Origin of the sequence: Pseudoalteromonas sp. 1_2015MBL_MicDiv (assembly GCF_002407505.1) — a bacterium.
GTDB classification, from domain to species: Bacteria; Pseudomonadota; Gammaproteobacteria; order Enterobacterales; family Alteromonadaceae; genus Pseudoalteromonas; species Pseudoalteromonas fuliginea.
In genome coordinates, this window is the sequence record NZ_CP012737.1 from 3,517,962 (window position 1) to 3,575,632 (window position 57,671).

Below are 57,671 nucleotides of genomic sequence, written 5' to 3' on the forward strand. Positions count from 1 at the left end.
GCAAATTACGTGTTTTGATATTATTTTTCAGCATTTTGGTGAGCAACGGATTATGTTTGCCAGTAATTTCCCCGTTTGCCAAATTAACTCCAGCTATAACAATTTATGGCATGCTCATTTGGGGTTGTGTAACAGTGATCACATCTGGCACCATTTAAGCTACAAAAATGCCAAACATCTCTATCTAGTATAAATAAAAACCGCTATATTTACGTATTAGTATAAAAAGCGAGCCTTCACATGTTCATTCCTACGAAGTTAAATATTGCAAAAACCATTCTGCCTTTAACACTTATTAGCATCTTAAGCGCATGTGGCGGTGGCGGTGGCGGAATTTTAAATGACAGTAATAGTGTCACTCCTATTGGCTCAAATACAACAACTTGGACCGCCAATGAATTTGCTCGTGCTAGTCAATTTAAAGGCCAGTGCCAAGCAAGTGATGAGAAGAACTGGCTACGTTCATGGAGTAACGAAACATACCTTTGGTATGATGAAATTATCGACACTGACCCAGCTCTTACGAGTGGAGTCCTTGATTACTTTGAACAACTAAAAACCAATGAACTCACCGAATCGGGTGCAAAAAAGGATAACTTTCATTTTAATTTACCTACCAATGAGTGGGAACGCCAAAATCAAGCAGGCGTAAGTTATGGCTACGGTTTCAATATAAAAATTCTAGCGTCTAGCGCACCTCGCCAAGCCATAATAAGTTATACGCAGCCCAATACTCCGGCAAGTAACCAAAACCTAACACGTGGATTTGAGTTAGTTGAAGTAGATGGTATTGATTTTGTAAATACCAACTCATCAAATGATGTTAGTGTTATTAATGCAGGTTTATTCCCTACGCAAACAGGTAAAGTAACTGAGTTTGTATTTAAAGATATCAACACCAACGAAAACCGTACTGTTACCCTCACGTCGCAAAATATAACCTCGCAACCGGTAAGTAATGTACGGACTGACTTAGCAAATGGAGAGGTTGGATATTTTCAATTTAATAGCCATAATGCAATTGCTGAAGAGCAACTATACAACGCATTTAACCAACTTGCTGCAAGCGACATTAAAGACTTAGTCATCGATATACGCTATAACGGTGGTGGGCTTTTACAAATGGCAAGCCAAATTGCTTATATGATTGCAGGTAATAGTAATACACAAGGTAAGGTTTTTGAACGTACTATTTTTAACGATAAAAACCCAAATACCAACCCAATAACAGGGCAAGCACTTACCCCAATGTCTTTTACCAATCAATTTGTGGGATTTGAGAGCAACCCAAGTATTACACCGGGTACACCTTTGCCAACACTTAACTTAAATCGTGTATTTGTGCTTACAACCAGCAGCACTTGTTCTGCCAGTGAAGCCATAATTAATGGTCTACGCGGCGCAGATGTAGAGGTGATTCAAGTGGGTTCAGGTACTTGTGGAAAACCATATGGCTTTTACCCAACAGATAATTGCGATACAACTTATTTCACTATTCAATTTACCGGCGAGAACAATAAAGGCTTTGGTGAATTTTCAGATGGTTTTGCACCACAAAATACATTAGATAACGCACTCCAGCCTTTATTAATAGCAGGCTGTGCCGTTGCAGATGATTTTACTACTTCCTTAGGTGATGCTAATGAAGCACTACTCAAAACGGCACTTAGCTATCGCACAACAGAGAGCTGTCCTGCGCCAAGCTCTACCAGTAGCAAGCAGGGTTTTGCTCCATCAATTGTAGATGATTCACCAAAGGTAGAAGATACCCGAGTGCAAACAATGCTTAATCAAAATATTATTCTCAGCGATAACATAAGGTAGGCTATGCAAATGCGTTTACTAATAATCACAGCTATCATAATGTGTACACTTACTGGGTGCTCAGCACAAAGCTCTGAGTCGACACCTAAGCTGCAACATGCATTATTGGTAGAGCCAAATAGTAAGGCTGTAGCCGAGGTTATAGCTCTACTACTTCATAGTCAGCAGATACAATTAGCTGATGACGTATTTTTAACAAGTAGTACGGTAACGCTCGATAAACTTAATCAAAAAGATACTTTGGGTAACCCGATTATGGGCAAGCAACTCAACATGCCCGATCAATTTGAGTTAATGATTAAAGACGAGCAATGTTTTGTACGCCACCTTGATAGTAAGGCAACCAAAGTTATCAATGATGTTAATTGCCGAGTAAATAATTAGTTTACTCAATGGCAATTTATATATAAAAAACGCTATGCTCACTGGAGTATATGTTTTATCTAAGCGCAGGTTATTTAACCTGTAAAACAACTATAATGACATTTATTAACCCTAAAACAGGATATTAAAATGAATAATCTTAGCTTTCGAGTTATTCCTACAGAAAATGGACAATGGAACATTTTTAGCCCTACGGGCGGAGATAGTGAAAATATTTGTATTGATTATAAAGCATTAAAGGCAGGCCAAGCCGTCAATTTATATTATGAATTGGTTGATTGTCTAGGATGGGAATTCGCTGAAAATGGCACCTACTTCTCTGATGCTAAAGATAATTTTAATTATCAATTAACAAGTATAGTGGCCAATAGCGGTCAATCACTTATAGTGTCTATCTCAAGTATCATTCCTGCCCACGCATTGCCTGCTCAGCTAGCAACAGAACTTGCTGACAATCCAGACGAAGCTGTTTCAGGTATGCTAAGTGAGAGCGCAGACTATGAAGTAAACTTCCGTCTTGTCGCTAAAAACACAGCTAATCAAGAACCAACAATGCGCTATTTCTCTCAAGATCCGCGAGTGATTCTTCAAGACATGGAACCACACTAGGAATTTTATGTACAGAGAGAATCATAATTCTCTTTGCCTAAGAGTTTTTGAAACTTACTCTCTGTACATAACGGCTTGAACCAACCAAGTCGATAAAAAGTGGGGCTCCATCCCTTTTTAATACTTTGCTCTACAGATGCAACCGCTGAGTACTTCTCTCCTAAAATGGCCTGAATCATAGCTTTCACAAAGTATACTTCGCTTAATTCAGAACTTTGAGCTAAAGCACGATCGATACTGATCATCGCTTCTTGCCCTTTATTCAAATGAACCTGTGCTTGCGCTTTTTCTAATAATAACTCAACAATTTGTGTATCGTCTGCTATCTGTCGATCTATCTTTTTATAAATATCAAAAGCCAGTTCCTTTTTATCTAACATATATAAAATATCAGCTAGATTGAGCTGTTGCGTACTATTTATAGAGGAGAGTTCTGCTGCCTTTTGGGCATGGTGTAATGCATCTTTTAACTCCCCTTTTAAAGACAACACAATAGAGTAATTTGAATATGTTGATGAAATAGCAGTCCCTGCTGAAATTAATCGCTGGTAGTTAATTTCAGCTTCCGCTAGGTCACCTGATAACAATGAAATATCTGCGAGCGTTTGTAGCGTAATAAAATCATTAGGTGTGTAGGTAAGTATTTTTGATAAATACTCTGCTGCTTTTTGATTATTGCCTTGCATAAGGTGGGCAATAGCTAGATTCCGTGTTGCAACAAGTGTTGGCCTTATTTTATAAGCGAGCTTTGCATGCGTTAAGGAACGCGCTAAATCACCATTTCTTTTATAGTAAATTGCTAGTAATGTTTGTTTTTGAAACTCTTCAAGATCTGACTCCTGAATTTTTTGTATCACAATTTCCGCATTATACTTATCTTTAACATGCTGATGAACTTCTAACATATCAATTAAGTAAGCAGCACTATTACGATAAGTACGAGGTAAAGTATTTAAGGTTTGTTTTAATTTTTTTATAATTTCGGGATCATGTGTTTTATCATACTGACGAAGTACGATTTTACGATACAGTGGATATAAAGGTGTAAACTCGGGACTGTGTAAAATCAAATTCTCAGCATCTGCCATTAAAGATTCCGCATCACGCGAATTATTTGACACTACACGTACTAAATTCACATATTGATCTAAAAACTCACTCTCTTTTTTTAGTGTTTGCCTACTCGCAACATTACCTGTGTATAATTTTTCAACAAAACTACTCGCTAAATTATAAATTCCCATGTAATTCTCAGTATCACTTGCACTTCTTTCTTCACGAATTAGCGTCGCATTTCCCCCATTCAGTAGGCTTAAGTTGATATCACAAGAAAGTGGAGTGCAATCTAAGTGCGTAACAAGTAATTGATCCGAATTAAGTGCCTGGCCTAAAGAGGCTAAATTTGTGTCTTTGCCTAATAATTTTTGAGTTTGTCGTATTTCAGTTTTTGAGATTAATGCATAATCAGAGTGATTTAATAAGTAATGCGCTATAGCATCATTAATTGCCAAGTTAAGCACTTGCTTTTGAGCATCTAAGAGTTTGGTTGTTTTACTAAATTCGACAGGTAACACTGCAACGTAAGTTTTGGGTTTATTTGCTTGCCAATACCAAATGCTCACACTGAGTAAACTGATGGTAATACATGACAATAATGCAAAAATGCCCCACTTATTCCTTTGTTTGTGTTTGCTAGCTAAATGAATGTCTGCCATAGAAATAGTTTCACTATTACCATTTAACGACAATAAAATACGTTTTAATTCATCAGTAACTTCTACGCAAGATGACGGTCGGTGTTTTACATTATAAGAAAGAAGACGGTTTATAAGTAGCCCCAATGGTTCTGGGATACCCGTAATAGCGCATGCATTAGCGCTGCATTTATTATTTTTTATTTGCTCTGCTATAGACTTATTAGTAAGGTCAGAAGACTGCGCACTATATGGATGTTGATTAGCGAATAATTGATAAGCAATTAATCCAAATGAAAACAAATCACTTCTAAAGTCTAACGGTTGATCATTTAACTGCTCTGGAGACATTGCTGTTAAACTGCCAAAGCTCATGTTTTCTTCCGATTGCAAAGTATCTTTTATCTGTGAAATACCAAAATCAGCGATTTTAGCTGAACCACTTTCATTGACCAAAACGTTGCTTGGCTTCAAATCAAGGTGCAAAATATTTTGCTGGTGAATGGTTAACAACCCTTCACTTATATCAATTAATAATGCTAGCTTTTCTTGTGCAGTTAATACTTGCTTTTTTAACAAACGTTCAAGTGTTGTACCTTTAACATATTCCATTTCAAGAACCAATTGCTCACCATACTGGATGGTCTTATAAATCTGGACTATGTTTGGATGATTAAAACAAGCTAATAATTTAGCCTCTAATAGTATTTGATCTGTAACTGAAGATGATAAATCGATTACTTTGAGCGCAACTTGGCGATCTAACTTTAAATCAGTAGCAAGGTAGACTTTGCTCATACCTCCTTGTGCTAAAACGTTTAGCTTATGGTAATGCTCTTCTAATTTAAACACACTGCAACTCAATAATATTTACATTTTAATGGTTAGTGTAACTTCAAAGATTAAATAATTACAATCTATTGATATTATTTAAGTATAATAAATTATATCAATAAGAAAAAACGGATGAACCATGGCTGTTTTAAAACATATAGAATCCCAGAGTAAATTCTATTTACGTGCTTTCCACCGCTTTGGTAGATTAGTACACTCTGTAGATACTTTGCTTGATTTTCCTGAAATCACACGTATTCATGCCGTAATTGAATGGCTAAATGAGCAATGGTGTATAAATGATTTAAGCAAAAATGGCGTTTGGTTAAACGATAAAAAAATCAGTAAAAATCAAAATATACCTTTAAAAAAAGGCGATAATATCCGTTTTTCTGAAGTAAATAATGCGGTGTATCAAGTTATTTGCGTCGACCCACCAAGAGACTTATTGTTACCAGAAAATGCCTCGCATGAAGACGTCATTTTTCTAGAGCAATACCATTTTTTACCTGACAATAAGCAACCTGAAGTGATTGTCTTTTTCGACTCACAGCAGCACTGTTGGTATTATGAAACTATGCAAGATCACCTTCTGACCCTAATGAGTGATGGTCAAAATTTATATATCGGCGGACAAGGTTGGTGCTTATTTCAGGCTGAATCCACCATGCAAGAAAAAACAGTTGAACTCAAAAGACAGCCTAATAATAATTTAGAGTTCATTTTTAGCCTAAGCCTCGATGAAGAATTAGCCGAACTAAAAATCAAAAAAAATAAAGTTACATTAGACTTTGATGTGCGTTCTCATCATTATTTAACCTTGCTATTAGCACGATATAAATTAAATGACATGCAAAATAATTTTGAGGCTGATGTACAGGGTTGGGTGCAAGTAAAAAAACTAGCAAAAGATTTAGGTATTAGTGAAAGTCACGTTAATATTCAAATCCATCGCGCACGAAAGCAATTTGTTGAAATACTTAATAATGAAATAATACCCAGTGCATTGATAGAACGTAAACGCGGAAAAGTCCGCTTTGGCGGAAAAACGTTTACTATTTATAAAGGAAAAAAAATAGAGTCTTCAAATTTAGAAGACAATGTAGAGTGAGCAGCAGATCATACAATAAAAAGCACTAGTGACATTTTTAGTAATAAATTAGACCGGCTGAAATAGTCGGTCTAACTTATTTTTAATAGTTTATTTTTTAAAGTGTAATATTATCAATCTCAACGCATTGGCTACTTAATTTCAACTCGCTGAGAGCGCATAACAATCTCGTCATTTAGCTCAATACCCAACCCTGGCTCTTCTGATACTTCAAAGAAGCCGTTTTTAGGCTGTGGATCTTGCAAACATAACTCGCGGTTCCACTTTTTAATCGCATAAGTGTGGTGCTCATGAATCAAAAAGTTAGGGATAGCCGTTTCTAAGTGCAGTGATGCTGCTGTTGCAACAGGCCCGCCACATACGTGAGCTTGAATACGCACATCAAAGATATCTGCGTAATCACATACTTTTTTAGTTTCGGTAAAGCCACCACATAAACCAATATCAGGTTGCAGAACATCAATACTTTGATCTTCTAAATACGGGCGCACACCCCAGCGATTATACAAACGTTCACCACCAGCAATTGGCACATTAACTTTATCTGCTACTTTTGCATGTAATGAGTGGTTTAGGTAGTTAACTGGCTCTTCAAAGTACATACAGTCAAATTCTTCTGCAATTTCACCCAACTGAATGGCTGTTGTCACGCCTGGTAAACTGTGGCATTCAAAAATAATGTCTACTTCGTCGCCTACTGCTTCGCGAATAGCTTGCATGCGCGCACGATATAGCTTCATTTCAGTACGTGATATTATTTTTGTACGATCGTAATAAGTATTGCCGTCTTTATCGTACTGAATTGGATCTACTTTTACTGCATCGTAACCTTCGGCCATCGCCTTTAAAGCCGCTTCGGCATATTCTTGCGGTTGTACTAGCGCTTTAAATTCGCTATCCCAGTCAAACTGTAATTGCGATGCGTAAGTGCGTAGTTTGTCGTTAACTTTACCGCCTAATAACTGGTATACAGGTAAACCAAGCGCTTTACCTTTTATATCCCAAAGTGCGGTATCAATTGCGCTCATTGCAGCATATACAACAGGTCCGCCGCCTAAACCCCAAAAGCTCTCACGTAACATACGAGACCATAGTTTTTCTGTTTGAAATGGGTCGTGGCCGATTAAAAAGGCGTCGGCCATTTCTTTAATCATAGCCGCTGCAGCACTGTGACCTAAATCGTATGCAAGGCCCGCTTCGCCAACACCACTAATACCTTCGTCAGTATGAATACGTACAAACACAGGTGTCCAAGAAGGTCTATCAGGACAGTGAATATCAAATACTTCAACGCGATTTACTTTCATTAAAATTCCTTATTAACCGCTATGGGTTATTTTGCAAAACTAGGGTCAAGTCGATACGCTTTACGTAACATTGCAGGCCACGCAAGTTGCCCGCCAGTGCTGCCACTGTGTACTACGTTTGCTTGATTATAAATATTGTCGATTATAGGTTGCGGTACTTCAATCACCTCTTGCGAGCTTGATTGTAGCGCTAGTTGAATTTCACACGCTCGCTGTAAATCATAAAAGCGCATAAACGCATCACCTACCGTTGGGCCTAGTGTTAAGCCACCGTGATTTACCAATAACATATGGTTAGTGCTGCCCAAATCATCTTGCAGCACTTTTCGCTCGTCGTCGTTTACTGCAAGCCCTTCGTAACCATGATAAGAAAGCGATGGCAGTGAAAACATTGAATATTGGCTAAGCGGTAATAAGCCATTTTTTTGTGTAGCGACTGCGATTGTTTCTTTGGTATGAAGGTGAATAACACAATGAGCGTCTTCGCGTACCTCGTGAATCGCACTGTGAATAGTAAAACCAGCTGGATTAATACTAAATGGCGTATCGTCAATAATGTTGCCGTCTAAGTCGACCTTCACTAAATTAGAGGCAGTTACTTCATCAAAGGTTAAACCAAAGGCATTCACTAAGTAGTGGTCGGTGCCAGGCAAACGTGCTGATAAATGCGTATAGATTAAATCCCCCCAACGAAAGTGCTCTACCAGTCTATAACATGCGGCTAAATCAACACGAAGTTGCCACTCTTGTGCTGATACTTTATTTTTTAAATCGAGTTGGGGTAAATCAAACATAATAAGCCTTTTAAAACGTACATTATCAATCTGTACGAACAGATGTTTAGAAGTCTAAAGCAGTCTCTATTTTATAGCAAACACCAAACAAAACAGCCACACTATTGTGTGGCTGTTTATAAAGCTAAAATACCAATTGCATTCAAATGGTATAGCTGCGTAAATTATTTTACGTTAGCTAGGTAATCTGCAATTGCTTCAAACTCTTCATCAGTTACCGTTGCAACCATTGCTTTCATGGCCATGGTCATACCGTTGTTACGTGCACCTGATTTAATGTCTTTCATTTGCGCTACTAAATAGTCTTTGTTTTGACCGTTTAGTTTAGGGTACATACCCATAATTGGTGCTTTACCTTCAGCGCCGTGACAAGTTTGACAATTTTTAGCGGTATAAAGTGCAGCGCCATCGGCAGCAGCTACATTAAACGAGAAGCTTGCGGCTAAAGTAATACCCGCGCCTAATAGTAGTGTTTTCATCTTGCTCATTGTATTTACTCTTCTTTTTTGACGGTTAGAAAAACTGTTCTATTGATTGTAGTAAACAATCAAATAAAAAGCATACGTACGAAACGACGCTAGACGATCAACTTAACCAAAAAACGCTAACTCGTTTCTATCCCACTTTTATATACTTTAGCAAATAAAAATGAGCTTACCCTTAATAGACTATTACCACACTATATCATCTGGTACTTCAAAGTCTGCGTATGGGTCATCTTCATCTTTTGGTTTGTTTTCTGGCTCCACATGAAAAACAATATACTTTTCGTCAACTTCAGCCACTTTGCGTGCTGGTTCGTCGTCTAAAACGTAAAATTGCCCTTCTAGTACACAGATAGCTAAACGACCACCCGATAACGCTTTTTGCGTTTTCTCGTTCACATCGATATTTTTTACTTTGTTTTGATAAGTAAAATTAAATGTGCGCTCACCACGAATAGCGTCTTGGTTGTGGTGCTCTAAAATTTGTTTAACACGCGCTTCTTGTTCGCGCTGCTTTAAGCTAACTTGGCGTGTTTGGTTAAGCTCTTCAGCCTTTTTTTGTTGCTCTAGCTTGGTTTGTTGGATGTGCTTTTGCAGATCACTTGGGTTACTAGTAGCCCCTTTCTTTTGCTTTTTTTGTTGCTTACGTTTTTCTGATTTAGCAACTTTAGCATTATGCGATGTTGTTAATCCTGCTTGAAGCAATTGGTCTTGTAATGAACCCATGGCTTTGTTCCACTAAAAACTAATATTAAGGTTATTTTAATCACCAACGACTCTAAATAACAGCGCTATCGACATTAATCTAACAAACTAGTTAAAACAAACCATGATATAGCGCAAAGAGCGTGCTTTTAATTATGCATTAAAAGCAATTTTTAATACAATGCCGCCTAACCAATCAGCAAATGTACAAGGCATATAATGCGTTTACCTCATCTACTCGTTTGCTCGGTATTTATATTTTTTGTACTTTATGCGCCACAGCCCTTACTCAGTCTTTTTGCGAATGAGTTTAATGTAGCCCCTGCGGTAGCTGGCAGCTTAATGACCGCAACTATGCTGCCCTTGGCCATTGCACCACTTGTTTATGGTGTACTTTTAGCAAAACGCAACCCATTACTCGTATTGCGTATTGCAATGGTATTTTTAGGACTTAGTAGCCTGCTTTTCATTTATGTACCGAGCTTTGAACTTTTGCTCTTGGTTAGATTTCTACAAGGTTTAACGCTTCCAGCAGCTTTAACAGCAATGACTAGCTATATAGGCATGAGCTACAGCGCAGATGCCCTTCAAAAAAATATGACCCTGTATATTGGTAGCAGTATAGTTGGAGGTTACTTTGGCCGCGTACTCGCCGCTTTGTTTAGCGATTTGTGGCATTGGCAAAGTTTTTATTATGTTATTGCTTTTATGCTTATTTTTTTGGCTTTAACAATTAAGCATTCTCGCTTTTCAAACCCAGCTACACCGTCGCAGCTCTCCCCTCTAGATTACCTTAAACAACTTAAAGAAGGTGCTGTACTTAAAGTGTATGGCGCCGTTTTTTGTATGTTTTTTTGTTTCGCTGCACTACTTAATTACTTACCGTTTATATTACAAAACACGTTTTTACTTACGAATACTCGTGACATAGGTTTAGTTTACAGTGGTTATTTAATTGGTGCACTCGCCTCTATTACTGCACCTTGGCTGCTTAAAAAAACACCTTCATCTTGGCATCTTTTAGTCGCTGTATTTAGTTTTTATAGTGTGAGTATTATTTTATTAATGAGCCACCAACTTAGCTTATTTTTAATCGCATTTACTTTGTTTTGTGGGGCAATGTTTGTAATCCATTCAACTGCAGCGCCGCTCGTTAACAAAATAAGTAAAGCCCCACCAAGCGTAACCAATGGCGGGTATGTATCATTTTATTACAGTGGTGGTGCATTAGGGTCGTTATTACCCGGTGTGGTATACCAACATTATGGGCAAACAGCGTTTATGTTTACGCTGCTTGCGGTTTGCTTATGCGGTTTATCGTTAATTGTGTGGGCTTATTTTGAGGGTAAAAATACAACTCGCGGTTGATGCTTTGTGTAATTAAAAAAAGTTTCTAAGTCAGCCTTGCTAAGCAACCATGTTTGGGTATTTTCAAATGGATGACAATGGAACAAATCGCCACCCCAAATATCTTGGTCAACCCATAAGCTCACTTCGTTTTGCTTATCATTTAAAAGAGCCAACATAGATACACACCCAGGAGCCACTTTTAAATATTTAGCTAGCCGCTCACTTGATGCAAACCCTAAGCGTGAAAGACCTTGCTGCTTTGACAATACCTTTAAGTCGAGTTGTTTATCGTGCGCTGTAATAACTAAAAAATGTCGCTTACCCTCATTGTCACGTAAAAATAAATTTTTAAGACGTGTACCTGGGCGCTCAATCATAAACTCATCAGCCGCTAAGCTAGTATGTAGCGGCGGATGCTCTATTACATCGTAATTAATATCTAGGTGCGCTAAAAGCTCTGCTAACTTAGTTTTATCAGCCAACATATTACAAACAACGTCCTCTTAATTGCACACTCAAATCTCGCCATATAACGTCATTGACTTCGTGTTCGTTATCGCAATACTGACGCTCTTTTAGCTCTTGATTTAATAACTCAACAGCTTGGTCTTCTAGCTGCAACTTTAAAACACTCGACTCTTCAAAATGCTCTTGCTCAATATATTGCTTAACCTCACCACGACTTGGTCTGTTATTAGGACCACGGTCAAGATTAAAGTTTTCACGATGCTTAGCTTTTACTGAAACAACATAAGCAAAAATTTTATTACCTTGCGCATCTTTTTTTTCATGAAACTGTTTGTTGTTTATTTCAAAAGGAGGCCCGTCACTTGACGCACAACCTGCGAGTAAAACCATCATCACTAGAACACTTTTTTTCATGTTTTTTGTCGTTTTAGTTTGTAATTAAGCCGAGTCTATCAAAATTTGTCATAAACAGTAAAAATTAGCGAAAAAATACTTGACCAAATTTATAAAAAAATTTAAAGTTCGTCCCGCTTGGAACTCAGCAGCCAAGTAATTACGTAAATCGTAATTTAGGAATGTGGGGCTATAGCTCAGCTGGGAGAGCGCCTGCCTTGCACGCAGGAGGTCAGCAGTTCGATCCTGCTTAGCTCCACCACTTTCCTAACTCCTCATCAAAAAACAAAAACTATTTTTTCGTAGTGTTAATTACTTTCTTTTCTAACTAATTTTTATAACTTTCAACTTGAGTCTTTACAACTTATTAGCTATATATAATGTCATATGTATTAATGCTTTAGGCTTATCATGGACACCCCTAAGCGCTCAACGTTAAAAAAACTTGCTGTTATTGGTTTGACTGCTGGCGCGATTACGCAAGCTCCTTATGTTTTTGCCCGAAAAAAAGTCACTTTAAGAGTCCTTGGTACACATGTCACATTACAAGATGCTATTCGAAAACAAGCGATGAGCGACTTGGGTATTAATATCGAATTTACACCCGCAGGCAGTGCAGCCGTTTTACAAAGAGCGTCAATGGCCCCAAGCTCCTTTGATCTATACGAACAATGGTCAAATAGCATAAATGTGCTGTGGAATGCAGGCTCTATACAGCCAATAGAAAAAAAACGACTCACTTACTTTAATGAAATTAACAACCTTACTAAAACAGGAAAGCTCACCGAAAATGCAAATATTGGTGCAGGCGATGCTCCGTATAAATTATTAAATGTCCAACCCGATGGTACATTAAGCGAGCACGAAAGCGATCACATAAGCTTTTTGCCTTATGTGCACAATGTCGACTCTTTTGGTTACAACACTGATTTCATCAAACCAGGTATAGCTTACGAAACAGAAAGCTGGAGTTGGCTATTAGATGATACGAACCGAGGAAAAGTAGCCATTGTAAATGCCCCTACTATCGGATTATTCGATTTGGCCTTAGCTGCACAAAGCAAAGGCCTCATAAAATTTAATAATATCGGTTCAATAACGCGTTCAGAAATGGATCGACTCTTTAGTATATTACTTGATTTTAAACGCCAAGGTCACTTTAGTGGGTACTGGAACTCTGTGCCAGAATCAATCGAGTTTATGAAGAGCAAACGTGCGCATATAGAGAGCATGTTCTCACCAGCAGTAGCCGCGCTTAATAGCCAAGGTGTTAATGTGCGCTTTGCCGCTCCAAAAGAGGGTTACAGAGGCTGGCACGGTGTGATGTGCTTATCGTCACAAACACAAAATAGCGTTAAAGATGCTGCTTACGATTATATGAATTGGTGGTTATCAGGTTGGCCGGGGGCTTTTATAGCTCGTCAAGGTTATTACATTAGCAACCCTGAACGCTCAAAGCCACTACTGAGTTCTTCTGAATGGGACTACTGGTACGATGGTAAAGCAACTGAAATAGACTTACGAAATACCAACGGTGATATAACGATAAAAGCAGGAGAGGAACGAAATGGAGGTAGTTATCTCAAACGTTTCAGTAATGTTGCAGTATGGAACAGTGTTATGCCAACCTACGATTACAGTTTGCAAAAATGGCATGAGTTAATTAGTCGCTAATGAAAATTCGTTCGATAAAATCAAAAATAATTTTAGCTTTGTGCTTACTTATGAGCTTATTAGTACTGCAAAGCTATTTATTTAATTATTCACAAAAATCATTATTAAACTTACAAAAAGCACAACACAATGCACTGATGCAAAATGAAAGTGTAACGCGTTTAGAAAACGATGTTATTTCACTGCAAAGTCAGGCGATTGCTTATGTTGATAAAGCAAATCAAAATACAATCGAAAAATTCGACCTTTATTTAAATGAAGCAAATAAAAACCTCAATCTCTTAAAAAGCAATTCTGTAGAGCATTCTTTAGAGTATCAAAGTGCACTAAACAGACTTGGTGACTACCTAAGTAACTATCAAGACACGTTCAATCAAATTGTGATGAATCGAACTAAACGAGAGCAACTTTACATAACGCAATTTAAACAACCTATTACAGATCTAAAAATACAGATAACGAAATTAGAAACGCAAGCTTCCCCTAAAAGCAAAGCTATTTTTAGCGATATATTGCTTACTATAAGTAACCTAGAGCACGCGGTAGTAAGTTACCTGTATAAACCTAATTTTGACGAAGCACAAAATGTTAATAAAAACCTTGAGCATTTACACTCAAAATTAGCGAAAGCACCTAGCATAAGCAGTGTCTCCATGAACACGATTACAAACTTAAAGAAAGCTTACAGCCAATTAATGCTGCTGACACGTAGCTACACTTTTTCGATTAATGTTGTGCTTACTGGTATTGAAAACGAATTACTCTATTTAGCTAATCAAGTCAAAAAAACTGAAAAACTGAAATTTAATGAAACTGAAAAACAGCTCAGCTCCCACCTAATAAGCTACACAGAACAAGCGAATTTATTCGCTTTATTAATTACGATTATTGTTATATCAGTCGGCTACTTTATTTTTAGATCGGTCATTAAACCAATTACTCAGTTAACCACTTTACTAAACGATATGAGTAATGAAAAACAAGTTACGCTCAATAAAAACCATCATAATCAAAGCGAGATATCCGCAGTAATAAAAGCAGCAAATATGTTGTATCAAAAAAATCAGCAAACCAAAGAGTTACTGATTGAAACGCAGGCGTTAAATATCCAAATGGAGACTATGAACAAAGAGCTTACAGTTGCGATAGCACAAGCCGAAAGTGCTAACAAAACAAAAAGTGACTTTGTGGCAAATATGAGTCACGAGCTGCGAACACCAATGAATGGCGTATTAGGTATGCTACAGCTTTTAAGAGACAGTACTTTACCTACTAAACAGCAACATTACGCAGACAAAGCATATTCAAGTGCACATAATTTACTGCATATCCTGAATAATATTTTAGATTTTTCTAAACTTGAATCAAAAAAAATAAAAATAGAAGAAATACCATTTACTCTCGACTCTATTGTAAAAAACACGGGCAATTTATTTAAAGATACCGCGAATCAAAAAGGCTTAGCACTTGAATTTAATCTACATGCTGACCCACATTTAGAGCTGATAGGGGATCCATTTCATCTGAACCAAATCATCAATAATTGCGTCGGAAACGCAATAAAATTCACTGAACATGGGAAAATTCAGTTAATTGTAGAAACAATATCCCAACAAAAAAACATAATTGATTTAAGGTTTTGTATTAAAGATACAGGCGTAGGAATTGAACCTGAACAGGTCGAGAAAGTATTTAACTCTTTTTATCAAGGTGATGCTTCTATTACTCGCAAATACGGTGGCACGGGGCTTGGGTTAACTATTAGCCAACAATTTACAAAAGTACTCGGTGGAAAAATTCAAATTCGAAGCGAAAAAGATAAAGGCAGTGAGTTTTATTTCACCTTACCATTTAAACTTTCACCACAACACAGACAAAAAAAACGAGCCTTACTCATTACGCCACAAAAAGAACAAGCTGCCCAACTTGTGTCTTTACTCAGCAGTGTTGGAATAACACCCGAAACAACAGAAGAGCCGCTACGCGCTCTCGCTAAAATATCTCAACCAAGCTCTCCTTTTGATATTGTCATTTTGTCATTGACGCAAGAAGAAGCCAAAAACAGTATTATTCTTCAAAAACTCACTGAAAGCAGTCAGCTATCTAAAAACAATTTAAAAATCATCATAATAATTACGGATACCGATCAGCCTCACACCCAGCCAACACAAAAAAATGTACATATTATAAATAACAGTTACAAACAGTCGGATATCTTAAAATTACTTGCATCTGAAAGCAAAGCAAGCATCACCCCAAAGCCTGATAACTTGATTAAATTTACTGGTATAAAAGCACTCATTGTTGACGATAACCCTCTGAATATAGAAATCACCTCTGCAATGTTAAAAAAATTAGATCTAGACATTGTAACGGCAATGAACGGGCTGGAAGCCGTTGAGTGTGTTAAAAACAATATATTCGACATTATTTTTATGGATATTCAAATGCCAGTAATGGATGGTATTTTAGCCACCAGTAAAATTAGAGAAAATGGTGAAACGCTACCAATAGTTGCATTAACCGCGGCAGTACTTCCTGAGGATAAAAAGGCAGCTATTGATGCAGGTATGAATGACTTTTTAACCAAGCCCCTCATTTTTGATATGCTATTTCAAAGCCTTGAAAAGAATTTATCAACGCCCCAAAGTGGTTTACTCATTAATATCCCTCTAGCACTTGATAACTTAGATAATAATGAACGTTTGCTAAATAAATTGATTACACAGTTCGCGATAGACTATGAAAACTTTATTGTAAAGTTTCAAAAGCTACAAGAAACTAATAATAATATTGAACTTGCCCGCCATGTTCATGCAATAAAGGGTTTAGCGGGCACTTTAGGATTAGAAGTTTTAGAGCAGCTAGCTAAAAAAATTGAATCTCAAATACGCAATAAAGAAGTTGTTTCATTTTCACTGTTTAGTGAGCAATTTGTAATTACTTTGCATGCAATTAAACAGTATCTAACAACTCAACGCCTTAGCGAAGATGTCAATTTAGAGGGCAATGAAAATGCAAGCGAACTTACAACCCTTATTGATAAAATTTATGAATTAACAATTAACTCAAAGCCAATTCCTAGCAGCTTAGTAAGAAGCTTAAATGGCTTCACTTTGAAATCTCCCCATCCTTTACTCGGACTTAAGTCGGCAATAAATCAATTTGACTATCAATTAGTATTAGAGTTGATAAGCCAATTTCGTGATGACAATTTAAATTAGCCAAGCGTAAAAAACTAAGCTAGATTAGATATTAAAGACTCAAAAGGATTGAATGTGCATTCGATGTATCCGGCTAAAAATATTAGTGAAGCTCAAGATAAAAAACACAAACCCTTAGTGTTAATTGTTGATGATGAGCCAAATAATCTTCATGTATTAGTTGAAGGGTTACTTGCTGACTATGACGTAAGAGTATCCATTAGCGGCGAACAAGCCCTAACTTTTATAGAATCAACACGCCCTGATTTAATTCTGCTTGATATAATGATGCCGGGTATGGATGGCTATGAAGTATGTGAAATATTAAAATCACGCCAAAATACCAAAGGAATCCCCATTATTTTTGTGACAGCACTGACCACTGAAGACTCAGAAGAACATGGGTTTGAATTAGGTGCTATTGATTATATCCACAAGCCTTATAAACTTGCTTTAGTAAGAGCCAGAATTCGTACTCACATAACATCGCAAGGTATGTTAGACCGACTTATAGAGAAGAACTTTGACCTGCACGATAAGCTCCTTGAAATAGAATCTCTAGCACAAGAATTAAGTGAAAGAGAAGAGGAGCTTAAGCAATTATCATCTAAACAAAAACTTTTCTATCAGGCGTTGGTGAGTACTGCCGATGGTGTTGTTATTACTGATTCCGATGGAAAAATAATTGCCGTTAACCCTTCATTTTGCCGTATCACAGGCTTTACTGAAGCCGAAGCGCTAGATATTAAGTTACATAAGCTAAAACAAAATAATCAACCTGGCATTAGTTTTAATAATGTTTGGCTCCACGCAAACAAAGCCGGCTATTGGAGCGGAGAGCTCGTTACGCGTCGTAAAAATGGTGAGCTATATCCTGAATTACTGACACTAAGTATGGTAAAAGGTGAACAAGACTCAAATGTTCATTTCATTGGTGTATTTAGTGATATTTCGAGTTTGAAAGTAACTCAAGAACGCATTGACTACCTTACTTGGCATGACGAACTAACCGCTTTACCTAACCGAAACGGTTTTCTAAAGCAGCTAGAACAACAATTACAGCGATGTTCTTTAGACAATAACTATGCTTATATTTATATAATAGACATAGACAGCTTTCACTCAATTAATGATGGCCTTGGTTTGTTAGCAGGCGACAAAGTTCTTAAAGAACTTGCCAATCGTATCCATAATAAACTTGATAAAAAAGACGTTATTGCACGCTTAGGCAGCGATGAATTTGCCGCTTTGAGTAGTGTTGACAAAGGCGTTGGTCGACTAAGATCACAAGAAATTGCAGAACATAAGGCACAAGAGTTATTAAGAGTTATTAACGAGCCTTTCATAATTGATGATCAACAAATAAGTATTACAATTAGCATCGGCACCTATATTTTCCCTAGAGAAGATCAGTGGGAAAATGCGATTGAAACGATCAGAAACTGCGAAGCTGCTTGTTATAAAGCAAAAGAAAAAGGCGGTAATAGAGTCACTTTCTTTGATAACTCTTTTGGTGAACAGGCAAAGCGCCGCTTTGAAATTGAACAAGACTTACGAAAAGCAATATCGCAAAATGAATTAACACTTTATGTTCAGTCTCAATTTGATAGTCAGCAAAAGTTAAAAGGTGGCGAAGTGCTCTTACGGTGGATGCATCCTGAGAAAGGCTTTATTAGCCCCGCTGAGTTTATTCCTATTGCTGAAGAGTCAGACATTATTTATGAACTAGACTCATGGGTACTTACAAATTCTTTGTCGCTTATTCAACAGTTAGATGATCGTCATTCAACACTGAGCTTATCGGTAAATATTAGTGGTAGACACTTTCATGAAGCACGTTTCCTATCATTATTAAAAACTAAAATAGAGTTTTACGAAATAAAACCAAACCAGTTAACTATCGAAATTATTGAAGGCACCTTACTCAATCACATAGAGTCCGCCATTGAGGCGGTACAATACCTAAAAAACTTAGGTGTTCGTGTATCCATTGATGACTTTGGTACGGGTTATTCAAGCCTTACCTACCTCAAACAATTGCCTATTCAAGAATTGAAGATAGACCGCTCATTTGTGTTTGATGCGCCGACTGATAACAACGATAAATTAATTATTGATATGATTGTTAGCTTAGGAAAGCTATTTCAGTTGAAAGTTGTTGCCGAAGGAGTAGAGAATCAGTCCCACTTTGATTTATTCCAAGAGTACCCTGAAGTAATTATGCAAGGCTATCATTTGCATAAGCCAGAACCAGCAAGTGATTGGATAAAAAAATTAAAATAAACCACAAATACAGCAAAGCCGAGCAATGCTCGGCTTTATTACTTACATCGTTAATTTATTCACGAACTTGGCCTTCGCCATTTACTAAGTACTTCTCAGTAGTGAGTGATTCAAGCCCCATTGGACCGTATGCATGAAGCTTGGAGGTCGCTATACCAATCTCCGCACCTAGACCCAATTGTGAGCCATCAGAAAAGCGAGATGACGCGTTAACCATTACTACAGAAGCATCAACACTGCGTTGAAATAACTCTGCGGCAGTTTGATTTTTAGTACAAATTACTTCGGTGTGGTTTGAACCGAACTGTGCAATATGCTCAACTGCTGCCGTAAAGCTTGGAACAACGCGAATAGCAATTTCTAAATCTAGATACTCTTCACCAAATTCATCATCAGCTAAAACGGTTGCGTTATCAAAATATTTAGCTGCAAAACTGTCTGCATTTATTTTCACACCTTCTTGGCGTAGTACGACTGCACACAGATTAAAAAACTCATCTGCCACATCTTGATGAACAACTAAGCCCTCTAGTGCATTACAAACACCGGTACGCTGCGTTTTACCATTAAGTAGTAAGTTAAGGGCTACTTCTAGATCTGCATCTTTATCCACATATAGATGACAAACACCTTTGTAATGCTGAATTACAGGAATCGTACTGTTTTCAGTAACAAAGTTGATTAAGCCTTCGCCGCCACGTGGAATAATTAAATCAATACTTTCGCGTTGCTGCATTAACTCCATTAATAGCGCACGATCTGGATCTGGAATCACTGAAATAAGTGATACTGGTAAGTTATGCTTTTCAAGTACGCTATGCATCACACTTGCGATAGCTTGTGAACTTCTAAGTGCTTCTTTACCGCCACGTAAAATTACGCCATTACCTGATTTAAAACATAATGCACCAGCGTCTGCTGTCACATTCGGGCGTGCTTCGTAAATCATACATACAACGCCAAGAGGTACGCGCATTTTACGAATTTTGATACCATTTGGACGCTCGGTAATATCTCGTAGCTGACCAACAGGATCATCAAGGCTTACTATAACTTCAATGCCTTGTGCCATTGATTCAATACGCTCATCGTTTAACGTTAAGCGGTCGATCATTGAGGCAGCTAAGTTATTGTCGCGTGCTGCGCTTAAATCACTTTCATTTTCTTTTATTATAAATGCTTTTTGCTCTCTTAATGCCGCTGCCATTTCAACTAATACTTGGTTTTTAGTCTCGGTATCGAGTAAAGCAAGTGTATGTGCAGCTTTAGCTGCCTGACGTGAAATGTCCGTAATTAAACTCATGACTTCTCCAATAATGCGATATGTTTTTCAGATATAACTGGTCCAATTGAATCCTGCATTTTTTCGCTGAATTCACTCTGTTCGTTGTCTGCAATAAAGTTTAACAAACAGCTACTATAATTTGCGGTCGCTTTAGCTAGACGCGTACCGTCTTCACTTCGTACTAAAATGGTATCACCGATAGCAAATTCACCGTGTACTTCAACGATCTCATCGCCGCGAATACACCCAGTTTCACCTTCTAATGACTCATCAAACGACCCATCAACAACAACTTCACCTTGCTCGTTTGCTGTATGTGTCATCCAATGTACAGAATCTTGCATTGGCTTTTCGTATGGCGAAAAAATAGTACCTGGATTTTCTCCAGCTAATAATCGAGTAAATGTTTCTTCTTTAAAGCCATTAATAATATAAGTGGCTATACCGTGTGATGTTGCCTTTTCCGCAGCCTCTATTTTGGTTTTCATACCACCGGTGCCCACAGCACTCGTAGCACATCCTGCCATAGCATAAATAGATTCATCAATTGATTTTATTTCAGGTAATAAAACAGCATCGTCGTGCAAATTAGGATTTTTATCATATAACCCATCAACATCCGAAAAAATCAGTAAAGCATCTGCATCTGCTGCAGCGGCAACCATAGCAGATAAATTATCGTTATCTCCTACTCGTAAATCGTCTGTTGTCACAGCATCATTTTCATTGATGATTGGTAGCACACCGTGCTCAAGTAACGTAAATACGGTTTCCCGAATACTTTGATAACGCTCATGATCACGTAAATCACCATGAGTTAATAGTAATTGCGCTGATGGAAAGTCGAAAAAACGGTCCCACATGGCAATCATTTCTGTTTGGCCTGCTGCCGCCATTGCCTTTTTCATTACAACTGAACGTGGTTTATCTGATGGAAACAAGTGCGCGCCAGCCGCTACCGAACCTGACGAAACCAGGATCACCTCAATACCACGCGCACGGCAACGAACAATAAACTGTGCGATGGTTAATATATAACGTGAACGGCAGCCATCGTGATCCGGTGCAATTAATGCGCTGCCTACTTTAAGTACAATGCGTCGCCAATTTAACTTTTGCATAAATGCTCAACTTTCCATTTTATTTGCGCTCACTACTCGTGAGCTAAAACTAAGTAGCTAGGTATAAAACCTTGCTTCGAATTTATTTATCGTTTGACAGCACTTTTAAACGCACACAAAAAGGCCAAATCTAAAACGTTGTTTTAAATTTAAGCTCAGATATAAAGTAGCACCCACCCAGTGTTATGAGCAGTACCAATAAGAAAGTTTAAAAGTGTTGTTTATGCATCGCTGTAAAAAGCGTGTGTGGCTTTTCTATTAACAACATACATAGAGCCTCTAGAGTCTGATACACCAACAGATAGGGTGAAGACTCAAGGACCGAGATTTAATCGCCACGATGGGGATTAAATATTGAAAAGTAATAGTTCAACTCAAACCTTTATTTGTTAAATAAAATAAACAAACTTGTCCAGTAAAACCATACTTAAGAATTCGGAAAATAAAATTTTAACGTTCAGATACTAATTTAGTATCCAAAACATGATTATAAGCAGTAAAAATGACCGTAGTATTAACGTTCAACTATTTCAACCAACAATCTTAATTAGATAACTAATAATTCGAACTCGAAGTATAATACGCTAAATTACACAGTAAGATCAAGGCTAAAATTCAAACAGAGCTATTACACATTAATAATAAAATATATATTTTCATTATAAATCAACAAGATAATAGTAGTTAATGTGCTTTTATAAAGTCTTTGCATCCAAGATCCAAAATTAAAGATCACTAATCTTTTATTAGCAGCTAAAATTGATTAGTAATATTTGAATTTCCCGTGTATACCCCTGTATTAATAATTAACAAAAGTTATACTTTTAAAATATATCGTCATAAATAAGGAATTCTTAATCTATGTCAGCAATTTATATAGCCGGTATCGCACTTTGCTCTGTACTTGCCCAGTGGGTCGCGTGGGCATTTAGAGTACCCGCTATTCTTTTTTTATTGCTTACTGGTCTTTTACTTGGGCCATTTAGTGGTGTTTTAGACCCTGATGCATTGTTAGGTGATTTACTGTTTCCAGTTGTATCACTAAGCGTTGCAATCATTTTATTTGAAGGTTCACTTACTCTGCATTTCAGAGAATTAAAAGGGATTGGAAAAGTTGTAAGAAACCTTTGCTCAATCGGCATGCTTACTACCTGTATTATTATTAGCCTAAGCGCCTATTGGTTACTTGAGCTTAATTGGCGTGTAGCTGCAGTATTAGGTGCAGTGCTAGTTGTAACAGGCCCTACTGTGATAGCACCGCTATTAAACTCAATGCGCCCAACACAAGACATTGACCGCATACTACGCTGGGAAGGTATTGTAATAGACCCAATCGGCGCATTGTTTGCTGTATTAGTATTTGAAGCCGTAATGCTTGTAGGCCAAGGCGAAGTATTTAGCCACACTATTATTGCTTTAGTTAAAACCCTCGGCGTTGGTTTAAGTATTGGTGTTGCTGCAGGCTGGCTAACAACACTATTAATGCGCCGCGAATGGCTACCATTTGAATTACATAAGTTTGGAATTTTAGCGTTAGTACTCATTAGTTTTTCTGTATCAAACTATTTAAGCCATGAATCGGGTCTTTTAGCTGTGACAGTATTTGGCATTTGGCTTGCTAACCAAGACGATTTAGAAATAGATTCTGTACTGGAGTTCAAAGAAGACTTGTCGATGATATTAATATCAACGCTGTTTATTTTACTTGCAGCACGCTTACAGCTCTCTGATTTAATGATGCTCGACAGCGATGTATTTATATTTTTAGCCATCGTACTTTTTGTTGCACGCCCATTATGTATTGCTATTTCGACCTTTGGTACTGACCTACCAATGAAGTCTCGCTTGGTACTTGCTTGGATAGCTCCACGCGGTATAGTCGCCGCTGCCGTTGGGTCGGTATTTGCGCTTAGTATGATGGAGTCTGGTGTTGCTGATGCTGAAAAAATGGTACCTCTCATATTTACAGTAATTATAATTACCGTTGTACTACAGAGCTTAACTGCGATTCCTGTTGCTAAACTTTTAGGTGTACGCCAACCGTCGCCAAATACGATTTTGATTATTGGTGCAAACCATGTTGCACGTGCCATTGGCCGAGGCTTAAAAGATCAAAATATTCCTGTTCATTTATCAGACCCAGCATGGGAAAACTGTAGAATGGCACGTATGGATGGCTTAGCGTGTTATTACGGTAACCCGCAATCGGAGCACGCCGAACGCTATTTACCACTAACTACTATTCGCAGTGTACTAGCACTCTCACCTAATCGTCATCACAACGCGTTGGGCGTCCAATATTTTTCTCACTTACTTAATGAGAAAAATGTATTCTCATTGCGCTCTTCAACGTCGCACGCAAAAGCAAATAAAGACAGCGCAACGTTTTTATCACGACAAATACTTTTTGGTGACGAAGGGTCATATGCACGCTTAAGCAGCATTATAGCTAAAGGTGGTAAAGTTAGTTCAACACGTATTTCTGATGAATTTAGCTGGGAGCAATATCTAGAAATGAACCCTGAGGCTATACCACTGTTTATTCTCATTGGTGATAAAGACAGTGATGAGGATACACCAATTAAGCTCAGACCGTTTACAATCAACATGGAAAAACCGCCGCAAGAAGGCGAACGCGTTGTTGCATTACAGCCGCCTAAAATGTCAGTTTTAAAAGACCCGCAAACAAAGGCTAAAGAAGACAGTTAAATACTTTTACAGTCTGTAAAAACTAAAAAACCCTAACTTAAAAAGTTAGGGTTTTGTTTTTTAAAGCCATTAAATAGGAAGACGAGCTCGAGCAACCACACTTGCTGGCATTTTTTCAGCTAATTGAGTAAGTGATTGTTCAATTTTTTGATGGGTTGCCTTATCTGCCACCATAGAGTTAAACAACCATCGATACGCATCTTCAAAGTCTCGTGGACTACCAAAGCCATCATTAAATAATTTAACCAAGCGCAATTGAGCTTTTAAATTGCCTTGCGATGAAGCTTCACGTAAATACGTAATTGCCATCGTTTTATCTTGTTGCACTAATCGGCCAGTGTCGTAGTAACGTCCTAGTTGCTCTAATGCTGCCGCTAAGCCCTGCTGAGCAGCTTTACGCATATAATACACACCTAACTCTACATTTCGATCAACGCATACGTTATAAGCCAGCATATCGCCATATAAAAACTGATAAGACGGTAACGCCATTTTATTGGCTCGTGCTTCTATATCTTGCACTAACTGGCAATCATCAGCCTTTACGCGCTGTAAATGGACATTTTTATTTATCAATGCAATCAACTCAGGCTCAGTGTACAACGGCACAGCAGCAGACGTTTCCTCAGCTAAGCTATTGCCAGTTATGAGTAAAGAGAGTGATGTTAGCGATATTGCCAACATTGAGTTACAAAATAATAAACGCATATTCGCCACATATAAAAATGATATCTACAAAATACTATACAAAGATCGTTCCAAAGTGAATTTTAGGCACAAAAAAAGCTGCACTAGGCAGCTTTTTTTAATCTAATAGTAATTACGCAAACGGGTTGCGAAGTACCATAGTCTCTACACGATCTGGGCCTGTAGAAATAATATCAATTGGAACACCTGTAATTTCTTCAATACGCTTGATGTAGTCAATTGCAGCTTTTGGTAAACCGTCAAGACTTGTTACACCAACTGTGTTCTCTGACCAACCTGGCATCTCTTCGTATACTGGTGTTACTTTATCGTAACCTTCAGCTGCTAATGGCGTTACGTTAGTAACTGTACCATCTTCGAGCTTGTAACCAATACAGATTTTAAGTGTTTCTAAACCATCTAAAACGTCAAGCTTAGTTAAACAAAAACCTGAAATACTGTTGATTTGAACTGCACGGCGCATAGCCACTGCATCTAACCAACCAGTACGACGAAGTCGACCTGTTGTTGCGCCAAACTCATGGCCTTTATCGCCTAAATGCTTACCAACTGGATCTTGTTTATCAAGACCATCGTAAAGCTCTGTAGGGAAAGGACCTGAACCAACACGTGTCGTGTACGCTTTAATAATACCTAAAACGTAATCAAGGTTTAATGGACCAAAACCTGCACCAGTCGCAACGCCACCAGCGGTAGTGTTTGAAGATGTTACATAAGGGTAAGTACCGTGATCGATATCAAGTAACGTACCTTGTGCACCTTCAAATAAAATGTTTTCGCCTGCTAAACGCGTTTGATCTAAAAGCTCAGTTACATCTACAACCATTGCTTTTAAGATATCAGCAACAGCCATTGCATCATCAAACGTTTTTTGGAAATCTACAGCATCTACTTTGTAGTAGTTAACTAAAGTGAAGTTATGGTATTCAAGCACTTCTTTTAATTTAGTTGCAAATAATTCCGGATTAAACAAGTCACCTACACGTAAACCACGGCGCGCCACTTTATCTTCGTACGCTGGACCGATACCACGACCGGTAGTTCCAATTGGCTTATCGCCACGAGCAGTTTCGCGGGCTACATCTAATGCAACATGGAAAGGCAAGATTAGTGGACATGCTTCGCTTATTAAAAGACGCTCGCGTACTGGTACGCCGCGCTCTTCAAGCATGCCAATTTCTCTCATTAGCGCTTCTGGTGATAAAACTACACCATTACCAATCACACATTTAACATTGTCACGTAATACACCCGATGGAATAAGGTGTAGAACCGTCTTTTCACCTTCGATAACTAAAGTATGACCCGCATTGTGGCCACCTTGATAACGAACTACTAAAGATGCTTTGTCCGTAAGGAGGTCAACTACCTTACCCTTACCTTCGTCACCCCATTGGGTGCCTAATACAACAACGTTTTTACCCATTGTAAATTCACTTAGAGAAAATTAGGACGAGATTTTACCAGAAAACTAAAGTAAAGATCACCCCTGTTCAGCTTATTTTTTCCGCGTAGTTTTTTTTAAACCTAAACGATAGCTAATAACCACATAAATAACAGTAATTTAAACTATTAAATACCCATTAACAAAAAGCCCCGCAAATGCGAGGCTTTTAACTTTTAAATACTTAATGTAAAGCTTATTGAGCTTTAGCACCTTTCATATATTGGAAGAAGTCGCTATCTGGTGAAAGCACCATAACGTCTTGCTTATTTTTAAAAGTCTTTTTATATGCTTCTAGCGAGCGTACAAAACTAAAGAACTCAGGGTCTTTATTATATGCATTTGCATAAATCCCAGCAGCGTCTGCATCACCTTGACCACGTACAGAACGAGAATTACGCTCTGCATCAGCAAGCATAACCGTTACACGGCGATCGACACCAGCACGAATAGTTTCAGCTTTTTCTTGACCTTCAGAACGATGCTCTTTTGCAACGGCAGTACGCTCAGCGCGCATACGTTGATAAATAGAGCTACTGACTTCTTGAGGTAGGTTAATTTGCTTAACGCGTACGTCGAGCACTTCAATACCTAACTCGCGTGCGCTTTCAGAAGCTTGTACTAACGCCTCTTCCATTAACTCGCTACGCTCACCTGATACAATTTCGCGAATAGTTCGCGTACCAAAGTTAGTACGCAAGCCATTATTTACTTTTTGTTCAAGTAACGTTTCAGCATATTGCTTATCGCCACGAGCACGTAAGTAAAAAGTGCTAAAATCGTTTACACGCCATTTTACAAATGAATCAACAATTAAGTCTTTCTTTTCACTTGTAACAAAGCGGTCTGGCGTACCATCTAATGTTTGAATACGCGCATCAATACGTCGTACTTGGCTAAAAAATGGTACTTTAAAGTGTAAACCAGGGCTGTAAACAACAGCACTGTCTTCACTGTCTTTTTGTACTTTGCTAAATAGCAAAACAATTGCTTTTTGCCCTTCAGGTACAACAAAAACTGACGAGAAAGACATCACAATGGCAGCTAATAGTATTACTAAACTAAAGTTTTTCATTATGCTTATCTCCCTTCATTAAAGCGATCATTGTTAAAGCGGTCATTACCACCATTAACAGTGCTATTGCGTGATGTATTCACTTTATTACGTAAATCTTGAATATCACTTGAGCTTGGTAGAGCAACACGTGTTGCTGTGCCTTGCTTATCCATGATCTTATCAAGCGGTAAATAAATCATGTTATTACCACCTTTAACATCAACCAATACTTTAGAACTACTCCCTAACACTTCTTCCATTGCATCAATGTATAAGCGCTCACGAGTAACTTCTTTAGCAGCTTGATATTCAGGTAATAACTTTTCAAACCGAGCCACTTCACCCTGTGCTTCTAAAGTTATACGCTCTTGGTAACCTTCAGCTTCCTGCGTCATACGTGTTACTTGACCACGAGCACGAGGCTCAATTTCACGGGCGTAGGCCTCTGCTTCACGAATGAAACGTTCTTCATCTTCTTGTGCAGCAATTGCATCATCAAATGCATCTTTAACTTCAGTTGGCGGACGAGAATCTTTAAAGTTAACGTCAGTTACAATTAAACCCAAGTTATATGGTTCGATAATCTTATTAAGCTCATCCCATGTATTTTGACGAACAACCTCACGACCATTAGTCAAAACTTGGTCCATTTTGGCATGGCCCACAACATAGCGCAGTGCGCTATCTAATGCTTCTTCTAAGCTGCTATCAGCATTAGTTACACTAAATTTGTAAAGGTATGGGTCAATAACTCGGTATTGCACCTGAAACTCAACGCTTACTACATTTTCGTCTTCAGTTAACATAAAGCCAGTAGCTGATAGTGAACGAACTGCTTCAATATCGACTGGGATCACTGTTTCAATAAACGTCATTTTCCAACGCAGACCTGGATCTGCAATTCGGTCATATTTGCCAAATTGAAGAACCACACCACGCTCGGCTTCTTTTACCGTGTAAATACCACTTAACGCCCATACAATAACGGCGATAATAAGTATAAATGAAATACCGGCTCCGCCAAGTCCACCACCGCTACCATTGCCGGATTTTTTCCCGCCAAATAAGCCGCCGAACTTGTTACTAAATTTACGGAACACCTCGTCTAAATCAGGTGGGCCTTGATCACGTCCGCCTTTATTATTCCACGGATCTTTGTCATTGCCATTATTACCCGGTTCATTCCAGGCCATAGCTATACTCCATTGTTATCTAAATAAATTAGGAAATTGTGTTAAATCTAACAAATCTACCGCCTTTCTCATACAAAAACCGACATTTAAACGTCAATTTTTAATTACGGCTGATAAAACCAGCAATTTCAGGACCAAATTCTTTAATTAAACGATTCCACTCAACCATAGGCATTCTAACATCTAACAGCCAATTACCTTGATCATCAAATCGCTCTTCATGCACTGCATTTAAACTAAATAATGCAGCCCTTAGGCGACCATACAATGGCGTAAGAAATAAGGTTTCGTTAAACATTTTCTTAGCAAGTAACTCACTAATGGCCTCACTAAGTAATTCACAGCCTTCACCAGTCTGGGCGCTAAGCCACACCCTTATAGGTTGTCCTTCGTCATCGCGATCAATACGGGGAGCTACGTTATCTAGCGCATCAATTTTATTATAAATTAATAGCTGTGGTACTTCATCGGCTTCAATTTCTTTAAGCACAGATTGTACTTGTTCAATATTTTCTTGAAGACAAGAGTCTGCTGCGTCAATTACATGTAGCTGTAAATCAGCTTCACGTGTTTCAGTAAGCGTTGCTTTAAAAGCCGCGACTAAGTCATGCGGTAAATGACGAATAAAACCAACCGTATCCGCTAAAATAACGGGGCCAACATCACCTAATTCAAGCTTGCGTAAAGTTGGATCAAGCGTTGCAAACAACTGATCGGCCGCATATACGTCTGAGTGTGTAATACGATTAAATAACGTAGATTTACCCGCATTCGTGTAACCCACTAACGATACAGTAGGTATTTCATTACGTGTACGAGCTCGCCTACCTTGTTCGCGCTGTACAGCTACTTTAGCCAAACGCGCACGAATATTTTGAATACGAGCACGAAGTAATCGTCTGTCGGTTTCAAGTTGGGTTTCACCTGGCCCACGCAAGCCAATCCCGCCTTTTTGACGTTCAAGATGGGTCCAGCCTCGAATTAATCGAGTTGACATATGGCGAAGTTGTGCCAATTCAACCTGCAGCTTACCTTCATGGGTACGTGCACGTTGGGCAAAAATATCAAGAATTAGCGTCGTTCTATCAAGTACACGACACTCACAAACGCGTTCTAAGTTACGCTCTTGTGACGGTCTGAGTTGATGATTAAAAATAACGACATCTGCATTGTGGATTTTGACAATTTCAGCTATTTCTTCTGCTTTACCGGTACCGACGAATAGTTTCGGATGTGGTGCTTGACGGCTGCCTTGCACAACCGCCAAACTACTAACACCAGCAGAGGATACCAACATTTCTAATTCATGAAGATCTTCACGATCTCCTTCTTTAGGTAAGTCGATATGAACTAAAATTGCCTGTTCGCCGGATTCATAGCGGTCAAACAAGCATTATGCTCCTAATTAAAAATTTCCAGCTTCTGGCTCTTCAGTGCTCTCATCCCCTTGAACACCTTGGAAGTTGACTGCGCGAGCAGGTACAACTGTTGAAATTGCGTGTTTATACACCATTTGGTTTACAGTGTTTTCAAGTAAAATAACAAATTGGTCAAATGACTGAATTTTACCTTGTAATTTTATGCCATTTACCAAAAAGATTGATACTGGAATGCGCTCACGACGTAGTGCATTCAAAAATGGGTCTTGTAACGATTGGCCTTTTGCCATGTTATTATTCCTTCGTTCTAGGTGTTATTATAATTAAGTGGCTGAACTTATTTAACAAAGCTAAATTTTGTTCAACTACTACTAGCTTAGCGAACTTACTACACGATGCAAGTTTTCTTCATCACCTGTTGTTAACCAAGTAACATCAGGCCAGCTTCTCAACCAAGTTAATTGACGTTTGGCCAATTGACGTGTAGCAGCGATGCCGCGAAAAACCATTTCATCATGGTCTATCTCACCCGCAAGGTAATCCCACATTTGTCTATAACCTACACAACGAATAGAAGGCATATTGGGGTGTAAATCCTTACGTAGATATAGGGTCGAAACTTCATTTTCAAACCCCTGATCAATCATTATTTTAAACCTTTCTTCAATTCGCGCATGTAATTCACTGCGTTCTTGCGGTGCAATCGCAAATTGATGAAAAGTATAAGGTAAAGGTGGCTGTTTTTGCTTTTGCAACTCAGTCATGGTTTTACCAGTTAATCGGTAAACTTCTAAAGCGCGATTAATTCTTTGTGAATCATTTTCACTCATTTTTTCAGCTGCTTTAGGGTCAACTTTAGCTAATTCTTTATATAAATGAGGCCAGCCAAATTCTTTAGCTTGTGCTTCTAATTCTGCTCTTATTACTGCATCTGCTTCAGGCAAAGGCGATAAACCATCAATTAAAGATTTGAAGTACAACATTGTACCCCCAACCAATACAGGCACTTTACCTTGTCTATGGAATTCGTCAATTTTTTGCACTGCATCGCGCCTAAAATCTGCAACTGAATACGTTTCACTCGGGTCAAGTAGATCAATTAAATGATGTGGAGCTTTAACAAGTTCTTCTGCATCGGGTTTTGCAGTTCCAATGTTCATATCTTTATACACTAACGCTGAATCAACGCTGATTATTTCTGTATTTAAATGCTCGCACAGTGAGATAGCCAATGCTGTTTTACCAGCAGCAGTTGGACCCATTAAAAATATAACTGGTAAATTACTCAACACTGATACCTTAATCTAATTGCGTTAAATAGTGATTTAACTCTATTTTAACTGCTTTTTCGCGTAAGCGTTCAATAGTTTGCGGATTATTTTGTAAGCGTATTTGTTGCGCTAAAAATACATTGCTCAAATAAAATCGAGTTGGTACACATTTCATCTGCCACGCTAACCAGTTCTCTATATTTTCGAGTCCCGCTTTACATGCATCAAGCAGCTCACCTATTGCTGTACTTACATCAAGTAAATATAAACACGCTGGTAATTTTTTAACCATTACAAACTGTTTTTCTATTACGAGTTCAAAACCAAGTAATGTAAACCACGATTGCTGAGCCTTTATAAGCAAGCAATCTTCTTTGTCTAGGCTTACCCGCACAGGTAACAAAAGGGCTTTCCCTTCTAAACTTCCGAACTCTTTAATTTGATTATGCCAATCATCAACTAATGCATATTTAAAATGTGAGCAATACAATTGCTGCTCTTCACTAAAGACACACACTCCTTCACTAACACTTATAATAGAAACAGCTTTTAAGACATTATCAACAGATACTGACTGGTGTTGTGCTGCAGATATATTGGCTGTATTGTCAAAATGCGCAGCGTGTTGCTCACTCACTCCTTGATAAAACGCATTTACGTCATGATGGCTCGTACTTGGTGCTGCACGGTATGCACCGCCAACACTTCTAGTACCTGAGGACGAACTTGAGCTACCAGCACTTCCAGAATAAGAAGGCTGTAGTTGCGATTTAGGGTAATCAAATACTCCATCGCTCTCTATATTATTACCGCTACTATGTGTTGGGCTTGTGAACACAGAAGAAAATTCAGTTTCAGTGCTTACTGACTCGCTAACAAACTCACCTTGCAAAGGTACTACAACTTGCTTAATAGCTTGCAATATAAAATCATGAATTAATCGCCCTTGATGAAAACGCACTTCATGCTTAGCAGGGTGAACATTTACATCGACCTGTCGTGGGTCAATATCAATATAAATAACAAACCCAGGTAGCTCTTGCGTCCCACTCACCTCTTCAAACGCTTGGCGTATCGCATGTAAAATAAGCTTATCGCGCATCATGCGATTATTCACATAAGTGTACTGAGTAGTATTCGCTGAGCCTACAGGCAGCACCCAACCATGCAACTGTAAACCGCCTTCTCCTGATTGAATATGCAAACCTTGCTCGGCAAAGGCCTTGCCTGCAACTTGTGCTACGCGTGTTATAGCCTGAGAGGGATCAGTTTTGGCACGATACTGCCTTACTACTTTTTCGTTGTGAGTTAGTGTAATAGAGACATCGAAGCGACTAAGCGCAATACGCTTTATCAACTCATCAATATGGCTGAATTCAGTTTTTTCGGTGCGTAAAAATTTACGACGTGCTGGGGTGTTAAAAAATAAATCTTTTACTTCAATGGTTGTGCCATCGGGGTGCGCTACTGGCTTTACTTGCACGGCCATGTCGCGGCCTTCTGCAAAAGCTTGCCAAGCTGCTTCTTGCTCTTTTGGTTTTGAGCTCAGCGTTAAACGCGACACAGAGCTAATTGACGCAAGTGCTTCCCCTCTAAAACCAAGTGAGCAAATGTTTTCAAGGTCATCAAGTGATTTTAATTTACTTGTTGCGTGGCGAGAAAGCGCGAGCGTTAGCTCATCTTTACTTATCCCAGCGCCATTATCACGAATACGAATAAGCTTATGGCCGCCGCGCTCTATATCTATTTGAATACGGTTAGCACCAGCATCTAAACTATTTTCGACTAGCTCTTTTACTACCGACGCTGGACGCTCGACCACTTCGCCTGCAGCTATTTGGTTGGCTAAACGCGCGGGTAATATTTCAATATTCATGGAACTTCCTAGCAAACATTGCGCTGATAATAATGACTAACTTTGCGGTATATCAAGCTCTTGCCCAATAAATAAAGTATTAGAGCTTAGTTTATTAACTTGCTTTAATTTACTGACCGTAATGCCATAACGACTTGCCAACATACTCAAAGACTCTCCAGGGCGTACTTTATGTTTTGTTGGGTATTGCGACTTTAATTTGGCAAATAAAGAATCATCAGGTGGATTTTTTAAATAATAATTTTTAATTGAAGTAAATATCGCTTTAGCTAAACGCTCTTGATGATTAGCGCTTTTAAGTAATTTTTCTTCTCGCGGGTTAGATATAAACCCCGTTTCTACCAAAATAGATGGAATGTCTGGTGACTTAAGTACAGCAAGGCTCGCGTGTTGCGGATCTTTTTTATGCAGTTTGGCAACTTTACGCAACTCTTTAACCACCTCGTCGGCTACACTTAAGCCAGTTTTCATCGAGTGGTCCATCGACATATCAAGCAATGCTTGTGCTAGATATTTTTCATTAGCGGCATCTTTCATTACATCAGCAGCACCACCTAAAAGCTCAGAGTGCTTTTCTTTATCTTCTATCCATTTACCTATTTCTGAATTAGCACGCCTTAATGATAACACCCAAACAGAGGCACCATTTGGTCCTGGGCTTGTAAATGCATCTGCATGAATAGAAACAAAAAAATCGGCCTTTTTTTCACGCGCTCGATTAGTACGCGTATTGAGTTTTACAAAATAATCACCGCTTCGTACCATACGTGAAATCATACCGCGCTCACCGTCGATCATGCGCTCTAATCGCTTTGCTATTTGCAATGTGACTGTTTTTTCGTACGTGCCTGATGGACCTATGGAGCCAGGATCTTCACCGCCATGGCCTGCATCAATTGCAATAACAATGTCGCGTTCTTGACTTAATTGGCGATTTTTAGCCGCTGTTTGTGCAGGTGATACAACAGTTTTTGCTTGGCTCTTATTATATAAATCAACAACGAGTCTATTTTTATAAGGACCAGTAGGTGCTAAAGCAAACACAACAGGCTTTACTGGTGCGTTTAATTCAAACACTAACCGTACACTGTGCTTATTTTTAGGTTTTGAGTAGCGTAGCTTGCTCACTATTTGATGTTTTGGTGGTACACCTGGCAGTATTTTTAACTCGCTAGTATTTTCTAAATCGACCACTAAGCGGCTAGGGTTTTTTAGCATAAAATAACTAAAGTCGGGCTTGTCATTTAAATCAAACACCACACGCGTACTGTCTGGAGATGGCCATACACGTACGCTATTAATAGTATTTTTCGCCCACAGCGGCAGGCTTATGGTAATAACCATAAGGTAAATAAAGAGTTTAACTGCACCTCGACTCATTTGATAATTACTGCCTTCACTAATTTATTGTTTTTTATTTAGTTTTTCGACAATTGCTACACCGCGATCACTCGCACTATTAATAACAATTTTACGTTCGTTACCCACATAGCTTAGGGTAATATCTAAATCAGGCACAGGAATAAATTCGCCACCTTTTTCAGGCCATTCAACAACACAAATTGCATTTGCTGAAAAATAATCGCGTATTCCCATGTATTCGAGTTCTTCAGGGTCGCCTAAACGGTATAAATCAAAATGATAAACATTTGCTTGTTCAAGCTCATAAGGTTCTACTAACGTATATGTGGGGCTTTTAACCTTACCAGTATGGCCAAAGCCTTGCACTACGCCACGGGTAAACGTGGTTTTACCAGCTCCTAAATCGCCATGTAAATAAATCACCGCACCTTGCTCTATAATAGCTGCAACTTGGTTCCCCATAGTAACGGTTGCCACTTCATCATTTAGGTGTGATTCAAAACTACGCGTCATTACTACCTCAAAAATTTACTTAAAAGCGCATGTTTGCCAATCATACCAGAATATTTATTTAAGGCGATAAATTGCAGTTTCAGGCATAAAAAAACCGGCATAAGCCGGTTTTTTAAAACGCTAGAATTATAACCCTAATTTTTTCTCAAGATAGTGAATGTTAGTGCCACCATTTTGGAAGTTTTCATCTGCAAGAATTCTCTTATGCAAAGGAGTATTAGTTTTAATTCCGTCAATTACTAGCTCGTTAAGTGCATTGCGCGCGCGGGCAATAGCTACGTCACGGTTTTCACCGTAAGTAATTAACTTACCAATCATTGAATCGTAATGCGGTGGAACCGTGTAGTCAGCGTAAATATGGCTGTCCCAACGAATACCTAAACCACCCGCTGGATGGAAACGGGTAATTTTACCCGGTGACGGGATAAACGTTTCAGGATCTTCAGCATTAATACGACACTCAATAGCATGACCACGAATAACAACGTCGTCTTGAGTGAATGATAATGGCTGACCCGCTGCAATTTTTAACTGCTCTTTCACTAAATCGATACCAGTAACCATTTCAGTTACAGGGTGTTCAACCTGAATACGTGTATTCATTTCGATGAAGTAAAACTCGCCGTTTTCGTATAAAAACTCAAACGTACCTGCACCACGGTATCCAATTTCGATACATGCACGTGTACAGCGCTCGCCAATGAACTTACGCGTTTCAGCAGTAATTCCTGGTGCTGGCGCTTCTTCAACTACTTTTTGGTGACGACGTTGCATAGAACAATCACGTTCACCTAAATGTACTGCATTACCTTGGCCGTCTGCTAATACTTGAACTTCGATATGGCGTGGGTTTTCAAGGAATTTTTCCATGTAAACCATGCTATTACCAAAGAATTGCTTAGCTTCTTGCTGTGTTAATGCAATTGAATCAATAAGTTCAGCTTCGCTGCGAACAACACGCATACCACGACCACCACCGCCACCAGCAGCTTTGATGATTACCGGGTAACCGATACGCTTAGCGATTTGCATGTTGCGTTCTTTATCATCTGATACTGGGCCGTCAGAGCCGGGAACACATGGAACGCCTGCTTTACGCATTGCTGCGATAGCAGACACTTTATCACCCATAAGACGAATAGTGTCGCCACGAGGGCCAATAAATACAAAACCACTTTGCTCAACTTGGTCGGCAAAATCAGCATTTTCTGCAAGGAAACCGTAACCAGGATGAATCGCTACAGCGTCAGTTATTTCAGCCGCAGCAATAATGCGCGGAATATCTAAATAACTTTCAGTTGCTGATGGTCTACCAATACAGATGGTTTCATCTGCAAGCAATACATGCTTAAGATCGCGATCTGCCGTTGAATGCACAGCAACCGTTTTGATCCCAAGCTCTTTGCAGGCGCGCAATATACGAAGTGCAATTTCACCTCGGTTTGCAATGACTACTTTATCTAACATTAGAGTTGGCCTTTTAGGTTACGCTATTATTCAATGATGAATAGAGGTTGATCAAATTCTATTGGCTCGCCATTTTCAGCTAAGATAGCTCTTACTGTACCGGCTTTATCTGATTCAATTTGGTTCATCATTTTCATAGCTTCGATAATACAAAGTGTATCGCCAACTTTAACTTGCTGACCTACTTCTACATATGCTGGCGCTTCAGGGGACGCAGCTGAGTAAAAAGAACCAACCATTGGTGATTTAACTTGATGACCCATAGGCTCAGCTGGTGCTGCTGCTTCAACAGCTACAGGAGCCGCTGCAACTGGTGCTGCTGGCGCTGGTGCATATTGCTGTGGAGCAAATTGCGGGTAACCTGGGCCTGCGCTCATATTGTTACGGTTAATACGTACTGATTCTTCACCTTCAGTGATTTCTAGCTCAGCAATACCTGATTCTTCTACTAATTCGATAAGCTTCTTTATCTTGCGAATATCCATTACACGACCCGCCTGTTAGTTTGTGTGTTAATTTAAAATTAAATTGCGTTTTGCAACCGGCTAACCGCTGCATTCAATGCTGCGTGATAACCCATTGCACCTAATCCACATATCACGCCTTGTGCCACATCAGAAAAATACGAATGATGGCGAAAGGCTTCACGTGCGTGCACGTTACTTAAGTGCACCTCAAAAAACGGAATATCAACACTTAACAGTGCATCACGTAATGCGACGCTAGTATGCGTAAATGCAGCTGGGTTGATAATTATGTAATCAACCGCTTGCCAAGCATCGTGAATTCGTTCGATGAGTACTTGCTCACTATTACTTTGAAAATGCGTTAACTTAACATCTAGACTATCAGCAGCACTGGTTAGTTCGTTCATAATCTCACTGAGCGTCTGAAAACCGTATTTGTCCGGTTCACGTTTGCCAAGCATGTTTAAATTTGGACCATTTATAACTAAAAGGTTAAATTTTGCAGCCATAATACGCGATATATCCTATAAGTAATGAGTTAAGCGGTTACTAACTAATTTTTCACTTTTAAGTAAGTAGAAAAAGCAATGTAGCAACAATTTCTCACGTTAACCAACTATTATAGTGATTTCGACGTAAATAGCAGCAAAATACTGGTCTTATCAGTGTGATGGGTACAGGTATCAGAAGAATAAAGAAGGTGCCACTTAATCAGTATAGGTGGCACTATTGCACTATTATTGTGCGCTGGCGCGCACTATAGCTAGGTGTTTAGCAAAATCATCAGCGTTTAAAAAGCCAGTCACTCGTTGCATACTAAGCTCTTGCCCTTGAGTATTAAAAAACAAAATACTAGGTAAACCAAACACGGTGTACTCTTCCATTAGCTCAATTGTTTTATTATCACTTTCAGTTAAGTCAATTTGAATTAGCTGGTAATGGCTAAATTCACTTTGCACTTTGGCATCTGGAAACGTGTAATGCTCAAACTCTTTACACGCCACACACCAGTCGGCATATAAGTCGACCATAACCATTCGACCGTCGTCGTTTGCTTGTGCAACCGCTTCTTTTAGCTCAGCTAAATCTGCAACCTGTTTAAACTCATTACTTTGCGAGCTTACCTGCACCGCTTGTACCGGCCAAAAGTAGTTTTTTGTTAACGTAAAGCCTGTAATAACTAATAGCGTTGCAGCAAACCACAATGCAGTTTTTAACTTGCTTTGTGTTTGGCTACTTTGCCAGTGATGTAGGTAAAGTGCCGTTGCTAATGCAAGCACACCTGCCATTAATAATATAATGTCTGCGCTGATTAGTCGCTCAAGTAATATAAGCGGCACTATTAACATTACAAAACCAAATAAGGTTTTAACTTGCTCCATCCAACCACCCGCTTTAGGTAGTAATTTACCGCCAGATGTACCAAGTAATAACAATGGTAATCCCATACCTAAACTGAGCACGTACAGCGTTAAACCACCTACTAGGTAATCGCCACTTTGCGCAACAAATAAGAGCGCCGCCGACAGTGGCGCAGTAGTACAAGGTGATGCTATTAATCCCGAAAGCACGCCCATTAAAAATACGCCAACGTAGTTGCCGCCTTTTTGATTATTACTTACTTGGGTTAGCTTGCTCATCATACTGCTTGGCAGTTTTATTTCGTACCAGCCAAACATCGACATAGCCAATAATACAAACAATAAACTAAAGCTGATTAACACCAATGGATGCTGTAAATATCCCTGCACTTGCCCACCAAGAGCAGCAACAACTAAACCAAGCGCTGCATAGGTAACTGCCATGCCTTGTATATATACAAACGATAACGCGAAGGCTTTTTTAGTTGAAAGGTTTTGCTGACCCGCAATTAAGCTCGACAAAATAGGGAACATTGGAAATACGCACGGCGTAAAAGCAAGGCCAACACCAACGACAAAAAATATGAGTAAATTAGTTATTAAGCTCTGACTTGCTAATTGCTCAGTAAAAGTAAGTTCTTTTTCGGTGTTACCAGAATTTGTTGTAGGTTCAATGGCAGGCTCATTGAGTGCTGCAAATGTACTTTGCGCTGTTGCGGCTTCACCAGAAGCGCTATTTCGATCTACATTCTTAATCTGTGCGCCACTAATTACACTAAGTGGAATGCTAATCACTTCTGGCGGATAACAAAGCCCTGCTTTAGCACAGCCTTGGTAACGCACTTTAACTACGGCACCGTCGGTAACATTACTTAATTTGCTTATTACACTTACAGCGTTAAAAAAGACTTCTGTTTTACCAAAAAACTCATCTTCAATAATTTCGCCTGTACCCAAGTCACCCACTTGAATGTTTGCGCCTTTGGCAATAATTTCTATTTTCTTTTTATATAAATAATAGTCTGGCGCTATATCCCAACCTACAAACAAGGTGCTGCCTTGCTGATCAAAGTCAAACATAAACGCTTGGTCTACAGGTAAAAAAGTCTGTTGCGGAGGCCCAAGTAGATCATCAAGCACATTATTAGTTGTAGCCTTTACAGGCGCAGTTAATAGCGTTACCAATAATAAAAAGAAAAAACGCATTAATTCAGTACCTCATCCATCCAATTAAAATATGCTAAGTTTCCAGTTGCAACATCAATAACTTGTATCTCTGGAACTTCATAACTATGCATTGCTTTTATTGTTACAAACACATCGTTCATTTTGTCTGATTTCGTTTTTATAAGTAGTTTAGTTTCAGTCGCTTCAGCCACTTCGCCTTCCCACATATAAATAGATTCCACATTGGGTAAAATATTTACACAAGCAGCAAGCTTTTGCTCAACTAATGCCCTTGCAAGTATACGTGCTTCGTCTTCGTCTTTGCAGATCGTGAAAATCAGTTTAAATTGCGTAGTCATTGTGAACCTTTACTTATTTAACAGTGTCTAGCTTCATAGTATCTGATAGCCGATACAATGTGTAGACGCTTAAATATCAGTAAAATGACTATACCTATGCCCTAACCTTGAAAAGAGACCTCGTCACCCTCATTTATATTTCATCAACTCTTTTGAGTGTCATTATTTAGAGAGCGTTATGTTTAGATTTTTATTTGTGTTGTTTATCATCGTGCCTATTATCGAAATCGCCTTACTAATTCAAGTAAGCGACGTAATCGGTGGGTTTGCAACAATCGCACTTGTTGTTATTACTGCTATTTTAGGTGCCAAAATGGTTAAACAACAAGGTATGAGTGCACTACAAAATGTGCAAACGCAAATGGCACAAGGGCAAATGCCAGCTAAAGAATTATTTACCGGAATATGTGTGGTCATTGCAGGTGTATTACTACTTACTCCTGGCATTATGACTGACGTATTTGGGCTACTATTATTAACCCCTGCCATTCGTAACAAATTGGCAGCAGGCCTTGCTAGCCAAGCAACTGTTAGAATGAGCGCAGGCATGCAACAAGGGCCATCACCGTTTGCTCAACAACCACATTCACCGCGTGAACAGCAGCAAATGGACCAGCCGACCACTATTGATGGTGAATATGAGCGAAAAGATTAAAAATTTATCATTTTTTCTCTTGGAATTTTTCACTCTACCCCCATTAATGAATGCAAATTAGAAAAGCTTTTTTCTGTACTGTTCAGAAACTGTTAGGAGAACTAAAAAACATGAACATTCGTCCTTTACAAGATCGCGTAATCGTTAAACGTCTAGAAGAAGAAACAAAATCTGCTGGCGGTATTGTATTAACTGGCTCTGCAGCTGAAAAATCAACTCGCGGAGAAGTTGTAGCCGTAGGTAGTGGTCGCGTTTTAGATAACGGTGACGTGAGAGCGTTAGAAGTTAAAGCCGGTGACACTGTGTTATTTGGCTCATATGTTGAAAAAGTTGAAAAGATCGAAGGTCAAGAGTACCTGATCATGCGTGAAGATAATATTTTAGGCATTGTAGGCTAAACCTACTTTTCGTTTATAAACATTTAAGAATTTAGAGGAATTTAAAACATGGCAGCAAAAGAAGTACTTTTTGCAGGTGACGCACGCGCTAAAATGCTAACTGGCGTAAACATCCTGGCAAACGCAGTAAAAGTTACATTAGGTCCTAAAGGCCGTAACGTTGTACTTGATAAATCATTTGGCTCACCAGTTATCACTAAAGATGGTGTATCTGTAGCAAAAGAAATCGAACTTGAAGACAAGTTTGAGAACATGGGCGCACAAATGGTTAAAGAAGTTGCATCTAAAGCAAATGATGCAGCCGGCGATGGTACAACTACCGCTACAGTACTTGCACAGTCTATTGTTAATGAAGGCCTTAAAGCTGTTGCAGCGGGCATGAACCCAATGGATCTTAAGCGCGGCATCGACAAAGCAGTTATTGCTGCTGTTGCAGAGCTTAAAGCGTTATCTGTTCCTTGTTCTGATACTAAAGCAATTGCACAAGTAGGTACTATTTCAGCTAACTCTGATAAAGAGATTGGTAATATCATTGCTCAAGCAATGGAAAAAGTAGGCCGCAACAGTGGTGTTATTACTGTAGAAGAAGGTCAATCACTTGAAAACGAACTAGATGTTGTTGAAGGCATGCAGTTTGACCGTGGTTACTTATCTCCTTACTTTATCAACAGTCCAGAAAAAGGCACTGTTGAACTAGATAACCCATTTATTCTACTTGTAGATAAAAAAATATCTAACATCCGTGAATTATTACCAACATTAGAAGCGGTTGCTAAAGCAAGTAAACCACTACTAATCATTGCAGAAGACCTTGAAGGCGAAGCACTAGCTACATTAGTAGTTAATAACATGCGCGGTATTGTTAAAGTATCAGCTGTTAAAGCACCTGGCTTTGGCGATCGTCGTAAAGCAATGCTACAAGATATTGCTGTATTAACTGGCGGTACTGTTATTTCTGAAGAAATCGGCTTAGAGCTTGAAAAAGCAACAGTTGAAGACCTAGGTACAGCTAAACGCGTAATTATCACTAAAGATGATACAACTATCATTGATGGTGCTGGTGAAGAAGCAGGTATTACTGGTCGTGTTTCTCAAATTAAAGCACAAATTGAAGAAGCAACATCAGACTACGATAAAGAAAAACTTCAAGAGCGCATGGCTAAACTAGCTGGCGGTGTTGCAGTAATCAAAGTAGGTGCTGCTACTGAAATCGAAATGAAAGAGAAAAAAGACCGCGTTGAAGATGCATTAAATGCAACTCGTGCAGCGGTTGAAGAAGGCGTAGTACCTGGCGGCGGTGTTGCACTTGTACGTGCTGCTAGCAAGCTAGCTGATTTAGTTGGCGACAACGAAGATCAAAACCACGGTATTAAAGTTGCACTTCGTGCGATGGAAGCGCCACTTCGTCAAATCGTAACAAACGCAGGCGACGAAGCATCAGTTGTAATTAACGCAGTTAAAGGCGGCGATGGTAACTACGGTTACAACGCAGCAACTGGCGAATACAACGACATGATTGAAATGGGTATCCTAGATCCAACTAAAGTAACACGCTCTGCGCTACAGTTTGCAGGGTCTATTGCGGGTCTAATGATCACTACTGAAGCAATGGTAGCTGAAATCCCTAAAGACGAATCTGCTGGTGCACCTGATATGGGCGGCATGGGCGGAATGGGTGGCATGGGCGGCATGATGTAAATGCTTGTCTAAGTTTGAAAAGAAAGCCCGAACAGAGATGTTTGGGCTTTTTTGTGTTCTATTAATTAATAAGAAATTTATGGCTCTCTCATTTATTTATAACCATTGATATTTTCATTGAATTATTTAAAGTATTGTTAATTCAATAATAAAAAAGTGACTGTCCCTTTTTAACAAAGTTTTTGACAATAGGTATGTTAACCGAAATTAATATTTTCGAACCAAACTTTTAATTAATAAGTGACTATGAAGAAGCAACAAAACATTTATATGAGAAGCAGATAAATATAGTTAATGAAAATAAACAACTAGAATCATTACGTGACTGGCTTCTATCTATGCTAATTAGCGGGCAAGTTACCGTTAAAGAAGCATAACAAAACTAAGATCAATCAAAGCGGCTAGATGAATAATCAGTCGCTTTTCTTTTATCTTGTACCTGAACCTACCATTAAATCGGTTGCTAAACCGAACTGTCAGACTTTACATTGCAGCTAATTAAATTAGAAAAACAAGGTAAAGCCCGTATGTCTAATACAAACAAAGCAACATCAACCAAACCTACCAAGTCACACTTAAGTTCATTACAACTAACCGAGCAACACAAAGTACAAAGCCAAGATCGGATCATTCAACGACGCAATAAGCTAATTGAACGATTAGAAGTACAAAATGGTGAAACTATTTAATGGTATCGTAGTGTTCAATTACTCTAACAATGCGGTCTAAGAATGGTTTGAAACCATCAAAGTTGATTGTTGATTTTTGAGTAGACACGACTTTCTGAGCAAATATTTGTTTACTATATTCTTTAGTCTTATCAAAGTCTTTCTCAGGGTTAAATGTCTTATTATCAACTTGTATTTGTCTGGTTGCAACATCGAATAAATCTTCAATCATGGTCTTAGGCTGATTATTCATAGGTGTTAAAACAATATATAAATTGTGAAAAACATGAATAAAGTCAGCATTACGGAAGTCATGTTTCTTTAATGGGGGAGGTAATATAATTGCTGGTTGAACTTTCTTTAGTTCTTTCTCAATGCAATCAAAACCAGAGTCATTATCTAAAAGTATAATGACAGGATGCTGTGGTTTAGGGGCATCATAGTATTCATATTGTTTATCAAATTTAGAAATAAAATAATTTAGATATGATGTACCACCATATAGCTGCAATAAAAAACGCGTGCGTTTGGTATATTTTAAAATTTTAATAAGTAACTTATATTCTGTTTTATTACTTTTGGAATTTAATGTTTTATTAGCTAATGTAGGGTAGCCAGTCATTAAGCGATTAATCGCTGATTTTAAATAAACATTATCTGTTTTACCTTCACAGATAATAGTGGGTTTATCATTTCCGTAAAATAAGCGGTAATATAAAAATCGGCTAAATGTTCTTTCTCGACCACTTAATAGTTTACTGGTGTTATGACCATGCTTAGATGTTGCGTAATTGTGATTTATGGGTACGGCTTGGCGCAGACGATTATAACTATCAACTTGGTCAATAAAATTAAGCTGACCTTCTAATTCATTAATGTTGCCATCTTCGACTTTATCATTAACAGTTTTTGTAAATTTACCGCTTTTGAAAAGCTTATTACATTGTGACCTAACTGTTCGCCAGTATTCTTTTTTTGTATTCGGCTTTTTGTTCACGATTAAGCCTGTAACATCTTGTCTTGAATCTTTATATTGAATTCGAGTTTTCACATTATTAATTGAAAATCCAGCGCGCTTTATTTCAAAGCTTAACTTCTTACTTGGAGTAAATTCCCCGCTCAGTTCAGACATAATATTGGACGGAAAGGATTTCTTTCGAGTCGAAAATGTAATGTCATCAGCGTACCGAGAGTAAGTGCAAGAATTCTTCTTTGCTAATGAAGCTAAACGTATATCTAAAGAATGAGTTATTAAATTAGTGATGACAGGTGAACAAGGGCTTCCTTGTGGTAATTTATTATCATAACAAGCTATTTGTGCAATCACGGTTGCTATGGCAGGATCAAGCTTGAAGTGGTCATTTTTAATAAAAAAACCTCTTACTCGCCCAAAGTTAAAACTATCGAAAAAGTTACTAAGATCTATATTTAGTACGTTTTTTTGCCCTAAATGCATCATAGCATTGGTAATGATTGATCTGTTCCTAACAAAACCATGGGATAGAGATGGTTGTTGTTTAATTTTGGCGCTGCCAATTTTAACTTTAAGAATTGGTGAATACATGATTTTATCGTTAATATTCTTAAAAGCTTCAGCTTCAGGAAATTTAGCTTTATTGATTTCATCGATAGAGTCGAGAAATAAAATCGATAGCTTTTTTTGTAGTGTTTTTAATTTTCCATTGGGTGAGCTAATGATTCTCTCGCCACCATTTTTTTTAGGAATTTTAAATTGTGTATACTGAGTATGCGGTTTAATAAAATATAAAGTATATGTTAAAAATGAGGTCTTAACACCGAGTAGGGCTGCTAACTCTTTTTTAGTTGTTATTTTTTTTAATGCTTCTAACTTCGTCATTAATTTAAAAATTCCCTTTAAATTGATGGTTTATGGGCACTCCTACACATTTAACAATAGTAATGATCATAAAGTACAGCTAATCATCATAAAGGTAATGTCAACGACATTTTTTTCACTGATCGCGAAACGCGACCCAAAATCTGCCCATAAACCAAAATAAAGTATGTTGTTTATTCTTTATTAAATCAATAGCTAAATTCATTAATGTTTATAGTTTGTCTATAAGGTACTACTTGCTAGAATAGCCTGAGTGGTTGATTTATAGACAAGGCGATAAATAGAAGGGGGCGAAAGCGAGCCTTTTTGAGTTCTAAGTAAGTATCATAGGTTGGATCTTAAGAAAACTTGAAGTTGAACTCTGTTAATGATCAAATAGTTACGCCAATAAAAACATGACTAAAAACAGAGTTCACATGCAGATTAACCAAGTTTCAAACCAATTAAAAGCCCTTATCTCAGAAAAACACCTCATTGAGCTTGCAAAAACCTCTGGATTTCAAGTTCGACACAGTTGCCTGTCGATCGTTTCTCTGCTCAAAGCCGTATTTAAAAGCTTATCTTGCCTGCAAGACGCTAACTTGTCAGATATCCATCAAAACTTGCGAACGCAGGCTAATTGCACGATAAGTTATAAACCCTTTCATAATCAAATTCGAAAACCAGCCTTGACTGAGCTTGTCCGTGAGCTCGTTATTCAAGCGATGTCTAAATTGACTGTAAACACGCTGGATAAAACCTTTTTTACCCAGCGAGGAATACAGCGAGTGTTATTGCAAGATGGTTCTTCATTTGCTCTACATGATGAATTAGCGCAGGTTTTTGCTGGTCGTTTTACTGCTGTAAGTCCTGCCGCAATTGAGTTGCACGTTACCTATGACCTATTTAATGAACAACCCTGCGAAATAGATATTCGTCCTGATGTTGAAACTGAGCGCGCCTTTTTACCAGGTAGCCACACACTTGAAGATACGTTATTACTTGCTGATGCTGGGTATTTTGACTTAGATTACTTTGAGCAAGTAGCTCAAGATGGCGGATATTTTTTGATCAGAGCAAATAAAAACATTAACCCAATCGTTACATCAGCTTATTGCGCGGGTATAGAACTTAAAGAAAAGAACATTAAAATCAAAACGTTACTCGATAAATTCGCAAGCCAACCACTTGAATTAACAGTACGTTGGAAGAAAAATGGGCCCGAGTACAGGCTTATCTATTTACCGAATGAAAAGCGCCCCGTTTTCCTTGTTACTAATTTAAAAGAGGCACAGTTTAGCTTTGACGAACTACTCGATATATATGCAACTCGTTGGCAAATTGAGTTGTTTTTCAAAGAACTAAAGTCATGGAATAATCTTAAAGGGTTCATCACACGAGATCCTCATATTGCCGAATCATTGGTTTGGCTGAGCATACTGCAAACACTTATCAAGCGTTTTATCTGCCATAGTGCAGCGGGTATGTTTAAGTGTGCGATCTCGACATTTAGAGCGAGTAAGTGCAGTTATCTTTGGTTGGATGATATTCTGGATTGCATAGAACAAACACGGTGCAGCCATAAGATACATCGTGTATTTGAGCTACTAGCGGTAAATTGTAAGCGGCAAAGCATTGAGAAAAACAATGATATTTGCCGTTTTAAGATAGGAAGTCACACGGTCTGTGTTCCTTAAGAACTAAGCTATGAAGTAAGTATAAATTACAATTTTACGTCCACATCCTAATATTTATGCTCATACTTTGTATTTTTTTCGCAAATAAAGTTAGGGGTACAAGGAAGGGTATTCTTTGTGCTACCTCAAAATTAGTTGTTTTAGATCAGCTTATTACGTTATATCGAACGGCATGATGTGATAAACATCACCGTTTAAGCACCTCGCTTATATAAAAAACCAGCTTCGGCTGGTTTTTTGCCTTTTGGTATAGAAATCATTAATATTGTTTAATTTATACCCATACCTAAGTTACGTATAACTCAGATTTATATTAAATGGATTTATTAAGTAATAACACAATATTCATATTCTTTGTTTTTGTTGCCCTTGTGACTGGGTTATTTTCATTCGTAGTTTGGGCTATGCTCAAAATGGTCACGTGGGGTAAAAGTATGTCTAAGGGGGCTTATTTATTTTTAGCATTCTTTCCGCTTATTTCTATTATTCCTATCCCACCGCCTACATACGAAAATGTACAAAAAGCAAAACAAGAACAAAGAAAACGCAAAGAAGACTCAGGTGATCCACCCGATAATGATGACGAACTCGCAAGTTAATTAATATCATATACTGCGGGCATATACCCTGCGTAATCGTTTACTAAATATGATAAAAAGCAGACTTATTTAATAGTACGGAGTGAGCTAAACATGACTAACGTTCAACAGCATATTGGCAGCATTGCATTAGTTGTTAAGGACTACGACGATGCCATTGAGTTTTATACTCAAAAGCTCAACTTTGAGTTAGTCGAGGATACTGATTTAGGAGATGATACTGATTTAGGAGATGATAAACGCTGGGTGTTAATTTCACCTCCAAATTCAAACGGGACTAGTTCAAACGGGACTAATTCGAGTAGGACTAATCTACTGCTTGCTAAAGCCACAACGCCCGAACAAATGAGTGCTATTGGTAACCAAACAGGTGGTCGCGTGTTTTTATTTTTGCATACCAATGACTTTTGGCGAGATTATAATTTAATGCTTTCTAAAGGCGTTACATTTAACGAAGAACCTAGAGCAGAACCCTATGGCACCGTAGTGGTTTTTGAAGACTTATATGGTACAAAGTGGGATTTACTGCAGCTTAATAATTAGTTATGTAAAGTGACGCTTAAACTCACGTCACTTTATTTACTAATTCTCTTACAATTGGAAATAAATCACTGGGTAGCATTCCCCTTTGCCCGTCTCGCTCACTTGCGATATCACCGGCTTTAGCATGCAGTGTTACACCATAGCGTGCTGCTTCATCAATAGTTAAACCTTGAGCAAGTAAAGCACCAATAATACCGGTAAGTACATCGCCACTGCCGCCAACTGCCAGTGCTGGGTTGCCATCTTCACACACCCACGTGTGCTGGGCATTATCTATTAATGTTCCTGCGCCTTTTAATACACAAGTCGCGTTATAGCGCTTGGCGCAAAGGCGGGAATAATTAAAGCGGTCTGATTCTATTTCGCTGGTGCTAACACTTAGCAGTCGTGAAGCTTCGCCTGGATGTGGCGTAAGTACGCATTGCTCTAACATATATGATGAAGCTTGCTTAGCGAGTAAATTAAGGGCGTCTGCATCTATAACCAATGGCATTTTATTGTTTTGGCAATATTGCATTACTTCATCGAACGTTTGTTGTGCCCATTCATCTTGCCCAAGTCCTGGGCCAATAACAACGCAACTTGCCCACCCTAGCGCTTGATGTAAGTTATTACTGCTTACCATAAGCTCTGGTCTGCCAATACTAATAGGCGTTATTGAGCTTTCGTGTGTATACACTCTTACCATGCCAGCACCCGTTCTAAGAGCTGCTTCACTACTTAACCTAATTGCACCTGCAGTACCTTGATTGCCACCAACACATAAAAGTTTACCGTGGCTGCCTTTGTGACTATTGATTGCCCGCGTGGCTATTCCTTTAAAGCTATTAATATTAACAAGGGTTCCGGAAGATTGAGCGATACAAGTAAACGCATCGCCAATTGCTAAGTCATCAAATACTAACTTACCGCTATATTGTTTACCTGCCGTCGTTGTGAGCCCTTGCTTTATACCTACAAAAGTAACGGTTGAAGTCGCTTGTACTGCACATCCTAAAGGCTGTCCTGTATTTGCTTCAATGCCTGATGGAATATCAATGCTTATTACGGGCTTACCACTGTTATTTACCGCGTTAATTATATTCGCAAAATTATCGCGCACGGCGCTATTAAGGCCAGTACCAAGGAGCGCATCAATAACGATATCGCACTCATTGAGAGCATCTTTTGTAAAATGAGAAACCACCCCACCCGCTTCTATCCATAGCTGCTGCGCTTTTGCAGCATCACCTTTTAATGTTTTTTCGGGTTCAGCAGCACATACTGTTACATTTTTACCTGATTGCTTGATCAGCCTAGCTACAATGTAACCGTCTCCAGCATTGTTACCATGGCCAACAATGACTAATGTATGCTGCGCATCAAATAACTGCCATTGCTTATATACAGCCTCTCCTGCACGCTGCATTAGGGTAAATAAATCACAATGACTATTTTTAGCAGCTAAAGCTTCATTGTCTCTCACTTGCTCGGCGCTAAATAGAGTTTGGTTCAACATAAATATTCCCCTTAACTGGCTCTAATTTTACTTTATCAAGACTCAAATCTATCGGCTAGATTAGTAATTAATTTTTTGTATTTTATGTAGCTGTGTTAGGAGGTAAATATTTAAATAAAAAGCCACTCTGGAACAAAGGTAGGAATACCGCTTTTATATGGCACTTTATTTTAGACATTAAAAAGCCCGAAACTAGGCTCGGGCTTTTTGGTAATAATTAGCTAGGCTAATAATTACGCTTTGAACGTTGCTACAAAGTACCTACGCCTAAGGTAAGAGCGCCACCTTCATATGACACTTTTCTTCAGGCATTAAAAAAGGCCACCTGAGTGACCTTTTTATAACAATTAACTTAAAAGTTAATTATTACGCTTTGAACGTTGCTACAAAGTACCTACGCCTAGGGTAAGAGCGCCACCTTCATATGACACTTTTCTTCAGGCATTAAAAAAGGCCACCTAAGTGACCTTTTTATAACAATTAACTTTAAAGCTAATTATTACGCTACGATAGTTGCTACAACACCAGCACCTACAGTACGGCCACCTTCACGGATAGCAAAACGAAGACCTTCATCCATCGCGATTGGTGCGATTAGAGTTACTGTCATCTTGATGTTATCACCAGGCATTACCATTTCTACGCCATCTGGTAACTGTACGTCACCTGTTACGTCAGTTGTACGGAAGTAGAACTGTGGACGGTAACCTTTGAAGAATGGAGTATGACGACCACCTTCATCTTTAGAAAGTACGTATACTTCTGAAGTGAATGTAGTATGTGGGTTGATTGAACCAGGCTTAGCTAGTACTTGACCACGTTCAACGTCTTCACGCTTAGTACCACGTAGAAGTGCGCCGATGTTTTCGCCAGCACGACCTTCGTCAAGAAGCTTACGGAACATTTCAACACCAGTACAAGTAGAACGAGTTGTATCATTGATACCAACAATTTCTACTTCGTCATTGATGCGGATGATACCAGCTTCAACACGACCAGTTACAACAGTACCACGACCCTGGATTGAGAAAACGTCTTCGATAGGCATGATGAAAGGCTTATCGATGTCACGCTCTGGCTCTGGGATGTAAGAATCAAGTGCGTTTGCAAGCTCAACAATCTTATCTTCCCACTCTTTCTCGCCTTCTAACGCTTTAAGCGCAGAACCAGCGATTAGAGGTAAGTCATCACCTGGGAAATCGTATTCTGAAAGAAGTTCACGAACTTCCATTTCTACTAGTTCAAGTAGCTCTTCGTCATCTACCATGTCACATTTGTTCATGAACACGATGATGTAAGGAACGCCAACTTGACGAGAAAGAAGGATGTGCTCACGTGTTTGTGGCATAGGGCCATCTGTCGCAGCAACTACTAAGATCGCGCCGTCCATTTGAGCAGCACCAGTGATCATGTTTTTAACATAATCGGCGTGACCAGGACAATCTACGTGTGCGTAGTGACGTGAAGGAGTATCGTATTCAACGTGAGACGTTGAAATAGTGATACCACGTTCGCGCTCTTCAGGAGCGTTGTCGATTGATGCGAAATCTTTAGCAACACCGCCGTATACTTTTGCAAGTACGTTAGTGATTGCTGCAGTTAGTGTAGTTTTACCGTGGTCAACGTGGCCGATTGTACCAACGTTTACGTGCGGTTTTACGCGTTCAAACTTTTCTTTTGCCATCTTAAAAAATTCCTAATAAAGAAATTAAAGCCTGACTCACTATTGAGCCAGACAAGCTAAAATTATATAACAGCGCGAGCTGAAATTATTGTATCTGCAACATTTTTAGAGGCTTCAGCGTACTTCACAAACTCCATAGAGTATGAGGCACGGCCCTGAGTTGCAGATCGTAAAGCAGTCGCATAACCAAACATTTCAGAAAGAGGAACCTGCGCATTAATTTGCTTAAGCCCACCTAATGCATCTTCCATGCCTTCGATTATGCCGCGACGACGGTTTAAGTCGCCAACTACATCACCCATATTTGAATCAGGAGTGAGTACTTCAACCTTCATTACTGGCTCTAAAAGTACAGGGTTAGCTTTAAGCGCCCCATCTCTCATTGCCAGTGAACCTGCTATTTTAAATGCCATTTCATTCGAATCTACATCATGGAATGAACCATCATATAAAGTCGCTTTAACGCCAAGTAATGGGTAGCCTGCCAGTACACCTTGAGACATTTGCTCTTGGATACCTTTGTCTACCGCAGGGACGAACTCTTTAGGAACAGAACCACCTACGGTTTCGTTAACGAACTCGTAAATTGGTGACTCATCATCCGTAATATCCATCGGTTCAAGTTTAATCCAAACGTGTCCATATTGGCCACGACCACCTGACTGACGTATAAACTTCCCTTCAACTTTAACAGTTGAACGAATAGCTTCTCGGTATGAGACCTGCGGCTTACCAACGTTACATTCAACACTGAATTCACGTTTCATACGGTCGACGATGATATCTAGGTGAAGTTCACCCATGCCAGAGATTATAACCTGGCCTGATTCTTCGTCAGTTTGTACGCGAAAAGAAGGGTCTTCAGCAGCTAGTTTTCCTAGCGCGATACCCATCTTATCTTGGTCAGCTATAGTGCGAGGCTCAACCGCAATAGAGATTACTGGTTCAGGGAATTCCATACGCTCAAGCGTAATAATAGAATTCGGATCACACAGTGTTTCACCTGTTGTTACGTCTTTAAGACCAATAGCTGCCGCGATGTCGCCTGCGAAAACTTCTTTGATCTCTTCACGAGAGTTTGAATGCATCTGTACGATACGGCCAAGTCGCTCACGCTTACTTTTTACTGGATTATATACCGTGTCACCCTGTTTAACAGTACCAGAGTAAACACGGAAAAAGGTCAAGGTCCCAACAAACGGGTCTGTTGCAATCTTAAAAGCGAGTGCAGCAAACGGCGCTTTATCATTAGCCGGACGTTCTTCCTCAGTACCATTTTCTAAGATACCTTGGATTTGTTTCACTTGTTCTGGTGACGGCATATATTCAACAACGCCATCAAGCACAGCTTGAACGCCTTTGTTTTTAAATGCGCTACCACAAGTAACTGGAACAATCTCATTAGCTAATGTTCGTTGACGTAAAGCATTTTTAATTTCTGCTTCACTTAACTCTTCACCTTCTAAGTATTTATCCATTAGTTCTTCTGAGGCTTCAGCAGCGCTTTCAACTAAATGAGAGCGCCATTCTTCAGCCAATTCCAGAAGCTCTGCCGGTATTGCCTCATAAGAGAAAGTCATACCCTGGTCCGCTTCGTTCCAGTTAATCACTTTCATTTTTATAAGGTCAATAACACCTTTAAAGTCGTCCTCAGCGCCTACAGGCAACTGAATTGGAACAGGCGTTGCTCCAAGACGAGATTTCACCTGGCTAACCACAGCTAAGAAGTCAGCGCCCGTGCGATCCATTTTATTTACGAAGATCATTCTCGGAACTTCGTATTTGTTCGCTTGACGCCAAACTGTCTCAGTTTGCGGCTGTACACCAGATGAAGCACAAAGAACAACTACCGCACCATCTAGTACGCGTAAAGAACGCTCTACTTCGATAGTGAAATCTACGTGTCCTGGAGTATCAATAATATTGATACGATGGGCGTCAAATTGAGCATCCATCCCTTTCCAAAAACACGTTGTTGCAGCAGAAGTGATTGTGATACCACGCTCTTGTTCCTGCTCCATCCAATCCATAGTTGCAGCGCCATCATGTACTTCACCGATCTTATGAGAAAGACCCGTGTAGAACAGAACACGTTCTGTTGTGGTGGTTTTGCCTGCATCTACGTGAGCAACAATACCTATATTACGATAGCGCTCAAGTGGAGTTGTACGTGCCATATGATCCTCTTAAAGGTTAAAGACAGATTACCAACGGTAATGAGCGAATGCTTTATTCGCTTCAGCCATACGGTGAACGTCTTCACGTTTCTTAACCGCAGTGCCTTTATTATCAGAAGCGTCAACGATTTCTTGAGCTAAACGTAAGCCCATAGATTTTTCGCCACGCTTACGTGCAGCGTCTACTAACCAACGCATACCTAATGCGTTACGACGAACTGGACGTACTTCAACTGGTACTTGATAAGTTGAACCACCAACACGGCGAGATTTAACCTCTACCTGTGGGCGGATGTTATCAAGTGCAGTTTCAAAGATTTCTAGGTGCGACTTGCCTGATTTCTCAGCAGCCACGTCTAGCGCACCATAAACAATTTTTTCAGCAGTAGATTTCTTGCCGTCTAACATCACGATGTTAACGAATTTAGCAAGAAGTTCCGATCCGAACTTAGGATCTGGAAGAATTTTACGTTGACCGATTACGCGTCTTCTAGGCATTTTGTATCTCCGGTTTATTCAGGTTTGCTCTTTCGAGTCAATCACCCAAAACAATAATTATAAATATTTAGTGCTTGGCCTTACTAACGGAATACAATTACCCTTTAGGGCGTTTTGCACCGTATTTAGAACGAGCTTGACGACGATCGCTAACGCCTGCACAGTCAAGTGCACCACGAACAGTGTGAAAACGCACACCTGGTAAATCTTTAACACGACCACCACGGATTAGGATTACACTATGCTCTTGAAGGTTATGACCTTCACCGCCAATGTATGAAGTTACTTCGAAACCGTTAGTTAAACGTACACGTGCTACTTTACGTAACGCCGAGTTTGGTTTCTTAGGTGTAGTTGTATATACGCGAGTACATACACCGCGCTTTTGCGGACACGCTTTTAGTGCAGCTGAGTTACTTTTCGTAACCTTGCTACGGCGTGGCTTACGCACTAGCTGGTTAATAGTTGCCATTTAAATAGCTCCTGAAATTAAAATTACTACTGAAAAAAATAAAAAATCCGCCCTTTATTTACGAGCCTGCATTAAGCACACAAGTAAATGGGTGGCGGAATTTTAATGAGCAAAGTTTAACCTGTCAACCTAAACTAATCGCAAGACAGCATATAACTGCCTTACGATTACTTAATCTATTGATTAAGAACAGTTTATTGATTTCCAGACAAATCAGCATTTAGAGCGTCTGTAAGTGCTTGAGTTGCCTCTTCTGCACTTACTGTTTGCTCTTCTACGACTACTTTGCTTTGTTTACGGCGAGCCATACGTTCTTGATGATACGCAAAACCGGTACCGGCTGGGATCAAACGACCCACAATTACGTTTTCTTTAAGACCGCGAAGCTCATCGCTCTTACCATTCACTGCCGCATCTGTAAGAACACGTGTTGTCTCTTGGAAAGACGCTGCAGAGATGAAAGATTCTGTTGCTAGTGATGCTTTTGTGATACCCATTAATTGGATTTCAAACTTAGCTGGGATCTTACCTTGTTTTTCAAGGTCACGGTTTGCGATATTAACGCGCGCCACTTCGATTTGTTCACCAGCTAAAAAGTCAGTATCACCACCGTGTATAATGGTACATTTACGTAACATTTGACGGATAATTGTTTCAATGTGCTTGTCATTGATCTTAACGCCTTGCAAACGGTAAACCTCTTGCACTTCGTTAACGATGTAGTTAGCAACATGAGTCACACCACGTAAGCGTAAGATGTCATGTGGTGATTCAGGGCCATCGGCGATAACTTCACCTTTAGACACTTGCTCACCTTCAAACACGTTAAGTTGACGCCACTTGTGAATCATTTCTTCGTAATGATCACCTTCTGGTGGAGTAATAACTAAACGCTTCTTACCTTTAGTCTCTTTACCGAAGCTAATTGTACCAGTTACTTCAGCTAATATAGCTGGATCTTTTGGCTTACGAGCTTCAAATAAGTCGGCTACGCGTGGTAGACCACCCGTGATATCACGAGTTTTCGAACCTTCTTGCGGAATACGTGCTAACACGTCACCTGGGTTTGCTGTAACGCCGTCAATTACTTCAATCGTTGTGAATGAAGGAAGACGTGTTTCTTGCAAGCCGCGCTCTTCACTTTCGATGATAAGCTTTGGTTCTTTCGTATTTACTTTAGCAAGGTCTTTAACAACTACACGGGTTAAACCAGTTAGTTCATCAGTCTGTGCTTCAGTATTTGAGTCATCAATATCGCTGAACGATACTTTTGATTTATGCTCAAGAACGATTGGGTGACTATGCGGGTCCCAAGTAGCAACGATGTCGTTACCTTGAACTTCTGCATTATCTTTAACTGTTAATACCGCACCGTAAGGTACTTTATAACGCTCTTTCTCACGGCCATGGCTATCGATGATAGTAATTTCCGTTGAACGCGAAGTAATAACAATCTTATCGTCTGTATTTAATACATATTTAGAGTTATGCAGTTTTAACGTACCGTTAGTTTTAACTTGTACATTATTTTCTGCAGACGCTCTAGATGCTGCACCACCGATGTGGAAGGTACGCATCGTAAGCTGTGTACCTGGCTCACCGATTGACTGTGCTGCGATAACACCTACTGATTCACCAGCGTTGATGATATGACCACGTGCTAGGTCACGACCGTAACAGTTAGCACAAACACCAAAGTCATTATCACAAGTGATAACAGAACGTACGCGAACTTCATCTACTGAATGCTCTTCTAAAAGATCACACAGTTTTTCGTCTAGCATGATATTACGTTCAACAAGCACTGTATTAGTACCTGGAATTACAATATCTTCAGCAACAACACGACCTAAAACACGTTCGCGAAGCGCTTCTACAACATCACCACCTTCAATAAGCGGTTTCATTGTTAAGCCATCTTCTGTGCCACAGTCATCTTCATTGATTACCAAATCTTGTGCAACGTCTACTAGACGACGCGTTAGGTAACCCGAGTTTGCTGTTTTAAGTGCTGTATCGGCAAGACCTTTACGCGCACCATGCGTTGAGATGAAGTACTGAAGTACGTTTAGACCTTCACGGAAGTTAGCTGTGATTGGAGTCTCGATGATTGAACCATCTGGACGTGCCATTAGACCACGCATACCCGCCAACTGACGAATCTGTGCAGCACTACCACGAGCACCTGAGTCGGCCATCATAAACACTGAGTTAAATGACGGTTGCTCTACTTCTTCACCCTTTGCATTGATAACTGTGTCTTTCGACAAGTTAGACATCATTTCACGTGATAAGTTTTCGTTTACACGTGACCAGATATCGATAACTTTGTTGTACTTTTCACCAGCCGTTACAAGACCTGATTGGAATTGTTGGTTGATTTCAGTAACTTCAGCTTCAGCTGATTCAATTATCTGTGCTTTAACCGGTGGGATAACTAAGTCATCAATACCGATAGAAACACCTGACTTCATTGCATAATGGAAACCGGTGTACATAACTTGGTCAGCAAACACAACAGTGTCTTTAAGGCCTAGACGACGGTAACACTCATTCAATAAGCTAGAAATCTGCTTTTTACCAAGCGGCTGATTGATTGACGCAAACGGCATACCAGTTGGTAAAATTAGAGACAAAATTGCACGACCGACAGTTGTATCGATAACAGTAATAGTATCTTCTACTACACCATCTTCGTTTTTAACTGATTGGCTAATACGTACTTTCACGATTGCGTGAAGGTCTGCATTGCCACTGCGGTATGCTTTTTCTGCTTCTTTTGGATCTTTAAATATCGCGCCTTCGCCTTTAGCGTTAATGCGGTCACGAGTCATGTAATAAAGACCCAATACAACATCCTGTGAAGGAACGATGATTGGCTCACCATTCGCAGGAGATAGAATGTTGTTTGTTGACATCATCAATGCACGAGCTTCAAGCTGCGCTTCGATTGTTAACGGTACGTGTACCGCCATTTGGTCACCATCGAAATCGGCGTTGTACGCCGCACATACTAATGGATGCAAATGAATCGCTTTACCTTCGATAAGCACAGGCTCAAACGCTTGGATACCCAAACGGTGAAGTGTTGGTGCACGGTTAAGTAATACCGGATGTTCACGAATTACTTCGTCAAGTACATCCCATACTTCCGGAACTTCACGTTCTACCATTTTCTTAGCTGCTTTGATCGTCGTAGCCATGCCGCGACGCTCTAGTTTGCCATAGATGAATGGTTTGAATAGCTCAAGTGCCATCTTCTTAGGAAGACCACATTGGTGAAGCTTAAGTGTAGGACCTACTGTAATTACAGAACGGCCTGAATAATCTACACGCTTACCAAGTAAGTTCTGACGGAAACGACCTTGCTTACCCTTGATCATATCAGCA

Annotated in this window: 48 protein-coding genes and 1 tRNA gene (2 of these 49 cut by a window edge); 18 read left to right on the top strand and 31 right to left on the bottom strand. The window is 39.1% G+C overall.

Features of this window, described 5'->3' with window-relative positions; translation table 11 throughout:
• The 4 genes from AOR04_RS15810 to AOR04_RS15825 all read left to right on the top strand — a co-directional run.
• On the top strand, positions 1–193 hold the final stretch of the coding sequence (locus AOR04_RS15810; RefSeq protein WP_096793863.1) for an amidohydrolase family protein. 647 nt of this gene lie to the left of the window's left edge; 193 of the gene's 840 nt are visible here — the last part of the coding sequence; the start codon falls outside the window, past its left edge; the stop codon is at positions 191–193.
• A gap of 47 nt (positions 194–240) precedes the next feature.
• A complete protein-coding gene (locus tag AOR04_RS15815; RefSeq protein ID WP_096793864.1) occupies positions 241–1,824 on the top strand; it encodes a S41 family peptidase in 1,584 nt (527 codons plus the stop codon).
• A 3-nt stretch (positions 1,825–1,827) separates the two neighbouring features.
• Entirely contained in the window at positions 1,828–2,208 is a 381-nt protein-coding gene (locus AOR04_RS15820; protein ID WP_096793865.1) for a hypothetical protein, read from the top strand.
• Positions 2,209–2,337: 129 nt separating this feature from the next.
• Entirely contained in the window at positions 2,338–2,817 is a 480-nt protein-coding gene (locus AOR04_RS15825) for a hypothetical protein (protein ID WP_096793866.1), read from the top strand.
• Between the two features lie 5 nt (positions 2,818–2,822).
• Here the strand turns inward: AOR04_RS15825 and AOR04_RS15830 are convergent, their stop codons facing one another.
• On the bottom strand, positions 2,823–5,363 hold the full coding sequence (locus AOR04_RS15830; RefSeq protein WP_096793867.1) for a serine/threonine-protein kinase: 2,541 nt from the start codon (positions 5,361–5,363) through the stop codon (positions 2,823–2,825).
• Between the two features lie 121 nt (positions 5,364–5,484).
• Here AOR04_RS15830 and AOR04_RS15835 point away from each other — a divergent pair, with 121 nt between their 5' ends.
• Positions 5,485–6,456 carry an FHA domain-containing protein gene (locus AOR04_RS15835; RefSeq protein ID WP_096793868.1) on the top strand — a complete coding sequence of 324 codons (972 nt, stop codon included), beginning with the start codon at positions 5,485–5,487 and terminating at the stop codon, positions 6,454–6,456.
• A 131-nt stretch (positions 6,457–6,587) separates the two neighbouring features.
• Here the strand turns inward: AOR04_RS15835 and AOR04_RS15840 are convergent, their stop codons facing one another.
• The 4 genes from AOR04_RS15840 to AOR04_RS15855 all read right to left on the bottom strand — a co-directional run bounded on the left by AOR04_RS15840 (position 6,588) and on the right by AOR04_RS15855 (position 9,768).
• The gene (locus AOR04_RS15840) at positions 6,588–7,763 is read right to left on the bottom strand and encodes a mandelate racemase/muconate lactonizing enzyme family protein (protein WP_007375956.1); all 1,176 of its coding nucleotides are present in this window, start codon (positions 7,761–7,763) and stop codon (positions 6,588–6,590) included.
• Between the two features lie 26 nt (positions 7,764–7,789).
• A complete protein-coding gene (locus AOR04_RS15845; protein ID WP_096793869.1) occupies positions 7,790–8,557 on the bottom strand; it encodes a class II aldolase/adducin family protein in 768 nt (255 codons plus the stop codon).
• 164 nt (positions 8,558–8,721) lie between these two features.
• Positions 8,722–9,045: a c-type cytochrome gene (locus AOR04_RS15850; RefSeq protein WP_096793870.1), complete on the bottom strand. Its 324-nt coding sequence runs from the start codon at positions 9,043–9,045 to the stop codon at positions 8,722–8,724.
• Between the two features lie 183 nt (positions 9,046–9,228).
• Entirely contained in the window at positions 9,229–9,768 is a 540-nt protein-coding gene (locus tag AOR04_RS15855) for a DUF2058 domain-containing protein (RefSeq protein ID WP_002957867.1), read from the bottom strand.
• A gap of 198 nt (positions 9,769–9,966) precedes the next feature.
• Here AOR04_RS15855 and AOR04_RS15860 point away from each other — a divergent pair, with 198 nt between their 5' ends.
• Complete coding sequence (locus AOR04_RS15860; RefSeq protein ID WP_096793871.1) at positions 9,967–11,115, top strand: MFS transporter; 1,149 nt, start codon at positions 9,967–9,969, stop codon at positions 11,113–11,115.
• Here AOR04_RS15860 and AOR04_RS15865 read toward each other — a convergent pair.
• Both AOR04_RS15865 and AOR04_RS15870 read right to left on the bottom strand, forming a co-directional pair.
• On the bottom strand, positions 11,082–11,582 hold the full coding sequence (locus AOR04_RS15865) for a prolyl-tRNA synthetase associated domain-containing protein (protein ID WP_008138855.1): 501 nt from the start codon (positions 11,580–11,582) through the stop codon (positions 11,082–11,084). The genes AOR04_RS15860 and AOR04_RS15865 overlap by 34 nt on opposite strands.
• Before the next feature lies 1 nt (position 11,583).
• Positions 11,584–11,979 carry a hypothetical protein gene (locus AOR04_RS15870; protein ID WP_033023229.1) on the bottom strand — a complete coding sequence of 132 codons (396 nt, stop codon included), beginning with the start codon at positions 11,977–11,979 and terminating at the stop codon, positions 11,584–11,586.
• Between the two features lie 165 nt (positions 11,980–12,144).
• Here AOR04_RS15870 and AOR04_RS15875 point away from each other — a divergent pair.
• The 4 genes from AOR04_RS15875 (at position 12,145) to AOR04_RS15890 (ending at position 19,118) form a co-directional block, all read left to right on the top strand.
• Positions 12,145–12,220 (top strand) — tRNA-Ala (locus AOR04_RS15875).
• 149 nt (positions 12,221–12,369) lie between these two features.
• Entirely contained in the window at positions 12,370–13,632 is a 1,263-nt protein-coding gene (locus tag AOR04_RS15880; protein ID WP_096793872.1) for an ABC transporter substrate-binding protein, read from the top strand.
• 50 nt (positions 13,633–13,682) lie between these two features.
• Positions 13,683–16,856, top strand: coding sequence for a response regulator (locus tag AOR04_RS15885; RefSeq protein ID WP_232525486.1), 3,174 nt, complete (start codon positions 13,683–13,685; stop codon positions 16,854–16,856).
• A 63-nt stretch (positions 16,857–16,919) separates the two neighbouring features.
• A complete protein-coding gene (locus AOR04_RS15890) occupies positions 16,920–19,118 on the top strand; it encodes a two-component system response regulator (protein WP_033030464.1) in 2,199 nt (732 codons plus the stop codon).
• 55 nt (positions 19,119–19,173) lie between these two features.
• On the opposite strand, the gene AOR04_RS15895 is transcribed toward AOR04_RS15890, so the two are convergent.
• Together AOR04_RS15895 and proB are read right to left on the bottom strand one after the other, a co-directional pair.
• On the bottom strand, positions 19,174–20,421 hold the full coding sequence (locus AOR04_RS15895) for a glutamate-5-semialdehyde dehydrogenase (RefSeq protein ID WP_096793873.1): 1,248 nt from the start codon (positions 20,419–20,421) through the stop codon (positions 19,174–19,176).
• Positions 20,418–21,524 carry a glutamate 5-kinase gene (gene proB / locus AOR04_RS15900; RefSeq protein WP_007375946.1) on the bottom strand — a complete coding sequence of 369 codons (1,107 nt, stop codon included), beginning with the start codon at positions 21,522–21,524 and terminating at the stop codon, positions 20,418–20,420. Before proB ends, AOR04_RS15895 begins: the two co-directional genes overlap by 4 nt.
• A gap of 861 nt (positions 21,525–22,385) precedes the next feature.
• Here proB and AOR04_RS15905 point away from each other — a divergent pair.
• A complete protein-coding gene (locus AOR04_RS15905; RefSeq protein ID WP_007375945.1) occupies positions 22,386–24,233 on the top strand; it encodes a cation:proton antiporter in 1,848 nt (615 codons plus the stop codon).
• Between the two features lie 69 nt (positions 24,234–24,302).
• Here the strand turns inward: AOR04_RS15905 and AOR04_RS15910 are convergent, their stop codons facing one another.
• The 15 genes from AOR04_RS15910 to cutA form a co-directional block, all read right to left on the bottom strand.
• Positions 24,303–24,941: a tetratricopeptide repeat protein gene (locus AOR04_RS15910; RefSeq protein WP_096793874.1), complete on the bottom strand. Its 639-nt coding sequence runs from the start codon at positions 24,939–24,941 to the stop codon at positions 24,303–24,305.
• Positions 24,942–25,053: 112 nt separating this feature from the next.
• Complete coding sequence (locus AOR04_RS15915; protein ID WP_007375943.1) at positions 25,054–26,367, bottom strand: adenylosuccinate synthase; 1,314 nt, start codon at positions 26,365–26,367, stop codon at positions 25,054–25,056.
• Between the two features lie 214 nt (positions 26,368–26,581).
• Positions 26,582–27,460, bottom strand: coding sequence for a protease modulator HflC (gene hflC / locus AOR04_RS15920; protein WP_007375942.1), 879 nt, complete (start codon positions 27,458–27,460; stop codon positions 26,582–26,584).
• 5 nt (positions 27,461–27,465) lie between these two features.
• Positions 27,466–28,635, bottom strand: a complete 1,170-nt coding sequence (gene hflK / locus AOR04_RS15925; protein WP_007375941.1) for an FtsH protease activity modulator HflK — start codon at positions 28,633–28,635, stop codon at positions 27,466–27,468.
• A 100-nt stretch (positions 28,636–28,735) separates the two neighbouring features.
• Entirely contained in the window at positions 28,736–30,025 is a 1,290-nt protein-coding gene (gene hflX / locus AOR04_RS15930; RefSeq protein WP_096793875.1) for a ribosome rescue GTPase HflX, read from the bottom strand.
• A gap of 15 nt (positions 30,026–30,040) precedes the next feature.
• On the bottom strand, positions 30,041–30,304 hold the full coding sequence (gene hfq / locus AOR04_RS15935; RefSeq protein WP_007375939.1) for an RNA chaperone Hfq: 264 nt from the start codon (positions 30,302–30,304) through the stop codon (positions 30,041–30,043).
• Between the two features lie 81 nt (positions 30,305–30,385).
• Complete coding sequence (gene miaA, locus AOR04_RS15940; RefSeq protein ID WP_007375938.1) at positions 30,386–31,303, bottom strand: tRNA (adenosine(37)-N6)-dimethylallyltransferase MiaA; 918 nt, start codon at positions 31,301–31,303, stop codon at positions 30,386–30,388.
• A gap of 10 nt (positions 31,304–31,313) precedes the next feature.
• Complete coding sequence (mutL, locus tag AOR04_RS15945) at positions 31,314–33,161, bottom strand: DNA mismatch repair endonuclease MutL (RefSeq protein ID WP_096793876.1); 1,848 nt, start codon at positions 33,159–33,161, stop codon at positions 31,314–31,316.
• A 36-nt stretch (positions 33,162–33,197) separates the two neighbouring features.
• Positions 33,198–34,541 carry an N-acetylmuramoyl-L-alanine amidase gene (locus AOR04_RS15950; RefSeq protein WP_033038180.1) on the bottom strand — a complete coding sequence of 448 codons (1,344 nt, stop codon included), beginning with the start codon at positions 34,539–34,541 and terminating at the stop codon, positions 33,198–33,200.
• Between the two features lie 24 nt (positions 34,542–34,565).
• Complete coding sequence (tsaE, locus tag AOR04_RS15955; protein WP_007375935.1) at positions 34,566–35,036, bottom strand: tRNA (adenosine(37)-N6)-threonylcarbamoyltransferase complex ATPase subunit type 1 TsaE; 471 nt, start codon at positions 35,034–35,036, stop codon at positions 34,566–34,568.
• A 126-nt stretch (positions 35,037–35,162) separates the two neighbouring features.
• A complete protein-coding gene (gene accC, locus AOR04_RS15960; protein WP_007375934.1) occupies positions 35,163–36,503 on the bottom strand; it encodes an acetyl-CoA carboxylase biotin carboxylase subunit in 1,341 nt (446 codons plus the stop codon).
• Between the two features lie 26 nt (positions 36,504–36,529).
• Positions 36,530–36,988 carry an acetyl-CoA carboxylase biotin carboxyl carrier protein gene (gene accB / locus AOR04_RS15965; RefSeq protein WP_007375933.1) on the bottom strand — a complete coding sequence of 153 codons (459 nt, stop codon included), beginning with the start codon at positions 36,986–36,988 and terminating at the stop codon, positions 36,530–36,532.
• Positions 36,989–37,026: 38 nt separating this feature from the next.
• The gene (gene aroQ, locus AOR04_RS15970) at positions 37,027–37,479 is read right to left on the bottom strand and encodes a type II 3-dehydroquinate dehydratase (protein WP_096793877.1); all 453 of its coding nucleotides are present in this window, start codon (positions 37,477–37,479) and stop codon (positions 37,027–37,029) included.
• A gap of 228 nt (positions 37,480–37,707) precedes the next feature.
• Positions 37,708–39,537 carry a protein-disulfide reductase DsbD gene (locus AOR04_RS15975; protein WP_096793878.1) on the bottom strand — a complete coding sequence of 610 codons (1,830 nt, stop codon included), beginning with the start codon at positions 39,535–39,537 and terminating at the stop codon, positions 37,708–37,710.
• Positions 39,537–39,857, bottom strand: a complete 321-nt coding sequence (cutA, locus tag AOR04_RS15980; RefSeq protein WP_008138826.1) for a divalent-cation tolerance protein CutA — start codon at positions 39,855–39,857, stop codon at positions 39,537–39,539. Before cutA ends, AOR04_RS15975 begins: the two co-directional genes overlap by 1 nt.
• Before the next feature lie 178 nt (positions 39,858–40,035).
• Between cutA and AOR04_RS15985 the strand changes: the two genes are divergently transcribed.
• The 4 genes from AOR04_RS15985 (at position 40,036) to AOR04_RS16000 (ending at position 43,297) form a co-directional block, all read left to right on the top strand.
• Entirely contained in the window at positions 40,036–40,512 is a 477-nt protein-coding gene (locus tag AOR04_RS15985) for an FxsA family protein (RefSeq protein WP_008138824.1), read from the top strand.
• Between the two features lie 110 nt (positions 40,513–40,622).
• On the top strand, positions 40,623–40,910 hold the full coding sequence (locus AOR04_RS15990) for a co-chaperone GroES (RefSeq protein WP_096793879.1): 288 nt from the start codon (positions 40,623–40,625) through the stop codon (positions 40,908–40,910).
• Between the two features lie 48 nt (positions 40,911–40,958).
• Complete coding sequence (groL, locus tag AOR04_RS15995; RefSeq protein ID WP_096793880.1) at positions 40,959–42,608, top strand: chaperonin GroEL; 1,650 nt, start codon at positions 40,959–40,961, stop codon at positions 42,606–42,608.
• A gap of 527 nt (positions 42,609–43,135) precedes the next feature.
• Positions 43,136–43,297 carry a hypothetical protein gene (locus AOR04_RS16000; protein WP_157770554.1) on the top strand — a complete coding sequence of 54 codons (162 nt, stop codon included), beginning with the start codon at positions 43,136–43,138 and terminating at the stop codon, positions 43,295–43,297.
• Here AOR04_RS16000 and AOR04_RS16005 read toward each other — a convergent pair.
• Positions 43,290–45,134 carry a retron Ec67 family RNA-directed DNA polymerase/endonuclease gene (locus AOR04_RS16005; protein WP_096793882.1) on the bottom strand — a complete coding sequence of 615 codons (1,845 nt, stop codon included), beginning with the start codon at positions 45,132–45,134 and terminating at the stop codon, positions 43,290–43,292. The genes AOR04_RS16000 and AOR04_RS16005 overlap by 8 nt on opposite strands.
• Positions 45,135–45,550: 416 nt before the next feature.
• Between AOR04_RS16005 and AOR04_RS16010 the strand changes: the two genes are divergently transcribed.
• The 3 genes from AOR04_RS16010 to AOR04_RS16020 all read left to right on the top strand — a co-directional run bounded on the left by AOR04_RS16010 (position 45,551) and on the right by AOR04_RS16020 (position 47,952).
• The gene (locus tag AOR04_RS16010) at positions 45,551–46,810 is read left to right on the top strand and encodes an IS4 family transposase (protein WP_157770555.1); all 1,260 of its coding nucleotides are present in this window, start codon (positions 45,551–45,553) and stop codon (positions 46,808–46,810) included.
• A 404-nt stretch (positions 46,811–47,214) separates the two neighbouring features.
• On the top strand, positions 47,215–47,409 hold the full coding sequence (locus AOR04_RS16015) for a hypothetical protein (RefSeq protein ID WP_198403030.1): 195 nt from the start codon (positions 47,215–47,217) through the stop codon (positions 47,407–47,409).
• Between the two features lie 93 nt (positions 47,410–47,502).
• Complete coding sequence (locus tag AOR04_RS16020; protein ID WP_096793884.1) at positions 47,503–47,952, top strand: VOC family protein; 450 nt, start codon at positions 47,503–47,505, stop codon at positions 47,950–47,952.
• A gap of 22 nt (positions 47,953–47,974) precedes the next feature.
• On the opposite strand, the gene AOR04_RS16025 is transcribed toward AOR04_RS16020, so the two are convergent.
• From AOR04_RS16025 to rpoC, 6 genes are all read right to left on the bottom strand, one after another.
• Complete coding sequence (locus tag AOR04_RS16025) at positions 47,975–49,450, bottom strand: NAD(P)H-hydrate dehydratase (protein ID WP_096793885.1); 1,476 nt, start codon at positions 49,448–49,450, stop codon at positions 47,975–47,977.
• A 499-nt stretch (positions 49,451–49,949) separates the two neighbouring features.
• The gene (gene tuf / locus AOR04_RS16030; RefSeq protein WP_008133488.1) at positions 49,950–51,134 is read right to left on the bottom strand and encodes an elongation factor Tu; all 1,185 of its coding nucleotides are present in this window, start codon (positions 51,132–51,134) and stop codon (positions 49,950–49,952) included.
• Between the two features lie 62 nt (positions 51,135–51,196).
• Positions 51,197–53,311 (bottom strand): elongation factor G, encoded by a 2,115-nt coding sequence (gene fusA / locus AOR04_RS16035; protein WP_008133459.1) that lies wholly within the window; start codon positions 53,309–53,311, stop codon positions 51,197–51,199.
• A gap of 27 nt (positions 53,312–53,338) precedes the next feature.
• Positions 53,339–53,809, bottom strand: coding sequence for a 30S ribosomal protein S7 (rpsG, locus tag AOR04_RS16040; protein ID WP_010555004.1), 471 nt, complete (start codon positions 53,807–53,809; stop codon positions 53,339–53,341).
• Between the two features lie 97 nt (positions 53,810–53,906).
• Entirely contained in the window at positions 53,907–54,281 is a 375-nt protein-coding gene (gene rpsL, locus AOR04_RS16045) for a 30S ribosomal protein S12 (protein WP_002958885.1), read from the bottom strand.
• Positions 54,282–54,475: 194 nt separating this feature from the next.
• Positions 54,476–57,671, bottom strand: partial view of a DNA-directed RNA polymerase subunit beta' gene (gene rpoC / locus AOR04_RS16050; protein ID WP_008133458.1) — the 3' portion only. It continues 980 nt past the right edge of the window; the window shows 3,196 of its 4,176 coding nt (coding positions 981–4,176); its start codon lies beyond the right edge, outside the window; the stop codon is at positions 54,476–54,478.

Excerpts from the sequence above, each read along its gene's own strand:
- aroQ (WP_096793877.1), bottom strand. The coding sequence starts at position 37,479 with ATGGCTGCAAAATTTAACCTTTTAGTTATAAATGGTCCAAATTTAAAC.
- AOR04_RS16005 (WP_096793882.1), bottom strand. The coding sequence starts at position 45,134 with ATGACGAAGTTAGAAGCATTAAAAAAAATAACAACTAAAAAAGAGTTA.
- AOR04_RS15885 (WP_232525486.1), top strand. The coding sequence starts at position 13,683 with ATGAGCTTATTAGTACTGCAAAGCTATTTATTTAATTATTCACAAAAA.
- rpsG (WP_010555004.1), bottom strand. The coding sequence starts at position 53,809 with ATGCCTAGAAGACGCGTAATCGGTCAACGTAAAATTCTTCCAGATCCT.
- AOR04_RS15845 (WP_096793869.1), bottom strand. The coding sequence starts at position 8,557 with ATGTTTGATTTACCCCAACTCGATTTAAAAAATAAAGTATCAGCACAA.
- AOR04_RS15895 (WP_096793873.1), bottom strand. The coding sequence starts at position 20,421 with ATGAGTTTAATTACGGACATTTCACGTCAGGCAGCTAAAGCTGCACAT.
- AOR04_RS15870 (WP_033023229.1), bottom strand. The coding sequence starts at position 11,979 with ATGAAAAAAAGTGTTCTAGTGATGATGGTTTTACTCGCAGGTTGTGCG.
- AOR04_RS15860 (WP_096793871.1), top strand. The coding sequence starts at position 9,967 with ATGCGTTTACCTCATCTACTCGTTTGCTCGGTATTTATATTTTTTGTA.
- tsaE (WP_007375935.1), bottom strand. The coding sequence starts at position 35,036 with ATGACGCGTAGTTTTGAATCACACCTAAATGATGAAGTGGCAACCGTT.
- accB (WP_007375933.1), bottom strand. The coding sequence starts at position 36,988 with ATGGATATTCGCAAGATAAAGAAGCTTATCGAATTAGTAGAAGAATCA.
- AOR04_RS15890 (WP_033030464.1), top strand. The coding sequence starts at position 16,920 with ATGTATCCGGCTAAAAATATTAGTGAAGCTCAAGATAAAAAACACAAA.
- AOR04_RS16010 (WP_157770555.1), top strand. The coding sequence starts at position 45,551 with ATGCAGATTAACCAAGTTTCAAACCAATTAAAAGCCCTTATCTCAGAA.
- AOR04_RS15825 (WP_096793866.1), top strand. The coding sequence starts at position 2,338 with ATGAATAATCTTAGCTTTCGAGTTATTCCTACAGAAAATGGACAATGG.
- AOR04_RS15950 (WP_033038180.1), bottom strand. The coding sequence starts at position 34,541 with ATGAGTCGAGGTGCAGTTAAACTCTTTATTTACCTTATGGTTATTACC.
- AOR04_RS16025 (WP_096793885.1), bottom strand. The coding sequence starts at position 49,450 with ATGTTGAACCAAACTCTATTTAGCGCCGAGCAAGTGAGAGACAATGAA.
- accC (WP_007375934.1), bottom strand. The coding sequence starts at position 36,503 with ATGTTAGATAAAGTAGTCATTGCAAACCGAGGTGAAATTGCACTTCGT.
- fusA (WP_008133459.1), bottom strand. The coding sequence starts at position 53,311 with ATGGCACGTACAACTCCACTTGAGCGCTATCGTAATATAGGTATTGTT.
- AOR04_RS15905 (WP_007375945.1), top strand. The coding sequence starts at position 22,386 with ATGTCAGCAATTTATATAGCCGGTATCGCACTTTGCTCTGTACTTGCC.
- mutL (WP_096793876.1), bottom strand. The coding sequence starts at position 33,161 with ATGAATATTGAAATATTACCCGCGCGTTTAGCCAACCAAATAGCTGCA.
- AOR04_RS16020 (WP_096793884.1), top strand. The coding sequence starts at position 47,503 with ATGACTAACGTTCAACAGCATATTGGCAGCATTGCATTAGTTGTTAAG.
- AOR04_RS15855 (WP_002957867.1), bottom strand. The coding sequence starts at position 9,768 with ATGGGTTCATTACAAGACCAATTGCTTCAAGCAGGATTAACAACATCG.
- tuf (WP_008133488.1), bottom strand. The coding sequence starts at position 51,134 with ATGGCAAAAGAAAAGTTTGAACGCGTAAAACCGCACGTAAACGTTGGT.
- AOR04_RS15820 (WP_096793865.1), top strand. The coding sequence starts at position 1,828 with ATGCAAATGCGTTTACTAATAATCACAGCTATCATAATGTGTACACTT.
- proB (WP_007375946.1), bottom strand. The coding sequence starts at position 21,524 with ATGCAAAAGTTAAATTGGCGACGCATTGTACTTAAAGTAGGCAGCGCA.
- hfq (WP_007375939.1), bottom strand. The coding sequence starts at position 30,304 with ATGGCAAAAGGCCAATCGTTACAAGACCCATTTTTGAATGCACTACGT.
- cutA (WP_008138826.1), bottom strand. The coding sequence starts at position 39,857 with ATGACTACGCAATTTAAACTGATTTTCACGATCTGCAAAGACGAAGAC.
- AOR04_RS15880 (WP_096793872.1), top strand. The coding sequence starts at position 12,370 with ATGGACACCCCTAAGCGCTCAACGTTAAAAAAACTTGCTGTTATTGGT.
- AOR04_RS16000 (WP_157770554.1), top strand. The coding sequence starts at position 43,136 with ATGTCTAATACAAACAAAGCAACATCAACCAAACCTACCAAGTCACAC.
- AOR04_RS15990 (WP_096793879.1), top strand. The coding sequence starts at position 40,623 with ATGAACATTCGTCCTTTACAAGATCGCGTAATCGTTAAACGTCTAGAA.
- AOR04_RS16015 (WP_198403030.1), top strand. The coding sequence starts at position 47,215 with ATGCTCAAAATGGTCACGTGGGGTAAAAGTATGTCTAAGGGGGCTTAT.
- AOR04_RS15815 (WP_096793864.1), top strand. The coding sequence starts at position 241 with ATGTTCATTCCTACGAAGTTAAATATTGCAAAAACCATTCTGCCTTTA.
- hflC (WP_007375942.1), bottom strand. The coding sequence starts at position 27,460 with ATGAAAAACTTTAGTTTAGTAATACTATTAGCTGCCATTGTGATGTCT.
- AOR04_RS15975 (WP_096793878.1), bottom strand. The coding sequence starts at position 39,537 with ATGCGTTTTTTCTTTTTATTATTGGTAACGCTATTAACTGCGCCTGTA.
- AOR04_RS15865 (WP_008138855.1), bottom strand. The coding sequence starts at position 11,582 with ATGTTGGCTGATAAAACTAAGTTAGCAGAGCTTTTAGCGCACCTAGAT.
- AOR04_RS15840 (WP_007375956.1), bottom strand. The coding sequence starts at position 7,763 with ATGAAAGTAAATCGCGTTGAAGTATTTGATATTCACTGTCCTGATAGA.
- AOR04_RS15910 (WP_096793874.1), bottom strand. The coding sequence starts at position 24,941 with ATGCGTTTATTATTTTGTAACTCAATGTTGGCAATATCGCTAACATCA.
- AOR04_RS15985 (WP_008138824.1), top strand. The coding sequence starts at position 40,036 with ATGTTTAGATTTTTATTTGTGTTGTTTATCATCGTGCCTATTATCGAA.
- hflK (WP_007375941.1), bottom strand. The coding sequence starts at position 28,635 with ATGGCCTGGAATGAACCGGGTAATAATGGCAATGACAAAGATCCGTGG.
- groL (WP_096793880.1), top strand. The coding sequence starts at position 40,959 with ATGGCAGCAAAAGAAGTACTTTTTGCAGGTGACGCACGCGCTAAAATG.
- AOR04_RS15915 (WP_007375943.1), bottom strand. The coding sequence starts at position 26,367 with ATGGGTAAAAACGTTGTTGTATTAGGCACCCAATGGGGTGACGAAGGT.
- AOR04_RS15835 (WP_096793868.1), top strand. The coding sequence starts at position 5,485 with ATGGCTGTTTTAAAACATATAGAATCCCAGAGTAAATTCTATTTACGT.
- AOR04_RS15850 (WP_096793870.1), bottom strand. The coding sequence starts at position 9,045 with ATGAGCAAGATGAAAACACTACTATTAGGCGCGGGTATTACTTTAGCC.
- rpsL (WP_002958885.1), bottom strand. The coding sequence starts at position 54,281 with ATGGCAACTATTAACCAGCTAGTGCGTAAGCCACGCCGTAGCAAGGTT.